Raw genomic sequence first — 55902 nt, forward strand, 5'->3', positions numbered from 1 at the left:
TTGGCGCAAGCATTGAAGACCATCAGAAAGGCGCGCGGCTTGAGCCAGGAGGCCTTCTCGGACGTGTCCAGCCGCACCTACATGAGTTCGCTGGAGCGCGACCTCAAAAGTCCGACCCTGAGCAAACTGGCCGAGCTGTGCGAGGTGATGGAGGTGCACCCGCTCACGCTGCTGACGCTTGCGTATGCCGGCGACAGCGAGCGCAAAGCCGATCAGGTCCTAGCACAGGTGCGCAAAGAACTGGATGAGCTAAAGAACCCATAACCCAGGAGGCGCGGATGACGTACTACGCAGGATTGAAGAAGATTACGGACGCCAAGGTGCGCCGTCGAACCATTGATGGTCTCAAGCGGTTGCGACCGGCACTGGCTGCCGCCATTCCTGCACGCACGGCGACCGATACGCTGTTGTTGGCCACCTGGAACATCCGCGAGTTCGACTCTGGCAAGTACGGTTATCGCCGCGAAGAGCCGTATTACTACATCGCGGAAATCCTCGGTCGCTTCGACCTCATCGCGATCCAGGAAGTGCGTGATGGTCTGTACCCCTTGCAGACGCTGGTGCGGCTGCTGGGAAACGACTGGGACTTCCTCGTGACCGACGTGACCCTCGGCACGTCCGGCAATTCCGAACGCATGGCCTACCTGTTCGACCGCCGGAAGGTCAATTTCACGGGGCTGGCGGCGGAACTCGTGCTGCCCAAGGACAAAGGCGCCAAGGAAGAACCTGTGCAGATGGCACGCTCGCCCTACGTGGCCGGCTTTCGAGCCGGCTGGGCCTATCTCACGCTGGCCACGGTTCACATCTATTACGGCAAAGGCGTAGCCGTCGATCCGAGGCGTCTGGCGGAGATCACGGGGTTCGCCAAGACGATCGCCAAGCATGCCGGCAAGCTCTCTGGTGCCCCCCAATACGAACCGGACGCGGTGCCTGTGCCTGACAACCTCATCATGCTGGGCGACTTCAACATCTTCAACCGCAAGGATGTGACGATGCAGGCCATCACGAAGGCTGGCTTCGTCGTCCCTGACGCTTTGCAAGAAGTGCCTGGATCGAACGTCGACAAAAACAAGCACTACGACCAGATCGCGTACTACAAGAAGCTGGCGCGGCTGAAGGCGACTGGCAATGCTGGCGTCTTCGATTTCTACGAACACGTCTACCGACTCGCGGACGAAGGCGACTATGCGCAGGAGCGCGCACAGCATCCCGGCCGCAGTTTCAAGGACTGGCGCACTTACCGCATGAGCGACCATCTGCCGATGTGGATCGAGCTGGGCATCGACGATGCTGACAGCTATCTGGACTCACTGAGTTGATGATCGCGCGGGCATCAATGTCGTGATCGCCAAGTGCCCCGCGCTCGGGCGGGGCACTTCGGCCGTCAGGCCGCCTGGGACTTGCTGCGCGACCAGATCAGGTCATGCGTGCCGTCCTCGCCTTCGATCAGGCGGGCGTAGACCGTTGCCGGAAACGAAGGATCGTCGAGGGTCACGGACAGGTATTCCCGCCCGGCCTCGCTGGTCCTCTTCCACGCCGCGCCGATGTCGTGACCTGCGGACTGCAGGCGGAAATCCGGGGCGTTCTCGCTGCTGCCCTTGTCGTTGGGAACCAGCTTGACCTTGACGTTGAGCGTCAGGGTGCGCAGCGTTCCGGTGAAGCCGTCTTTGTCTGCGGTGAAGGTGCCGATGTTGGCCATGATGAAACTCCTTTTCGGTTGAACAAGGTTCGCGCCCATCGCGTCCTTGTTGTGATCCGGCCGGCGGGGGACGGGCGGGCTGCACCGCTTGCGGTCGCAACGCAGTGGAGAACCGGAAGGCGCAAACAATTTGGCCCGCGAGGAATCTGCGTAGCAGAGGGGAAATTGTTTTCGCCGGACGGTTGCAGCCATGAAGCCCGAGGCGCAGCCGCGCCACCGCCAGGATTCACAACAACACAAGGACGCCTTGGGCCGAACCACTCCGAAAGGAGCCTTGGCCGAATCGGAGTCCCGCACGAAGGCTGCACCGGCTCGCTTCCACATGTGGGCCAGGTCAACCAGCCAACGACAAGCGAGAACGCTGCCGCCACGCATTGCGGCGCCGGTCTTGAGGCGTGGTGTGGAAGCTCCATGGCGATGCCGGTCGGGGATGACGTGAACTGGCGTGAACCGTCCTTCGTGACGTGATGGGCAGGAACCGCCAGCGTTGAGGACGGCACGCATTTGCACAACCTGCCGCAGCAAGCTCCGGCGTGTTCACCACAACCCTGCTCATTGCGGCGGGGCATTGGCCGGGCCAATCCGGCGCATGCCGGTTCGGCGGTATCGAGGGGCGCCAAGCCACGCGCGGCGGGGAGAGTCTGCGGGACTGTCCCCTGGAGGCAAGCGCAGCGCCGCAGGCGCGAAGGCGTGAGGGATGGAAGCCGAATGGCCGTGACAGCGAAGTCGGCATGGGGCGCAGCCCGAGAGCCCGACGGCGCGTTGCGCCGGCACGCTCATGCTCGTCGAACTGCGAATCGCCAACCATCATGAATCAACCAATTTACGCACAATATTGACGTTTCATGCGTTATGCAATAAATTCACGCACGACACGGAAAAACGAGGTGAATCATGGCGTTCCGAGCAGATGAAGCAGCACAAGCAGGATACGAAGAGGTGGAGAAGTACCTTGTCCCCCGCCCCCGGGATGCGGACGAAGCGCAACGCTTCCGAAGCAAAAGGGCGTTGGAGGACATCGTCACTGAACTGGGCCCGGTCGTTGACCGATACCCCTCATGGCACCCGCTGGTGCGCCATCACGATGACCGCCATCCGGTCACCACCCCTAGCGACCGTTGCGGCTACAAGGGCCTCGATCACACGCGGTACTTCGCCCACGGATTTATCACCTGCCCCTATGGCGATGGCCAAGACGTTTTGGACTCCGTTCTGGCCCTGCCTCGCCACCACGCTGCGTATATCACAGCAGAAAGGCTGGATGTCCAGTTCTACAACGCGGAGGCAACCCCGATCTTGGTCAAGTGCAACTGGGAAGAACCGTTGCCCATGGACAAGATGATCCCGCTCGCCATTGCTGTGCCCCTGATCCTGGAGAAAGAAGTCCCGTGCTGGACCTGGTCGCAGGTCGCGGAAACCTGGGAATCGATGCGCTCGTATTTCTTGGGCGCCCCTCACGGCGCCAGGTCATCGCTGTTTGTGAGCCAGGAGACCGGACAGGGGATCAAGAAGGTTTGGGAGACGCTGATCTACACGGGGATGTTTGGCCCGATCAAGGTGTGATCGGGCCCTCACCATCAAGTGCGCCCCAACGCCGCAACCGGAGCGGCAGCGCAGGCTGTGGCGTTCTGGCTGGCCTTCGGGGTTCGACACCGGGCGCGGCCACTGCCGCGCCCGGATTTTTTTGAATCCACCCGGCCCGGTCGGAACGGCCTGGGCCGGGTGCCGGCATCATTCCTTCGTCTCGATGATCCACCACACGGCACGCGGCAAGGCTCGGCCCATGATGGGGTGAACGTCGGTGAGGTCGGCGCGGGCCGTCCAGCCCGAGGGCGGACGGTAGCCGCGCACGTCGCCCGCGCCGCGCCAGCGGCGGGCGCGCACCGTGCCCGGTGCATAGATCGCCGCCATGCGTGGGCGGCTCGTGGTGTCAGTGGTGGGCATGGTCTGGCTCCTGCAAGCCAACGCCCCGGCCGAGACCGGGGCGTTGGTCTGTATCGAGGGTCAAGCGGCCAGCGCTTCGGCCGCTTCATCCACCACGGCGCGGGCTTCTTCCGGGCCGTCCTCCGATGCGGCCTCCCGCGGCCCCTCGGCCTTGAAGACAGCAGGCATCCAGCCTGTGCCCTCGGCCAGCCGCTCGGCTTCGCTGGCAATGTCGGCCTTCTTGAGCTTGCCCAGCCGGTTGACCTGATCCGGCGCGAACTCGCCCACGGCTTGCAGGATTGCGGCCTTCGGAACGTGCTTGAAGTACCCCTCGGCGCTTGGCGTCCACCAAGCCGCCATGTCGAGGCCCACGGCCTGAGCCAGCTCCGCGCCCGGCTGGTGCGGCGTGGCGCGGGGCGTTACCACGTCCACCACCCCCGCCACGCACACGGCCAGCAGTTGGACCAGCTCGCCTTGCTCCATCGCCAGCAGCGCGGCGAACAGTTCGGCGCTGTCCTCGGGCAGCTTGTCGCCCCATGTCTGTTGCACCTCGCGCAGCGCCACGGCGGCGGGCGATTCCGGCCAGTCCGGTGCCATGCCGTCCAGCCGGTCTTGCATCGTCAGACGAACACCCAGCGGCAGATCGTGGCCGTAGCGGCGATCTTGCAAGACGCTTTGCACCATGCCATGCACCAGCGCGGCCAGCGCCACTTGCGGATGCCGGGCGACTTCGATTTGCAGCGCGGCTGTACGGTGCGCGCTCAGGCGTTGCGCCAGCCGGTCGGAGACGGCGGGGGCTTGGGCTTCCTCCGCCGTCTCGCCTTCGTCGTCGTTCGCGCCTTCACCCTCGGCAAAGCCTTGGCGCAGCTTCTCCAGCGTGCGCAGCGCCTTGGCCTCAGCCTCGCGCAACAGCCCGCGATGGATCACAGCGTCCCCGTTGCGGTCGATGGTGACGATGGCACCGGCTGCGGCTTTCACGGTCGCGCTGTACCCCTGCAAGCCATCTTCCAGCGCCTGCAACTGCTCGCCCAGGCGTTCGCCTTCCTCCTGCAAGGCTTCGGCCTGGTCCTCGTCGTCAGCGTCCATCGCGGCTTCCACGGCCTCGCCGATGTCCTGCATCTTCTCTTGCAGCCGCTCGATGCGCTGCGCCTCGCGCTTGGTCGGCGTGCGCCGCTCCCTCGGGGCACGCTGGAAAGCTTGCAGGTCGGCATGGGTCATGGCGGGCGTGGCATCCACCCAGGCCCAGCCCTCGGCGCGCAGGGTGTCGGCAATGCCGGTCAGCTTCTCGCGCACCAGCGTTTCCAGCAGCACGGTGTCGGACACGTAGACGCCCGCATCGCCGTCCGCGAACAGGTCGCGGCGGATGCCGCCGCCTGCGGCTTCGTAGGCGTCCAGCCCGACGAAGCGCACCAGCGCATGAGATGCCCCAATCTCACGCCCGGTCAGGCGCTCGCGCAATGCGGAGGGGTTGCGCTGCCACTGTGGTGCATCGTAGAACGCGGCCTCCTGCGCGGCGTGGTCGTCGGTGATGGCAAGGGCCATCAACTGATCCAGCGTCACGGCATCGGCGCGGTAGTCGTCCATCAAGCGCGGCGAGACGTTCGCCAGCTTCAGACGGCGCTGCACCACCAGCGGCGTGACTGAGAAATCCGCCGCAATGTCCTCAATGGGCCGGCCCTCGGCCACCAGCGCCGCGAAGGCTTCGAACTGGTCGGCCGGGTGCATGGCTTCGCGCTGCACGTTCTCGGTGAGGCTGGCGGTGCGGGCCGTACCATCGGCCACCCGCAGGCAAGGCACATTCCAATCCTTGGCGATGCGGTGCTTCTTCGCCAGCAGCTTCAACGCTGCGAGGCGACGGCCACCGGCCACGACCTCGTAATGCTCGCCATCAGTGGCGGGAATCACGATCAGGTTTTGCAGCAGACCCACGCGCTGGATCGATGCGGCCAGTTCGGGGATGGACATGCGCGAGGTCTTGCGCACATTGCGGCCCGTGAGACGCAGCACCAGCCGCGACAGCGGAACGAGGACCATGTGCTTGCTCGGGTCGGCGACTTGCAGCGCGCTGGCCGCACTGCTGGCGGCGTTGACGGCGTGGGCTTCGGAATAGGTAACGGCGTTCATGATGTATCTCCAATCGATTGAAACGAACAGGGAATGGAGGGGAACCGCCCCTCCAGCGGGTGACATGCGTGGAGGGAGTCAGGCCTTGAGCTGGCGCATGCCATCGGCCAGCAGCCACAGGGCGCGGTTCAGGCGAATATCGGAATCGATGCCCTGCACGGGTCGCGTCTGCTGCCTGCGGCCATTGGCGGTGCGACCGGACAAACCGCCCTTGGTCAGGTTCTCCTGCGTGCGGTTGAACACGCTCCACAGGTCGGGGCGGCGGTCGTCCCCACGGCGCGGCATCAGGATTTGCGATTCCGTGACCGGTGCAGGCTTGGCCGGGTCGTCGTACTTGAGGGCCAGCGCGGCCCGGGCGAATACTTCCGATTCCCCGGCATCCAAGGTGATGGCCTGCATGGATTCGCGCGATGCCTGCGCATGCTCGAAGCCTCCCAGCACCTGATAGGCACCTTCGATGACGTGGCTGGCCACGTCGCCCTTGTGGGGCACACGCACATCGGCGACCGTGTCACCGCAGACAAGCCCGTTCTTGCAGACGAAGCGGAACATCCCCGCCAACAATTGATAGCTGCTCGTCCCGTCATGGGAATTCAGCAGAATGATTTCGTTGGCCTCGCGGGCGTTGATCTGGTTGGCGTGGCGCAGCCGGATCATGTGCTTGGTGAAGTCGCGGCGGTTCTCGGCACGCACGCGGGTCTGGCACACCATGAAGGGCTGGAAACCCTCCTTGCGAAGCTCGGTCAGCACGGCAGCGGTGGGGATGTAGCTGTACCGCTCGGAACGGCTCTCGTGCGGGGCGTCCGCGAAGATGGACGGCACCACGACCCGAATCTGGTCATCGGACAAGGGCAGTTCCGAACGCAGCACCGGCGAACGGGAAGCGAAGCGGGAGGCGAGTTGCATGTCATTTCTCCTGAATCCATCCATGGATGGCGTCGGCTGTTGAAGAAACCGCACACCGGATTCCAAGATTCGGAGCCCAGCCTTCCGGCTGTTCGGTGCGGTCGGCACGAAGAACCCGGTTGGCCTCGTTGCCACCGTCTTTCCTGAGTTCATCGCCCGCGACGAAAGGGAGTTCGTGGACGGGGGCCGTCAAGGAAACAAGCGCTGGGTTGGTGCGGCCCGCAGGCGAAGCCGAGGACACGGCCTGGCGCGCCTTGACGGCACCCGGCCGCGGACTACAGTCGCGGACAAGGTGATGGAGTCAGGGAAGACGGCTGGACAAGGCAACGGCCATCCCACACGCCGACCGCACGGCAAGCGAAGCGCGCAGGCCCGGATCAGGAAGCCGGGCCGGAGGCGTCAGCCGAGCTGCGCGAGGGGACGATGGAAGCCCGACAGGGGCAAGACTCGCGTAGCGAGGCTTGATGCGCTACGCGCACGACAGCGCGACCGGCCGTCTTCCAGGTGGCCGGGGACGCCCGAATGCAGGAACGTCTATACGATGACAACATGTCCGAGACAGAACCGGTTGATTCCGACGATCCTTTGGAGCAAATGCCCCAGCGTTCCGGTGCCTTGCACGAACGCTTGAACGAACTGCTCGACGACGCCGAGTTCGACGGATCGCCCCGTGGCGAGGCCGCTCTGGGCATGTGCCTGGTGGCGATGGAACATGCGACGGCCTTGCAAGCCTTGATGGCGCTGGGCATGCCAACCTCGGCCGTCAGCCTGATGCGGCTGCAGTTCGAAGCACTGACCCGTGCGATGTGGCTCATCTATGCGGCCGGTGACGCCGCCATCGAGAAGCTGTCGGCACCGCTCACGCTGGATTCCGAACAGGCCGTCAAGAACCTGCCCACGGCCAAAGAGATGATCGACCAGATCGGCAAGCGGATCGGGCAGGGCGTGCCGGCCGCAGCGCATCAGATGCTGACCCATTTCAAAGACGTGTCCTGGCACGCCATGAACTCCTTCGTGCATGGCGGCATCCATCCCTTGCGACGCAGCGCCGATGGATTCCCTGTGCACCTAACCTTGCAGGTGCTGCGCAACTCGAATGGCCTGAGCACCATGACCGGCATGACGATGGCGGTCCTCACCGGCGATGAAGCCATCGCCAAGCCGATGAGTAAGATCCAGCAGGCATTCGCCGACTGCCTGCCGGATCTGCTCAAACCCTGAGAAACAGGGCGCCAATGGCGCCCTGGCGGTCGGTCAGACGATGATTCGTCCGGCCAGCCGCGCATCGCGCGTGTAACCGCTCAACCGCTTCTCGGCCCGGAAATGCAGGTCACGCTCGACCGGCAAGCCCAGCCGTCCATGCAATGCAGCGATCTCCTGCAGACTGACCCAGCCGATTTCCGGCATCCCCAGGCCCAGGTCGCAAAGCCCGAAGGCATGGTCGTGGTCATCGGGATCGATCTCGGTCAGCAGCCAGGTCGCGCCGCCATCCGGCGTGAACAGTTTGACCACGGGTGCCGGATCGAAGTCCGGGTTCTGCAAGGATTCGCGGCCGTTGGCCAGCAGCACGATACGGTGCTCGTCGGTGATGAGTGCGTTGTTCATGGTGAACTCCTGAAAGGTTTCCGGGCGGGATTGCCCGACCCTTCCGGGGCACGGCGCAGCGCAAGCAGTCAACGATCGAAGACGGCCGCCAAGCCGCAAGCGTGCCCGCACGCGCAGTCATTGACGGCGAGAACGCCGTGGCACGATGAAGGGAACAGCAAGCCAGCCCTCCAACCAGCAGTCCACGAAGTCGAAACGGTCTCGTGCCATGCCATGGCACGCTGTCTACCGCGCATCAAAACCGGGAGCCTATGCGGCTCCCGGTGACGCGGGCTCAGATCAGCCCGCGCTCGGCAAAGGACAGGATCGTCGCCCTTGCCACGATCAGGTGATCGATCACCCGCACGTCCACCAGCGCCAGCGCGTTCTTCAGCGTTTGCGTGAGCATCTCGTCGGCCCGCGACGGCTCGGCCACGCCCGAGGGATGGTTGTGCACCAGGATCAGCGCCGCCGAATTGCGCGCCAAGGCTTCCTTGACGATCTCGCGTGGGTACACCGAGGTCTGGCTCACCGTGCCCCGGAACATCTCCACGTACTCGATGACCCGATGCTGTGCATCCAGGTGGATCACCGCGAACACCTCGTGCTCCAGCGTCCCGAGCTTGATGCGCAGGAAGTCGCGCACTGCCTGCGGCGAGGACAGCACCTCACTGCCACGCAGTTGGCCTTCCAGCACTCGCAGTGCTGCCTGCAGCACCTCTGCTGGATCGGCCGCACGGTAGCTGCCTGTGACATCGCGCACCAACAGGGATGCGGGGACAGCAGCATGGGAAGAAGAAGGAAACAGATCGAGCGACATGGCGAACTCCAGTGACCGGGCGGGATTGCCCGGGACCGGAACCGGCACATCGCAGCGCAGCGGTCACAGGTTCGAAGACGGCCGAAGGCCGCCAGCGTGCGCAGCACGCGCAGACCTTGATCCGCGAGAACGGTGTGCAAGGATGACGGGAACCAGCAAGCCAGCCCACCACGGCACCCCACACATCGCCGGTGTTCACGGCAAGCGCAGCGCGCAGGGCCGGCACAGCCGGGCCGGAGGCGTCAGGGATCAAAGCCGGATGGCCGGGATTCGGCACGAAGCCTGGGGCGCAGCCCGCGAGCCCGGCGGCGCAGCCGAGATGCCCTCACGACCTTAGCGACGCGATCGAAGCGCAACCACAAACTGCGTCCTTCCCATGCGCGTACGTTTGTTTATGATCAAACAAACATGTTAGAATGGAGAGGGTATGGCTGAAAACTTTTCCTATGTCTTTCCGGCGATTCGAGGGGTGCAAGCGGGGCGAGAGTACTACGTCTCGATGTGCCCGCTACGCCTATTGACGCGCCTGTTTACCTTCGACGAAGAAGAGCTGGTGCCGGAGTTGCGCGCCCAGCGAACCTTGAACCGGGCACGGGTTCCGGACATCGCCCGGTATGTCATCGACAACAAGGCGAGCTACACCTTCTCGGCCATCACTGTCTCGATTGATGGAGCGATTCGCTTCGAGCCTGTGGGTACCGATGGTCCTGCCAACTTCCGCATGGGCGCGTTGACGGTTTCGATGGACGCAAAGTTCATCGTCAACGACGGTCAGCATCGCCGAGCGGCGATCGTCCAGGCGCTGGAGGCCGCGCCCGAGTTGGGCGAGGAGACCATCGCTGTGGTCTTCTTCCTTGATCGGGGGTTGGAACGCTGTCAGCAGATGTTCGCGGACTTGAACCGACACGCTGTCAAGCCGTCGGCTTCGCTCGGCATCCTGTATGACCACCGAAGTGCAGCGGCAAGCCTGGCACGCCACCTCAGCCTCACGTCGTCTGTATTCAAGAACCTCATCGAGACGGAGCGCTCGTCGCTGTCGCCCCGGTCCCGCAAGCTGTTCACGCTCAGTGCCGTGAACTTCGCGACTTCCGAGCTGCTGCTCGACAAGGAACTCGAGGACTTCGCATCGGCGAGCAAGAAGTGCCTGGAGTTCTGGGAGTTGGTCGGCGAACAGATCCCGGAGTGGACCTATGTGCGGGAGTCGAAGATGACCTCGGGCGAAGTCCGCCGCGACTTCATCCACTCACACGCCATCGTGCTGCAGTCGCTCGGGAGGGCCGGGCGCGCGCTTTATCAGCTGCCTGCCGCTGAACGCCAGCGGCGGATCAAGAAGTTGCGGGACGTTGACTGGTCGCGGCAGAACGCTGCTACGTGGGAGGGCAGGGCGATGGTAGGCGGTGCCATGGCCAAGTCTGGCCAAAACATCACATTGACGTGCAACGAGATCAAGCGGGTGCTGGGTCTCAAGCTGACTGCGGACGAGAGCATTGCGGAGGCGGCTTGGCAGGCCGCACGCGCTCCGAGCCGCGGATCCAAAAGGAACGAAGAGAAATGAGCACCCCTTCTGACCAGATCGTCGCTGAGATACGCGATCTGTACCTGGCCGATTCGATCCCGTGGATCGTCGGCTACAGCGGCGGCAAAGATTCGACCGCTTCACTGCAGCTGCTGTGGACAGCCCTTGCTGCCTTGCCTCCTGACCAGCGGATCAAGCCGGTCCATGTGATCAGCACGGACACCTTGGTCGAGAACCCTGTGATCGCCGCGTGGGTCGAAACGTCCCTGCTCCGGATTGGTATCTCGGCGAAGCAGCAAGGCCTGCCAATCACGGCGCACAGGCTGCTGCCTTCCATGGAGAACCGGTTTTGGGTGAACCTGATCGGCAAGGGCTATCCCGCGCCTCGTCCCAAGTTTCGTTGGTGCACCGACCGCCTGAAGATCAGCGCATCGACGAAGTTCATACAAGAGCTGTCCGAGAACAACGGCGAAGCCATCCTTGTGCTGGGGCAGCGTCGAGGCGAGAGCCAGGCACGCGACAAGGTGATGGACCATTACAAAGACAGCACGCGGGCAAGGCTCAGCAAGAACCGCGACCCACGCCTGTCGCGGGTCTGGGTTTATCCGCCGATCGAGAGCTGGTCGAGTGATGACGTGTGGGAATACCTCATCACTAACGAGAACCCCTGGGGCATCGATAACCAGGAGCTATTTGGAATCTACCGTGGCGCCACGCCTGATGCGGAGTGCCCCATTGTGGTGGACTCATCGACCGCGAGTTGCGGTGACAGCCGGTTCGGCTGCTACGTCTGCACGATGGTGTCGCAAGACAAGTCGATGCAGGCCATGATTCAGAACGATGAGCAGAAGCAGTGGATGCAGCCTATTCTGGACTTCCGTAACAAGCACCTTGCGGTAGAGGACCGCGAGGTCCGCGACTTTCGCCGAATGAACGGCCGGCTGACTGTCTTTCGCGGAGAGCTTGTGCATGGGCCGTACAACCAGGCGCATCGCGCGAAGCTGCTGCGTGAGCTGCTGCACACGCAGCGTGTGGTGCGCAATGCAGACCAGAAGCAAGGAACGCAGCTGATCGAGCTGATCTCCGTCGACGAACTCGACGAGATCCGGCGTATCTGGGTGGAGGAGAAGGGGGAAATCGAGGATCAGGTGCCGCGCATCTACACCGAGGTCTTCGGCATTCCCTATCCCGGCAAGGAGCGTGAGCAGTCGCCATTGGCTGCCACTGACCTCGGCCTTCTGGAAGCGGTCGCAAGCGAAGTTGACCCGCAAGCTGCACAAGAGCTCTACAAACTGACGCGCAGTCTGCTCGCGGTGCAGTTCCAGTCGATGGAAACACACAAGCGATCCAAGCATTTGGATCGCCTGGAGGAAGTTCTGCGGCACTACGCCTTCCGCGACGAAGGCGAAGCCCTGGAGTTCGCGCTCGCGGGCACCCCGGTCAAGGAACAGGATGGGGACGCGTCTGACGCGTCGGCGTTGATTGCATGATTCATGGCAAAAATAACAATATCAAGTCTCTCAATTGAGAACCTAGGACCATTTCGCGAACGACAGACGCTTGATCTTTCGGTGACGAGCGGACGACCCGTTGTCCTCGTCAAAGCCCTCAATGGCAGCGGCAAGACAACGCTGCTGACTGCGTTGCAGATCGGGCTCTATGGGCATAAAGCCATGGACGGACTCAAGCGCTCGGAATACGAGCAACTGTTGCTGGGCCTGCAGCGCAAAGACGCCACGGGCAATGCCGCAGTCGATATCAGCGTGACCGTTGAGGTCGGTGGGAGCCAGCGGCACCTTGAGGTGCGCAGGGAGTGGCATCGACGGTCTGATGGCTTGGTCGAAGAGCTGAGCATCTTCGAAGGCGGCAGCAAGGACCTCGAGTTTTCGCAGACCTGGGACGAGTTCATTGGTTCGATCTTGCCGGCGGAGCTCGTGCAGCTGTTCCTGTTTGACGGCGAGAAGATCGAAGAGCTTGCCAACCCGGAGCGCTTGCCCGACCTGTTGCGGCGGGCGACCGAGGTTTTTCTGGGTATCGGCGGTATCGACGCGCTTGGCAACGATCTGAAAGCGCTGGAGCGCCGCGCCGCGCTCAAGAACAAGAATACTTCTGCGGAGTTCGAGTCCGCGCGCAGCGGCCTCGGAGAATGGGAGCAGCAGGTCAAAGTCCTCGAAGCGAAGGTTCAGACACTGACCCAGGAGCAAGGCGCTGCCAAAAACGATGCCGAGCAAGCGCAAGTGCTTCTCGATAAGTTCACCAACGACGCGCAGCGGCGTGGTCTGACTGCCTATGAGCAAGCTGCGGTCATCCGCAATGCCGTGGTTGCGAGCAAGGACCGGGTTGATGCCGCCCGAGGCGGTCTCGCTGAGATCATGGCGGATCCAGTGTTGCCGATCGCATGGCTGTCGAAGCTTTGGACGCAATACAGCGATGCGTGGGATCAAGACCAGCACGCTCGGCATTCGAAGCTGCTTGGGCAGGAGTTCAAGAAGCGGGATCAGCGTGTGATGTCGGCCATCGCAGCGGTGGCTCCAAAAGCAGCCCTGGATGCGCTTCGCAAGGCACTGGCAGATGATCTGCAGGCCTACACGCGATCGCGCACGGCTGCTGTGCCGCCACTGCAAGACGCCAATCCCAGGGACGTTGAGCGGCAACTCAAGGATGCAACATCGCGTTTGGGCGGTGAGTTGTCGCGGCTGCAGTCCGCCCAGGTGGAACTCGATAAAGCCGAGCAGCGTATCGGTCAGATTCCGGCCGAGGAGCAGATTGGCGAGATCCTCAAGTTGCTGCAAGACAAGTCCAAGGCGGCCTCAGCAGCAGAAGCCCGACTCGCTGGCATCACGGAACGTCTCGAAGAGGCGCAGAGCAACCTGGCGCACACGAGGATGCGGCTCAACGCCGCCCAGGAGCGTTTGGGTACCGAGTTCAGGGACCGATCGCTGGAGGCCAAGAGTCTCGATGCGTCCAGTCGCGCGCGGCGAGCGCTGATGATCTTCAAGGATCGGCTGCTTGCCTCGAAAGCGCAGTGGCTGTCCGAGATGATCACCACGGAGTTCAGGAACCTGCTGCGCAAGCGGAACCTGATCGCCAAGGTCGTTGTGGACCCCAAGACCTATCGCGTTTTCATCGAGGATGGCAAGCATCAGGAGTTGCCGATGGACCGCCTGTCGGCTGGCGAGCGACAGCTCCTTGCAATCTCAGTGCTCAGCGCCTTGATCAAGGAGCGCAAGGGGCGCTTCCCGGTGGTTGTCGATACCCCGCTGGCGAGATTGGACCAGCAGCACCGCTCCGCACTCATCAAGAGGTTCTTTGCGACGGTGTCCCACCAGGTTGTTGTGCTGTCTACCGACCAGGAAGTCGACGGGCCGGCCTATGACGCCTTGAAGCCCTTTACCAATGCAGAGTACACACTGGACTACGACGACGCCGCAGGCCGTACGTCGATCCATGCAGCCCAGCCGCCGGAGGCCAACTGATGGAGCGCATCAAACTTACCGCTGCAGCCAAGAACCAGTTGGTCACGCTCAAGCGTCGGACCGGGATCGAGCACAACAACGCCATCTGCCGCCATGCGCTGTGCCTGTCCTTGGCGAATCCCTCGGTGCCGCCCGAAGAAACTTTCAGCTTTGGTGGGGGGGTTGAGATTGACTGGCGTACGCTCACGGGTGGGCAGGACGAGCTGTACTACAACCTGCTCGTGGTCCGCTTGCTGGCGGAGGGGAGGCGAGTGACCGAGGATTCGATTCGGCAGACCTTTGTGCAGCACGTGCACAGAGGTCTCTCTTACCTGGCTAGCCGGCGAGAAGACGACTTGTTGGTCGAGATGGCGAAGTCCATCCAAGCAGGTGCTTCCCAATAACGCTTGCCGCTCGCCGAACATTAGAGGGCGAATGCAGGGATATCCATCGTGTTTGACTCGACGCGAAACTTTTTCTCGACCATCAGGCTGACGATGGCGGCGCCGTCTATTAAGACGACAGGGATGGCTCCACGTTGGATTGAGGCCCCGATGGCTCCCTTGGAGAACGACGCGGTCGTGAAGAAGATTCCTTGCTCATAGGCACCTTGACTCGCACCGCGGAACTTGTCGATCTCAGGGCGCTGGATGTTCCCGTTCGTCCAGCGCTTGCACTGGAATGCAACGTTGAGGTGCGCAAGTCCCACTTTGAGCTTGCCGTGTCCGTCGATGCCGCCATCCCGAGAGATTGATGTGACGACCGTCCCCGTAAAACCGTAGGCTTCGAGAAGGTCACGCGCGAAGGCTTCGAAGCCCGCCGGGGAAAGCCGCTTCAGCTCACGCAGCATGTGCTCTTCGAAGAGCTCCAGGTACCTCGCATGTAGGCTCCAGAGCTGTGTCTCTACCTCGGTGAGCGGATTGGTGACGCTTGACTCGATCGTTTGGTTGCCCGTGTCGGCCGGTGTGTGCCTTCGCGATGTCCGTGGACCTTTCAGCACGGACGGAAGCGGCGAGTACCGATCGTCTCCATGGATCTGAAAGTGCTTTGTCGGCGCAGCACTCGGGAACTCTAAGCCAGCGCAGTGGCGCCGAATTTGCATGGTGACGACATGCAATGGGTCCTTGGCGTGAAACTCATACAAGGAGTTCTCGGCGATTGCGGTAAAGGCTTCGCGCGCGGTCAGCGGTCGCTGCGCGTCGTTCATCACCAGCTTGATTGCCTCAACGATGGTCATCCAACACCTCCGATCATTCTGGTTCTTTGTCGAAGGCCTAGCCTGCGGCGTTAGTGCCCATCAGAGCCTTCGTCAAGCGCTCCACCGTCGCATCTTCAGCTCTCTTGTTTGTGCCGTCTGCGGTGGTGCAGGCGAGAATATCTGCCTGAATCGGTGAAAGGTACGAGTGAAAAAAATCTCTTGAGAGATTCCCTTCATCTAATCCTCGCTTTGCCACAGAGCCCAGTATTCGCATAAATACTTTCATGCCGACGCTCCGAAGCACGTACTTCTCCCAGTTCTCTCCCGCTATCCCTTTCAGAGCCTGAAGATAGTTTCTGACAATCTTTGAGAATACGATCGTGTTGCCTTCCATATAGAGTTGGCGAAGCGGCAAGCTAGGGTCTGGCTGAATCGGCTGGTTGTCTCGCGCCCTTCGATCATCTTGCTTTTCGTTCTTCGAAATCAGTGGAACGATGGCATCAACGAGCGCACCCTGCGACAGCACTTCGGTGTCGTTGAGCTTTCGCCCCAGCATCTTGATGCGGCGGGACAGGGGGCCATCCTGGTCATAGTTGAGCGTCTTGCAGACGTCGTGTCCAAACTTGGTGGGAGTGTTCTTGTCGGTGTAGTCGAAGAGGTCGTATATGTACGACTTTGGGACCTTAACCTGATTGCTGTTGATAGTGCCGAACACCGTTGCTTTGTCTTCGACCATCAATTTGACGAATATGCAGACTGGCACCTCGTACTGGTGGAACGGTGCAGCACTTTTTAGGCCTTCATATCGGTGCTGCCCGTCGATGATTTCTCCCCACGGAGAATCTTCTCGAGTCGGAATATGCATGACGTGGAAGCCATGGTCGTCGGTATGCAACTCTGCAGATTCGACCGAAATTACAAGCGGTGTAGGAAGCACGGCGTCAGCAGTCGACAAATAATCGGAGATCTCTCGGGTCCGACGTCCGGTTAGGTCGCGTTGAACGCCGTCCGCGTTGGTAGACCTGCGGATGACACTTAGCTTTCCGAGTAGGTCCTGTGCCTTGAATTTTCCATAGTAGAAGGTGCCGCCAGGCTGCTCAATTGGAAAGACATTGATGTCCAGCATAGTTATCCTTCAAGGTTGATTTTCTTTTCGCCAATGCTGGCTGCAATGGTCGAGTCCATCTCATTGGCCGCGCTGATTGCAGCATCGGTTTTCGATTTCATGTCTTCGGCAACGCTCGGTTCGACGACCGAGAATGTGATGTACATGAAATATGACAGCAGGACGCCTGCTATGTAGAGAATGGTGTTGTAGTACACAAACCAATCTGGCCAGCTGGTTGGCGATGTTGTGCTGTTGATGTATATGTAGTTGAGCATGGCCAGGAAGGCCACGATCATTGCCAGCAAGAGCCAGGTGATACGGAGGAGGAAGAGCGCGCGTATTGGTTCTTCACCGTATTCCTCGAAGTAGTAGGCCAGGCAGGACAGAATCAACGATATTTCGAACGTCAGGAAGTTGCCAGACTTGCCTTGCTTCGCGAGGGCCTCCATGAACCCCTCGCCATTGATGCCTGCCCATATCAGCGACGTGATAATCCCGATCTGGCCCAATGTAACGATGAAGAACCAGAACGAGAAGAAGCGTTTAGGCGTTTTCTCCCTGTTGAATCGCTCCCGGCGGAGAGTCCACTCGCGGGCAAATTGGCTGAAGAAGACCAGCATCGAATCTTTTATGAAGTACACGTGGCCTCCGTTCAGCCGTTATTGTTGGTATGAGAATTTCTGACGAGCAAGGTGCAAAAGTACTACTCCGCGACCGCCTTCATCATTTTCTGGTAACGCGTAACCACCTGGGCTACCTTTTCAAGGATGGGCTCCAGGTGTTCTTGCTGCGAGACCAGGGTGTCGACCTTCAGCTCCTGAAGGGCCTTCAACAGGGTGCTCAGCGCGTCGATCGGTGTGCGCTGGGTCTTGTGCATGTTGTACTCAGCCTCTACCTTCCTGATGGGTTGAGCTTCTGAGGGCGCTTCGACGTCGAGCTGCTTCGCGAAACTCGTTCCGGCGGTCGCGTCGTATCGCGACATCTGATGCCACGAGCGGATGCTCTCTGCCTTGTAGAAGATGTTGTCGTTCTCATCCTCCTTACCGTTCCTGGGTTTGGCAAAGGCCCACTGGAACAGTACCTCCTCGGACTCCGAGGGCAGCTTCAGCATGTCCTTCGTGAAGCCGAACTGCTCCTTCGGATAGCTGTTCTGGAGGATCAGCTCGAAGAAGTAGTGGTCTGCATCGCTGAAGCTGTCGCCTTCGGGCAAGCGGTGCTCGAAGTCGCGTTTGAAGTGGCTGAAGGCCGATGCGGCCTGAATGTTCCGGCGTGTCTTGGTGTCACCGAGCGACACCATGGCGGCGACCGCCTTGACCAGATCATCTTCTAGGCGCAGGTCGGTCTTCGTGCCATGGCGCTTGCGGAACAGGTCTTCGTAGAGCGACAGGATGTACAGGTTCGTGGCGAACGGCTTCCATTCCTTGGCGTGACTGATGTGGCGCACGCCCAGCAGGCGGGGCAGAATGGCTTGAAGCTGTTCCACCGTCGTCGCGGCGACGGGGAAGACGCGCAGCATGCTGGTCTTCTCGACGATCTCTTCGAGACGCCGCACCGTCTCTTCTTGGACCTTGACCTCTTCGCCAAACCTGGACTTTTTGACCTTCTCCAGCTTCTTGCGCTCACGCTCAAGCCGCTCGCCACGCAGGGCGCGCAGAGCCACCGTTCGGGTGTTGCCCTCGACGACCACATAGTAGCCCGGCCGGTCGGGGTGCTCCCAGACGATGATCGAATCGATCGGGACCCAGCCATGGGTAAGGATGGACTCTTCCAGGTTGGTGACCTCGTAGACCGACCTCACCTTGACCTCCAAAGGACCCTGAAGCTCGTCGTTGAACAGGGCGTCTGGGTCGGTGTAGCCAGGGGGGTCTTCTGGCGCGATTCGCGGGTTGTTCGGATCAAGGTAGATTTTGTCGAACGGCACCATTTTGGCGCCCTGTAGTTCCGCGATGGGCATTTGGTTGTCAGGCATGGTCTACCTCTTTCGTTTCGTGATGAGTCGTATCGTTGAGCTTGAGGATGCGCACAGCCCGATCGGGCGCAGTCAGCAGGAACTCGGCGCGCGAGAGCAAGCGGTTGGGCAGGGATCGATGATTTGAGCCTGCGATGAACCCTGCGAGCACGCTGAACTGCTCGCGGGGCTCTGCGTCGGCCAACTGGCCGCGCAGCGCTGTAGTGGCAGCGTCGAGCTCGGCTTGACTCAACTCGTTGAGCAAGAAGGCTTCGGCACCTCCCAGCGGCAGGGGCACCTTCACGGCAGCAGCGTATCGAGTGGGGCCATCAAGGTATTCGGCTTCGATCTGCGTGGCGTTGTGGCAGTCGCGGAGAAACTCGGCGAGCGCGGGCGGCACCGCAGGACGGAAGCTGCAGGTGATGTACTTCAGCCAGGTCGTCGCGCCGTTGGCTCGGTATGGACGGCTACCGGGTGATTCAATGGCCGAGGGGCCGTGCACTTCGCGCTTGGCGAAGTAGCTAGCGGTTAGCAGACCCATCATCTCCAGCCATCGGCTGCCGGGCGCCAGATCCTTGTTGACACCGTGTGCGGCACCGTCGCGAAGCAGAAAGTCCGACGGGTCAGACAAGTCGGCGCCGATCGCGCAGAAGCTGTTGAAGATGCTGCGCAGCAGCACCGATGACTCGCTCGATTCGAGCAAAGCGCCCCAGCGTGCTTCAGTCGCGAACTCTTCTTCGGTGCCAAAGAAGGGGAGGCCGTAAAGAAAGAGCCTGCAGGTCTCACCTGGTGTCACGGTCGCGAGACGGTTCAGCACTCTCGCGCCCGCCGCGGGATCGACGTTGTGAATCTGGAGCAGCTTGGTCACGCGTTCGCGCAGTTCGCCCAGGCTTCCATACTCGACATCCTGGAGCTGCGGCCGGAGAAAGTCGTCGATCTCCTGGTACAGCCAGCGCTGATCGAAGTGATAGGCGATGCTGTCGTTCCTCGCCTGGACCACGTATGCATGCCGCTTGCCGGGCGCATATCGAACGCAGCGTCCCGCCGCCTGCATCAAGCGAATGATGCTGGTGGAGGGGTAGGTCAAGACCACTGTGTTGATGCCTGGGTCATCGAACCCTTCGAGCAGCAACTGTGCGGAGATGAGGACTGCGCGCGGCTTGCTGGCGAAGCGCGCGAGGAAGTCCTCGTTGCCGATTCCCAGTGAGTTGCCGGCGCCGTGGACATAGCCGATGTCTTCGACCTCCAGGGGGTGGTCCTCAGGAAGACGCTCAACCAGTGCCTGGTAGAACTCCTCGACACGATCGACTCTCGGGGCAAGCACGAGGGTCTTGGTGAACTCGGTGGACGTGCGATCAATGACGTAGTCCGCCAGGTCGGCAACCGCTACGCTTGACCAGTCGAAGTCGTCAACCGGGAAGTCCAGGAAGGTCGGCGTGAGAACGGCTCGCCGTTCCGCCAGTTCGCGGTAGGTGATCGTGAACGCAATCTCGTCGATGCCGATCGGTAGCTGGTCGCCGCGGTTGGGCGTCGCTGTCAGCAGCAGCACTGGGGCTGCCCACGGGTTTGCGAAGACCGGCTGGTAGGAAGGGGCGGCCGCGTGATGCGCCTCATCGACAACGATCAGCGCTGGTTTGACTGCGGCGCCCTCCAGCAGGGGCGTCAAATCACCGACCATGACGAACTTGATGCGGTTGGCGAGCTCCAGCAAGCGATCGGCCGGCAGTTGTTCATGGCCGTCAGAGACGAGCTTCTGCAGTTCGCGGTGCGCCTGTTCGCGCAGATTGCGGCGGTGCGTTACCCAGTAGGTCGGCGCCTTCGCATCGGCGGCCTTATTGAGCATGGTGAGCACGATGCGGAGCGCGGTTCGTGTCTTGCCGGCCCCGGTGGGAAGGATGAGTCCAGCGCGGCCGCTCGGACGGCGGCTGAAGGCTTCGACGCATCGCAGCACGGCGATGTCTTGGTAGCTCCAGTCCGGCGGCTCTTGGCGCCGCTCTGTGAGCTCGTCGGTCGCTTTGCCGATCAGAGGCTGAGCCGAGTCGGTTGCGAGCGACTGCCCGTGCAGCAGTCGATAGGCGACGGCAGGAGGGATGCCCAGGCGCTGCGTCAGTTCTTCAGGCGCGGCACCAGCGAACAGATGCAGGCGCTGCGCTTCGGCTTGTAGATCCTGCAGAGCCTTGGTGGCTCGATCAGGAATGGTGTTGTCGCCCGCGAGCGCGAAGCTGGCAGCCTGCTCCGCGAGGTCAATGGTGGCTTCGTTCAGTCCGCGTGCGATGTCGTTAGACAACAAGGCGTGCAGACGGTTGGGGTGAAGTGTCCCGGCGGCTCCAGCGTTTCGCAGTGCGTCGTTCAAGGTCTTCGTGAGGCTGGCGATGCTGCCCGCAGCCAAGAGAAGGGGGATGACCTTGTCGGAAATCAACTCCTGTACGCGCTCGCTCTGGATGTTCAATCTGGCCAAGGTCTGCTCCTATGCTTCAGGGCGGTATTTTGCAGAAATGGAATAGAAAGATCAAGTTCCAAAAAAACGGAATTAAGAAGGGTGCTTGATGATTTGGCCTGCTCGGGCAGTGGCGCGCAGCCATCGTCTGGGATAGAATTGCATGAAATTTCAACGAGAGTTCCATCATGCCCGGTGTGACCCAACAGCCAGCAAAGTCCAAGCGAGACGCGGTGGCGCGACTTGCTGGTGAGTTGCGCTCGGGGCGCGTCTACAGGCGCGAGGACCTCCTGCCGTTCTCCACGGCGGTGGATCGTCATCTGCGTGAGCTTGTGGATGGAGGCAGCTTGGCGAAGCTGGCTCAGGGGCTTTACTACGTGCCTCGTCGCTCGCGGTTCGGCATGCTGCCGCCAGATGAGGAAGAGCTTGTTGCTGCCTTCTTGCGTGACAAGGAGTTCCTGCTGTTCTCGCCATCCGCGTACAACTCGGCAGGGCTTGGGGCAACCCAGCTCTACAATCGCACCGTGGTCTACAACCACAAACGCCACGGTGTGTTCAAGCTGGGCAACCGGCAGTTCGACTTCCGCATGAAGCCGCGCTTCCCAAAGAAGCTCTCGCCCGAGTTTCTGTTCGTCGATGCGCTGAACAACCTCGGCGATCTTGCGGAAGACCAGGCGGCATTGCTGGAGCGCGCCCAAGGCCGGGCAGCATCCTTTGATCGAAAGCGGCTGCTGCGAGCCGTCGAGAGCTACGGCTCGATGGCAACCAAGAAGCGCCTCGCGGCCTGGCTACATGCCTAACTTCCTGCACGACCGACGCGACTTCGCGCAGCTCGTCTCGGTCGTGGCCGACGAACGAGGCATCGATCCAGTGCTTGTCGAAAAGGACTATTGGATCATGCATAGCCTCTGGGGTCTGCAAGCCCAGGGCTTCCGGTTCGAGCTGAAGGGCGGTACCTCGCTCTCCAAAGGCTTCGGTGTCATCCACCGATTTTCGGAAGACATCGATATCCGGATTGAGCCGCCCGAGTCGATGGAGGTCCGAACGGGGCGGAACCAGGACAAGCCCGCGCATGTTGAATCGCGGCGTGCCTTCTACGATTGGCTGGCGGCAGAGATCAAGATTCCAGGGATCTTGAGCGGGGAACGCGACACCGCGTTCGACGACGAGAAGCTGCGCAGCGCCGGCGTCCGCCTCATCTATCCCACCGTCAGCCGAGCCCTGGAAGGCGTGAAGACCGGCATCCTGCTGGAGTTGGGGTTCGACGACACGGCGCCAAATCGCGCGGTGACGATCTCGTCTTGGGCCTACGACACGGCGGTGGCCCGAGGGGTGAAGGTTGAGGACAACCGCGCTCAGCAGGTGCCTTGCTATGCGCCGACGCACACCTTCGTCGAGAAGCTGCAGACGATTTCGACCAAGTACCGACGCCTCGATGCAGCCCAGGAGTTCCCCAAGAACTTCCTGCGGCACTACTACGATGTCTATTGCCTGCTCGACTTGCCCGAGGTCCAGGAATTCCTCGGCCAGGTCGCGTATGAAGAGCGAAAGCGGCAGCGCTTCCGCGGTGGCGACGAACTTCAGATTGCGAAGAACGCAGCGTTTCGACTTGAAGACGCAGCGCAGCGGAAGCTGTTCAGCGACGAGTACCAGAAGACTGCGGCGCTCTACTACCTTGGTCAGCCGCCGTTCGAAGACCTGCTCAGCCGCATACACGAACACATTCTGGTGATGTGATGGTCCACGTCAGCCGGCGACTCTAGCCGAGGAGGCGACAATGAGGCGCGCCGCAGCGAGATGATCGTTGACGATAGACGCGGTGGAGTAGCCGCCCGTCAAAACGAGTCCATCTCCTGCAACAGCGAAGCGCTCGTTTTATGACGGTAAAAATGACGGTAAAACTCTAAATGTGCACCAAGAGATCTAGTGTTCATGAGGGTTTCCGGGCCTCAGAAACCATTGAGTGGGAATGAAATAAGGTGATGCCGGGTCGTCCAAGGCGGTCCGGCGTTTTGAAATAAGCGTAATGCTGACAGGGACTTAAGTGTCCCATCCGTTCCCCGCAAGTCCCAGCAAAGCTCACCCTAAGCGACGACTCCAAGAACGGTATCGAATCGCTGTCCCCCAACGACCTGTTTTGATACCGTCAGCCCCGCTGACGGTACTGATAGACGGTATCGGAAAGGGGGTAGCGTATCTGATGTAATCTTGAACGAGCAGTTTGCGAAACTGATCGACGCATCATTTACTGTGCCAGAGGCTTGTAGCCCCTGCGCTCATAGAAATTCGTGTGGCGGTGGAGAGGCCTACCATCGTTATAGTGCTGCGCGAGGTTTTGATGCTCCGTCCATTCATTGTGAGGCCCTTCTGGGTGTACACAATGCTGTTGTTGACGTCCTAAAGCGAAGCGGGATGGAATCCGGTCGAATAGAGCGGCGCCTGAGTGCTGTATCCCAAGCTGTCTTCTGATCTAGTTCAAGAAAGTAGAGTGGTCGCAAAGAAAATGACAGACATGCTTCGAAATATTGTGGCATTCACAGGCCCTGTGCTTACCTCGCTGCTAACACTGATGGTCGGCCCCTCTGAAGCAGCGGGAACATCAAGTACAAATACTGGCAATGAACGCTCCACTGTTGCAAAGGAAAATCCAATGCAGCGTGTGGAGGTGAACGGAAAGAGCAGTCTTGAAGATGCCAACTCTGGTGTTGTCAAACGTATTGTCACGCGAGCGGAGTTGGAGAATATCCCGAGCACGAATTTGCTTGATGCTATGCGACATATTTCGGGGGTTGCAATTAACTCGAGCGGCCGGACCTCGCAGATATCACTCAATGGGCTGGGTGGTGGATACGCGAAGATCTTGGTCGATGGCGCCAGCCCACCGCCAGGTTTTAACCTTGAGACAATTGGGATTTCACAGATCGAGCGCATAGAAATTAGTCGGGTGGCAACGGCTGAGCAATCTGGCCAAGCCATTGCGGGCGTCCTAAATATCGTCATGCGTCTGACGCAGGCAACGAAGCTCAACGAGCTGAAAACAGTTGGTTCTGGATCTGGGGAAAATGATGATTATTCGCTGAGCTATGTCCGAAACGAAAGGATTGGGGCGCTTGCAAACGTATTGTCCGCCCAGGTGCGAAGTTTTTACTTCAATAACACAACCTTTCGAACCCGAGTGACGGCGAACGGAAGTGGCCAGTCCTCGAATTACATCGAAAACTTCGATCACGTAGACAGTCTGAGTGGAAACTTGTCTGGCCGCGCGAATTGGAAATTGGAAGAAAATGCCAGTGTCCAAGTCGACTATGGAGGAGTTTTTCGTCGGACTGACTATGAGAGTCGTGAGCTGGATCGATCAGCGAGTAGAACTGGTTCAAATTCGGCGCCGAATGTCATGGACCGTAGTCTGCGCGCAAGGGTTCAGTACAACGAAAAGCTGACGTCTGGGGTTTCGTACGACATTCGCGCTTCATGGGGCCGGGCGGAGCAGACCGAGCACCGGCTCTTCCAATCGCAGGCAGCAGGGGCTACGGAGCAGATCAACGCGGATCGAACTGACCGGTCGACGCTCATCGGTGGAACCTGGCGGATGTCGACAGAAGATCTGGGAAAAGTCTCCGCAGGTATGGAGTGGGATCGCTCCAGGCGAAGCGATAGCAACTGGCAGCCGCTCTCCTCGGGGACAGTAGCCAATACGACTGGCGCAGTCGATACGACTCGAGCATCGGCTTTTGCGCAATCGGACTTTGATATCACTACCCAGATGCCGGCTTATCTGGGCCTGCGCTATGAGCGCATTGCCTTAGATACCAATTTCGTGCATGGGCGGGTGCCGCAAAATGGAGAGTGGTCGGACGGGCAGTGGTCTCCCGTGTTTCAGGTTAAATATCGGCTGACGGAAAGTAATTCGAGTCCTGCACTCCGTGCCGCAGTGCGGCGCGCGTACAAGCTTCCGACTCAAGATGAGCTTTCGCTTCGGCGTCGCCAGTCAACCATAAATAGCCCTCTTTCTCCTGATGAAATAGGGAACATTGACCTTAAACCTGAATCTGCTTATGTATATGAGGTTGGGTTTGAGAGCCCGCTGCAAAAGTGGGGGATGTTGTCGATCAACTTGAGTCACAGGAAGATTGAGGATGTGATTCAACGCATTTTGCGTTTTGATGGCTCACGCTGGTTCTTTGCACCGACAAACCTTGGCAGTGCCATCGCGAATGGGCTGGATGCGGATGTGAAGGCTTCGCTTCAGAAGGTGAGCAAAGAGCTGCCAAAGATTGATCTGCGTGCGAGCTATGGAGTCTATCGATCGCGGATAGAGGCGTTGCCTTTTGAAAGGAATAGCCTCCTGCAGCAACTGCCGTGGAATGCCAGTGCAGCGATCGATTGGCAATGGGAAAAGCTGCCCGTGACGGTCAGTTTGTCCTACTCCAAGTTTGGTTCAAAATTGGTGCAGTTGGATGAAAGACGTACTGTTGGTGCACCATCTATTGAAAACGTCGAAATTGCTGCTACTTATAGATCTCCCACTTTGGGTGTGTTTCGTGTGGGTGTTACGAATGCAAGCGCCCCCACCATTTATTTGAGTGATTACTTTTCTGATGACGGCGCGACGGTTTCGCAAGTGTCGCGCTATCGACGCCCCGCAGGTATAAAGCTCGGGTGGGATTTGAAATTCTAAGGGGCTGCTTGCGCATGTCAACGCGTTCAAATAAGCGGGTTCCCCTATTGGCGATGCCCCGCGAGAGCTGGGGGGCTGCACCGTTTCGAGGAAACGTTGAACCACTGCCTTTCATTGAAAGTATCGTAGTTCACCACACGCCGAGCTTCGCCGCTTGAACTGACGGCGAAGGGCTGAATGCCGCATGTGCAATCCAGCGATTGCATCAAGATATCAATGGTCGATGCTGGAGTGATATTGGTTATCACTATTTGATTGATCTGCGTGGACGGCTTATCGAGGGACGCCAAGGGGACCCACGCGGTCGGATGGGCTTGGCTGTCGGTGCACATTGCTACGGTTACAACTCTAAGACTGTTGGGATAGGAATACTCGGGTGCTTTGATGTGGATGACAATCGCAGTCAGGCGAGCGTGCCGCTAGCGGTTTTGGAAACTCTGGGGCGGTTGCGAGACCATGTTTCATGGCATGCTGGACGTACCGTTCCATTGTTGGGGCATGCTGAGCTAAATGGGTCTACGCGCTGTCCCGGCAAACTGGTGGCCGATGCTTTACGAAGCCTGGAGGGCTGGGGAAGGTCTGCATAACCCCGAGCAAATCCGCTACCCGTCCGGGTGAACAGCGAAGACGATTGAAGGCATGAAGCAGACAAGTCTTGGGTTGGGCCAATCGAACAAGCGCACGCGACGGCGTGTTCCTCGAAGAGATGGACCGGGTGGTGCCGTAGTCGGAGCTGGTTGCCTTGATCAGCCCGTACATGCCCGAAGGCCGGCGGGGCCGGCCATCGTTCGCGTTGGAAGTGATGCTGCGGATTCACTTCATGCAGCAATGGCTCCGCCTGAGCGAACCGGCGATGGAAGAGGCGCTGCACGACATGGCGTTGCTTCTAGACTTCGCGGGTCTGGGCGGCTGGGATGAATCGCCCCGGGTTTTCTAGACACCTCTGAGCCTCAAACGTGAGGCACCATCTCGACGGCGAAGACGGGGACGACAGCCTGTTCGACCTCGGGTCGGACGACGTGCTTATCGGCGGCGCCGGCGCGGACTACCTCAGCGGCGACGCCACCGTCGTAAGCGTACGGCGATGTCAGGTAAGGCCGATGCGCGCCTCGTACTCGGCGATGTAGTGCTCCACGAGCCGTGCAGTGCCGGTCGCCACGATCTCTCCGGAACGCCGGTTGACGATGAGCGGAGAGTTCCCTGCCAGGGCGTACTTGATGTCGCCGGTGTCACGGTACAAGCGCGACGTGTGACCTGCCCCCTCCCGCCGTACCAATCAGGCGGAAGTTCGGTTTGAAGATTACCTGATCTCGTTGCTTGAAGCCGATGGCGGCGGGTTCTTGGTGCGGTGGCGTTGAGCAAGCTCTGCTGGCGGTACCGTCACTGATACCGTCGCAACATGCTCCGAGGTCGGCGTTGATACCGTCACTCGTCCATATTCCATGGGTGAGCGGCTAACGTTGGCAGCTCGGCTGAGGGAAAGGCAGGGGCTTTGTACTACCGGTGCCGCTGCCGGGTGGTCAGTAGAGCCTGGCCGTTCGACAGTACGGATGACGGTATCGCGATGGACGAGGTACCTTTTCCCGGTGCTTTTCCCAAGAGAGCCAGGTCAGGTTGACAATTGAGTGGGAGTGATGTCTTGCGCAGCCTTGTTCCGAGTCGACAGGATGTGACAGGCGCCTCTTGAAACCGTTTGCGCTGGCCCTATCTCGGGGCGGGGTGGAGGGTACGCTTGGCCGTGACCGCTGCTTGAGGGCAGCGGCGCTTGGCATCTGATTCGGCTTTTCAAGCTTGCAGTCTAGACCGCCCGGCATTGCCCGGGCGGTTTGCTTGGCCCCTGAAAATCGGCGAGGACGACACGCAATGGCTTTGTATCGATGACTCCAGCTTCTAAGACGGTGTCCCTGGTTCTTGGCAGTGGCGGCGCACGCGGCTTGGCCCATATCGGCGTGATTCAATGGCTCAGCGAGAACGGCTACGAGATCCGGTCCATCTCGGGCACCTCCATCGGCGCCCTGGTGGGCGGCATCTACGCTGCGGGCAAGCTTGAGGTCTATGCCGAGTGGGTGCTGGCGCTGGAGCGAATGCATGTATTGCGCCTGCTCGACCCGACCATCGGCCAACCCGGCTTGTTCAAGGGCGAGCGCATCATCAGCGTGCTGCGCGAGCTGATCGGTGACTGTCCTATTGAGGCGCTGCCGATCACCTACACGGCGGTCGCGACGGATCTGGGGTCTCGGGAGGAGGTCTGGCTACGCGAGGGCCAAATGTTCGACGCGATCCGCGCCTCCATTGCGACGCCGCTGGTCTTCACACCGTTTCGACACGGCAGCCGTACGTTGCTGGACGGTGCGCTGGTCAACCCGGTGCCAATTGCGCCCACCCTGGACGATGCCACCGATCTGACGGTGGTCGTCGATCTCAGCGGCCCGGCCGAGGCCGTCGTGCTGCCGCCGCCCAGTGCCTCCTTGATCGGCGACAACAGCTACCGCCGGCGCATCGCACGGTTCGTTGACGCGCTCCAACCGTCCCGCTCGCCAGCCGAGCCTCGTCACGGCCTGCTCGATGTAGCTTTTGTGTCTATGCAGGCAATGCAAGACACGATCTCGCAATTGCGCCTGTCAGCGTACGCGCCCGATGTGTTGGTCGAAGTTCCGCGAGATGCCTGTGGCTTCTTCGAGTTCTGGCGCGCCGAGGAATTGATCGAGCTCGGGCGGGAGCGGGCTGTTCAAGCTTTTGCGCGCATCGAGCGATAGTTGGATGCCGGCGGCAATCACTGTCAGGGCTGGCGACCGAGATGACGTTCCAGGCCATCGAGCAGCAATTCAAGCCCGAAGGCGAACTCGTCGCCGTAGGCGTAGTCCTTGCCGAGAACCTGCTCGCTGATCATTTCGACCAGATGCGGGTACTTGTCGGCGGGCAGCAATTCGCGGATCTCGGCGACGAATTCGTCGGCGTTTTCGCCGGTGCCGAAGGGCAAATTCAGCTCGGTCAGCACAAAACCGTAGACATAGGCATCGATGGCCGAGAACGCATGCATGGCCAGGGCGACCGGGAAGCCGTTGTGGCGCAAGCATGCGAGCACGGTCTCGTGATGGCGCAACAGCGCCGGTCCGGGGCTGCGGCGGGACTCGATCAGCCCGAGGGTCCAGGGATGCAGAGCCAGGACGCGTCTGGCCGCCTCGGCGCGCTCACACATCGCCCGGCGCCAGGGCTGGCGTGGGTCGGGCAGCTCAATCTGTGTGAACGCCCAGTTCGCAAGCCCATCCAGCAGCGCATGCTTGCCATCCAGGTGGTGATAGAGGGACATAGCCTCGACCCCCAGTTCTTGGGCCACATTGCGCATGCTCAACTGGGCAAGGCCGCTTCGGTCCGCTACCCGGACGGCTGCGTCGATGATGCGCTCATGGGTGAGGGCGGGGCGCCGGACCATGGCGAGACTCTCTTTGATGAATTGAACGGGACTTGTTGACTTACAGTCGTAAGGTTAGCATCTGCTGCCTAGACTTACGAATGTAAGGTAGGCGATGCGAGCAGCTCTTGTTGACCGGTACGGCGCACCCGAGGTGCTGCGCATCGCCGATGTGCCCCAGCCCGACCCCGGCGCCCATGAAGTCCTGCTGCGGGTGGTGGCAGCGGCCGTCACCTCGGCCGATGCGCGAATCCGGGCCGCCCGGTTTCCGGCTGGTTTGAGCACTCCCGCGCGGCTGGTCTTCGGCCTTCGGCGGCCGAGGCGCCCGATTCTTGGCGGCGCCTTCTCTGGCGTGGTCGAGTCGGTGGGCGCGAGGGTCAGCGATTTCGTGCCGGGGGACGAGGTCTGCGCGATGACAGGCATGGCGATGGGGGCACATGCCGAGTTCCTGGTACTGGCTGCCAACAAACTGGTTCGCAAGCCCGCTGCCGTTAGCCACCAAGATGCGGCTGGCGTGCTGTTCGGTGGTACGACGGCCCTGTACTTTCTGAGCGAGAAAGCGGTGCTGCGGGCGGGGATGTCGGTGCTTGTCAACGGCGCATCCGGCGCGATCGGCACGAATGCCGTGCAGCTCGCCCGGCATTTTGGTGCCAAGGTCATCGGGGTGTGCAGCGGCGCCAATGCCGAGTTGGTCAGGCGCCTGGGCGCGGACCGGGTGATCGACTACCGAACGACCGACCTCTCCTGCGTCGCTGAGCGTTTCGATGTCGTGCTCGACGCTGTCGGCAATTTGACCATTGCGTCGGGTCGGCGCCTGCTGACTCCTCAGGGGCGGCTGTTGCTGACCGCTGCCGGTTTGGGCGAGATCATGCGGGCGCGCGGCAATGTGGCCGTCGGGTCGGCGCCTGAACGGGCGGCAGATATCGAGCGGCTGCTGCAACTGGTGGCCCAGGGGAGGATCGAGGTGGTGCATGAGCGCAGCTTCGAGTTGGCAGACATTGCGCTCGCCCACCGGCTTGTCGACAGCGGCCGCAAACGGGGCAATGTGCTGGTCTGCCCAGGACAGTCATAGTCTTGAAAAAACATCTTTTCACATCGCGATATCGAATTGCAGGAAAATCGCGCGCGTCGCTACGACAAGCATCGGTTCAGGCCGCCGCTTGCCAAGGCTCATTTGACGACGCGCCCTGCAGCCTGTGCCAGCGGGGCAAACAATTCCAGGACACCGACCCATGAGCACCCAGCAGCCCAACATCATCTACACGCTGACCGACGAGGCACCGATGCTCGCCACCAGCGCGTTTTTGCCCATCATGCAGGCCTTCGCCGAGCCGGCAGGCATCCGCATCGGCACCAGCGATATCTCGGTCGCATCGCGCATTCTGGGCGCGTTTCCGGAGTTCCTCAGCGAGGCGCAGCGCGTGCCGGACAATCTGGCTGAGCTGGGCAAGCTGACGCTGACGCCCGACGCCAACATCATCAAGCTGCCCAACATCAGCGCCTCAGTGTCACAACTGCTGGCCGCGATCAAGGAGTTGCAGGGCAAGGGCTACGCCATTCCGGACTATCCCGAGAATCCCAAGACCGAGGAAGAGAAGGGCATCCGCGCCCGTTATGCCAAGTGCATTGGCAGCGCGGTGAACCCGGTGCTGCGCGAAGGCAACTCCGACCGCCGCGCCCCCAAGGCCGTCAAGGAGTACGCACGCAAGAACCCGCATGCGATGGCCGACTGGAGCCAGGCCTCGCGCTCGCATGTCTCGCACATGCACCACGGCGACTTCTATCACGGCGAAAAGTCCATCACGCTGGACAAGGCGCGCGAGGTCAAGATGGAGCTGATCACCAAGAGCGGGCAGACTTTGGTGCTCAAGCCCAAGGTCGCGCTGCTGGCCGGCGAGATCGTCGACTCGATGTTCATGAGCAAGAAAGCTCTGCTCGAGTTCTATGAGAAGGAAATCGAGGATGCGCACAAGACCGGCGTGATGTTCTCGCTGCACGTGAAGGCCACGATGATGAAGGTCTCGCACCCCATCGTGTTCGGGCACTGTGTGCGCATCTTCTACCGCGAGGCCTTCGAGAAGCACGGCAAGCTGTTCGATGAGCTGGGCGTGAACGTCAACAACGGCATGGTCGATCTCTACAACAAGATCGCCACGCTGCCGAGCGCCAAGCAGGACGAGATCAAGCGCGATCTGCACGCCTGCCACGAGCACCGTCCTGAGCTGGCCATGGTCGATTCGGCCAAGGGCATCACCAACTTCCATTCTCCCAACGACATCATTGTCGACGCTTCGATGCCTGCGATGATTCGCAACGGCGGCAAGATGTGGGGCGCCGACGGCCGCTTGAAGGACGTCAAGGCCGTGATGCCGGAGAGCACCTTCGCCCGCATCTACCAGGAGATGATCAACTTCTGCAAATGGCACGGCAATTTCGATCCGAAGACCATGGGTACCGTGCCCAATGTCGGCCTGATGGCCCAGCAGGCCGAGGAATACGGCTCGCACGACAAGACGTTCGAGATCAGTGAAGACGGCGTGGCCAATATCGTCGATCTGGCCACCGGCGAGGTGCTGCTGACGCAGAACGTCGAGCAAGGCGACATCTGGCGCATGTGCCAGGTCAAGGACGCGCCGATCCGCGACTGGGTCAAGCTGGCCGTCACCCGCGCCCGCAACTCCGGCATGCCGGCGGTGTTCTGGCTGGACCCCTACCGTCCGCACGAGAACGAGCTGATCAAGAAGGTCAAGCTCTACCTCAAGGACCACGACACCAGCGGTCTGGATATCCAGATCATGAGCCAGGTGCGCGCCATGCGTTACACGCTGGAGCGCGTGATCCGCGGCCTGGACACCATCTCGGTGACCGGCAACATCCTGCGCGACTACCTGACCGATCTGTTCCCCATCATGGAGCTGGGCACCAGCGCCAAGATGCTCTCCATCGTGCCGTTGATGGCCGGCGGCGGCATGTACGAGACCGGTGCCGGCGGTTCGGCGCCCAAGCATGTGCAGCAGCTGGTAGAGGAGAACCACCTGCGCTGGGATTCCTTGGGCGAGTTCCTTGCCTTGGCCGTTAGCCTGGAAGATCTGGGCCTGAAGACCGGCAACACGCAGGCCAAGATACTTGCCAAGACACTGGACACGGCCACCGGCAAGCTGCTGGACAACAACAAGAACCCCAGCCCAAAAACTGGCCAGCTGGACAACCGCGGCAGCCAGTTCTATCTGGCCATGTACTGGGCCCAGGAACTGGTCGCACAGACCGAGGACAAGGCCCTGGCCGAGCGCTTCGCGCCGCTGGCCAAAGCCCTGAGCGACAACGAGCAGACCATCGTGGCCGAGCTCGCCGAGGTGCAGGGCAAGCCGGTCGATATCGGGGGCTACTACCAACCCGATATGCAAAAGCTGGCCGCCGTGATGCGTCCCAGCAAGACCCTCAACGCCGCCCTCGCGACGGTGCGCGGCTGAGCTGAGAAGGCCGGGCCCTTGTGGCCCGGCCGCTCTCCCGGTCGGTTCGAACTTTTCTTCTGAATCCCATGTCCAATATCACCGACCGGCTGTTCTTCGCGATCCGCCCCGATGCCGCCGCCTGCGAGCGCATCGTGGCCCTGCGCAGCCAGCTCTGCGCCGAGCAGGGGCTGACCGGCCCGCTGCAGCCCACTGAGCAATTCCTGATCACACTCCATCATCTGGGTGACTTCGCCCGCTTCCCGCAGGCCATGGTTGACAAGGCGATGGCGGCAGCCGCATCGCTGGATGTGCCGGCCTTCGACATCGTGCTGGACCGCGCCGTCAGCCTGAAGCGCCGAGAGCCCAGGCATCTGCTCTGTGTGTTGCAAGCCGGTGAGCCACTAGGCCCGCTGAAGGCCTTGCACGAGGGACTGGTCAAGGCTTTGAAGGCGGCCGAGGTTTACCGCTACGCCGCCTTTGCGCCGCAGCTGCCACTGCTGAACGACAACATCCCGGTCGAGTCGCAGCCGCTCGGGCCGGTCGGCTGGCGGGTCGGCGAACTGTTGCTGATGAACACCCGACTCGCCAGCGGCGAACAACAGCAGCTGGCGAGCTGGTCGCTGAGATAAGTCGGAGCCCGGCTTCGCTGTGCGGTCCTGTCCGTATCGGCTCAGGCGGCTCCAGCTCCGGCGCGTTGAACGCTCATCTGTTCATTGGCTCATTGTGCGTGCCGTGCTCGCACTAGCGCGCCCAGAGACTCGGTGCATGGCACCCGATCAACGGCTCTTCTTCGCCCTTGATCCGGACACCCTGACGGCCTTGCGCATCGCCGCGCGCTGGCTTCGCGGGTGCATGCCGAGCTGAGCCTGAAGGGGCGGCCGCAAGATTCGCATCGTTTGCGCCTCACCCTGGTTCATCTGGGCGACTCCGTTCGCCGGCCGTGGTGCGAGTGTGCTGCCACCGATTCTGCGGCGGGCGCTCTGCGCAGTGCGCCGCGGGTGCTGCATTTCAATCACTTCAGCTTGGATCTCGACAACGCCAAGAAGCTCCCACCGGTGCAGGGCGGCTGCAGCGGGCTGGATGTCGCCAGGCAACTGCAGCGGCGGCTCGGCGAGGTGTTGGCCCCCCGGGCCGATCAATCCCGGCAGCATAGTGCTGCAATTCACGCCTCTCTATGTCGATGCGCTGGTGCCGCAGTGGCCGATCGCGGGGCTGGGCTGGCGCGCCGACGAGCCGGTGATGGACAAGGGCCTGATCGGCCAGCATGGCCGTGTGCCGCTGGCGCGCTGTTCCTTGCGCGCCTGATCAGCCGCCGCCGGTTCCGACGCACAATCGTCTTTGCCGCCGGCGGTTGGCGCCGGCCTTGATGTGCAGCGGGAGAGGGTGGCGATGCGTGCAGCCTTGAGCATTCTTGGCCTGGTGTTGGTCATGGCCATCGTGCTGACCGTGATGAAGAAGCAGGCGGCGCGGCTGGCGCCGCCTGTCGCCGTGCCGGCCAGCGCGCCTTCAGATACACCTGTCAACTCGCCAGCCAACGCGCCTCAGGCGGTGCGCCAGCAGTTGCAGCAGGCGATGGAACAGGCCGCCTCGCGGGCCTCAGACGCTCAGCCTTGAGCCGGTCGGGGATCGACGATCTCACGCGCCAGCGCCCTCACCGTCAGCGGCGCGCAGCCCTCGGCCTTGTTGCTGATGGTCACATAGGCCCGGTGCCCGGCGGAGGTGGTGCCGCGCACGACCTTGGCCAGCAGGGCGTGGGTGTGTGGGTCGGGATCCAGGCGCTGGTCGAAGTCGCCGTAGCGCTTTTGCGCGTCCTCGTAGCCAAAGGGTCCGTGGATGCGGTTCAGATTCCAGCGGCACACCAGCGGGCCGGGCCACAGCGCGCGCAGCAGCGGCAGCTGGTTCTCGATCGGCGGCAGCTTGGGGTGCAGACCCAGGCAGTAGGTGGCGCCGGCCTCGCGCAGCACGGCGACGAAGTCCGGACTCAGCCACTGAGGGTCTCTGACCTCGACCGCGATCACGCCATCCGGTGCCGTCGGCCGCAGCGCGGGCAGGGCCTTGAGCATCAAGCTCAGCCGCTCCAGCAGTTCTGGCATGCGCGCCAGCAGGCTTGGAGGCAGCGGGCTCAGCTGGAACACCAGCGCGCCGATCTTGCCGCCTAGGCCTTCCAGCGCCGGCTGCACGAACTCCTGTACCGCCAGCGCCGGGTTCAGAAAAGCGCTGTTGAGCTGCTTGCCGCGCCCGCTGTCCTCGCTGCGGACCAGTGCATCGGCCACCATGCTGGGTGCCTTGACGGTGAAGCGAAAGCCGGGCGGCACCTGGTCGGCATAGCGCTGGTACTGGCTGGCCGTCAGCGGGCGGTAGAAACCGCGGTCAATGCTGACGGCGCGCAGCAGCGGCTGCTGGCTGTAGGCAGCCAGGCCGTGCTTGGACAGCAGGCTGTCCGAATAGGACTTGTCCCATACCAGGCCGGCCCAGCCGGGATAGGTCCAGGACGAGCTGCCCAGATGGGCCAGCGGCGACAGCGCTGCCGCCAGTGCCGTCTGCTCTTCATCGATGGGCTGGGGTCGGACCCGTGCGGCGGGCGCCTTTGCGAGCGGCGGTGCCGCGTCCGGGAACAGTGCATCTTGCATGGCCGCGAGGATAGCTGTTGCTACACTGCCCGGCCGCCATGAACACCACCGCTTCCCCCTCCGCCGCCGACGACTACGCGATGCGCCTGGCGCTGGACCAGGCCCACAACGCTTGGCTGGTCGGCGAGGTGCCGGTGGGCGCGGTCATCATGCGCGCCGGCCAGGTGATCGCGACCGGCTACAACCGCCCGATCACCACGCATGACCCGACCGCCCATGCCGAGATCGTCGCGCTGCGCCATGCCGCAGTCCTGCTGGGCAATTACCGCCTTCCCGAGTGCGAGCTCTATGTGACCTTGGAGCCCTGCGCGATGTGCGCGATGGCGATGATGCATGCGCGCCTCAAGCGCGTCGTGTTCGCCGCACCTGATCCGAAGACCGGCGTGGCCGGCTCGGTCCTGGACCTGTTTGCCGAAGGCCGGCTGAACCACCACACCTGCATCCAGGGCGGTGTGCTGGCCGGGCCCGCTGCGCAACTGCTGCGCGAATTTTTTGCCGAGCGACGGGAGGCGGCGCGCCAGCGCCGTGCCGCCGCGCGGTCGCAGGAACCCGAGGCCATCCCCACCGGCGAGGCCCGCCATCTGGACGACATCCCCCCATGAGCAACTCCCTGACTCTATTTACCCCCGCCGGCGTGCTGGCCCAGGCGCAGCCGCTCAAGCGCGCCGCCAAGCGCCTGGCCAAGCTGGGCTTCGATGTCAGCATCGACGCCGACGCGCTGAGCAAGCACCAGCGCTTTGCCGGCGACGACGCGACCCGACTTGCGGCGCTGCACCGCGTGGCCAAGGCGGCGCCCAGCATCGCGATGGCCACCCGCGGCGGCTACGGCATGACGCGGCTGCTGGACGCAATCGACTGGAAGTTGCTGGCCCACAGCGTCGAACACGGCACGCGCTGGGTCGGTCACAGTGATCTGACGGCCCTGCATCTGGGTCTGCTGGCGCACAGCAAATCGCCCAGCTGGGCCGGCCCGCTGGCCTGTTACGACTTCGGTCGTAGCACGCAGGAGGGCGGCGTCGATGATGTGACGCAGGACTGCTTTGTCGAAGCCATGGACGGACTGCTGGAGGCGGTAGGCTTTCGCTGCGAGGCCGGCCACGACGGCTTCGAGGCGCGCGGTGTTTTGTGGGGTGGCAATCTGTGCGTGCTGAGCTCGATGCTGGGTACACCGCATTTCCCCAAGGTCAAGGGCGGCATCCTGTTTCTCGAAGATGTCAATGAACACCCCTACCGGGTCGAACGCATGCTGCTGCAGTTGCAGCAGGCGGGTGTGCTGGATGCGCAGAAGGCCGTCATCCTGGGCGAGTTCAGCGACTGGAAGAAGTCGCCGCTGGACCGCGGCTACACGCTGAAGACCGCGATCGAGGCGGTGCGTGCGCGCACCAAGACGCCGATCTTCACCGGTCTGCCTTTCGGCCATGTGCCGACCAAGGTCAGCCTGCCAGTCGGCGTCAAGGTGGACATGCTGGTGCAGGGTCGCGAGGCCCTGCTGGCCTGGGGAGGCGATCAGCACCAGGGTCACCAGCATCACGACCACCATCATCATTGAGGCCTGACTTTCGTCATCCCCGGAATGTGGGGTGACTGCTGGTATCCCCGGGCAGAACCCGGCGCCGCTGCGGCCAGCACAACCGATATGATGCAGGCCTTGCCTCCAGAGCATGCGGTCACGAGCCGCCGGTGCCGGAGGCTCGTTGTTTTTCATTGCCGCCGCGCCGACCCTTACGCAGGTGTCGGTCAGCGACGGCCGCTCTGGAGGGGTTTTACATGCATGGGCTTGGACGTGGCCAACAATGGTGCCGCAGCATCTGTCTGGGCCTCAGTGCCGCCGCCGCACTGCTGCTGGCGGCCTGCAACAACAGCCCCTATCCGCTCGGCGCTGCCGCGGACAACACGCTCTACAACTCCTTCGACGAGCGCTCGCCGCGCTATCTGGACCCGATCGCTTCCTACAGCAATCCGGAGTCGGTTTACACCTATCAGATCTATGAGCCGCTGTACGCCTATCACTATCTGAAGAGGCCTTACGAGCTGGTGCCCAAGACCGCAGAGAAGGTGGTCAAGCCCTACTACCTCGACAAGGACGGCAAGCGCCTGCCCGACGATGCGCCGGCCGACCAGATCGCCCAGAGCGTCTACGACATCTCGATCAAAAAGGGCATCAAGTACGCGCCGCATCCGGCGCTGGCCACCGACGCCAAGGGCAACTACCTGTACCACCACCTGAGCCGCGAACAGCTGGGCGACAAGCGCTCGCCCTGGGACTTCGAGGTGCAGGGCACGCGCGAGATGGTGGCCGAGGACTATGTCTACGCAATCAAGCGCCATGCGACCCCGCGCATCGAGGCGCCGATCTACGCGATCTTCTCCGAGTATGTGCTGGGGCTGAAGGAGTACGGCAAGCTGGTGCGCCAGGAAAACGCCAAGCTGCTCAAGGGCCTGCCCGAGACCATCCGCGACAAGCCCTTCTTGGACTTCCGCCAATGGCCGCTGGAGGGTGCACAAGCGCTGGATAGCCACACCCTGCGTGTGCGCGTCAAGGGAAAGTACCCGCAGTGGCAGTACTGGATGGCGATGACCTTTATTGTGCCGCTGCCCTGGGAGGCCGATGCCTTCTATGCCCAGCCTGGCATGAGCGAGAACAGCCTGTCGCTGAACCAGTGGCCGGTTGGCACCGGGCCCTTCATGATGACCGAGTATGTGCAGGATCGGCGCCATGTGATGAAGCGCAATCCGAACTATCGCGGCGACATCTATCCCTGCGAGGGCTCGGATGCCGATCGCAAGGCCGGCCTGCTGGACGATTGCGGCAAGACCATGCCTTTTGTCGACACCATCGTCTCCACCATCATCAAGGAGAAGGTGCCGCGCAAGGAGATGTTCAAGCAGGGTTATCTGGACGTACCCGAGATCGAGAGGCCCGAGTGGGGCGTGGACTTCCAGGTCGATATGGACGACTCCGACGAGGTCAAGGCCGCCTATCAGGCCAAAGGCTTCAAGTTCCCGCTGGTCACCGACATCAACAGCTGGTATCTGGGCTTCAACTGGATGGACCCGGTGGTCGGAAAGGGCGATACGCCCGAGCAGCAGGCAAGGAACCGCAAGCTGCGCCAGGCGCTGTCGATCGCGATCGACTGGGAAGAGGGCTATGGCCGCATCTTCCGCACCAAGGGCGGGGTCGCGGCCCATGGGCCGGTGCCGCCGGGCGTGTTCGGCTCGCGCGAGGGCACGGCCGAGGGCTTCAATCCGGTGACCCATCATCTGGTCAACGGTGAGGTCGTGCGCCGCCCGATCGAGGATGCCAAGAAGCTGCTGGCCGAGGCTGGCTACCCGGACGGGCGTGACGCCAAGACCGGCCGCCCGCTGGTGCTGAACTACGACTATCAGCGCACCACCACGCCCGAGATCAAGGCCGAGCTGGACTGGATGGTCAAGCAGTTCGCCAAGCTGGGTGTGCAGCTGGAGATCCGCGCTACCGACTACAACCAGTTCCAGGACAAGGTCATCAAGGGCAAGCACCAGATCTTCTGGTGGGGCTGGCTGGCCGACTATCCGGATGCAGAGAACTTCCTGTTCCTGCTTTACGGCCCGAACAGCAAGTCCAAGCACGAGGGCGAGAACGCCGCCAACTACGAGAACCCCGAGTACGACCGCCTGTACCGCCGCCTGCAAAGCATCGACGACGGCCCGGAGAAGCAGCAGGTGATCGACCAGATGGTGCGACTCGTGCGCGAGGATTCACCGTGGGCCTGGGGCTACTGGCCTTATGTGGGCCTGGCATTCCAGCCCTGGGTCTACAACGGCAAGCCCGGCATCATGGTGCGCGATATGGCGCGCTATTACCGCGTCGACGCGCAGCAGCGCGTGGCCCGGCAGGCCGAGTGGAACCGGCCGATCTGGTGGCCGCTGCTGCTGCTGATCGCCGGTGCGGCCGCCATTGTCTGGACCACGCGCCGCAGCTTCCGCGCTCGCGAGCAGGCCACCGCGCGTGGCTATGTCAAACCGCAGACCGTTGCCTGAGGGACGAGCGATGCTGAGCTACATGATCCGCCGTCTCGGCTACGGCCTGCTGATACTGATTGGGGTGAACCTGTTCACCTTCTTCCTGTTCTTCTCGGTCAACACGCCCGACGATATGGCCCGCCTGAACATCGGCGGCAAACGTGTCACCCAGGAGCAGATCGTCAAGTGGAAGGCCGAGCGCGGCTATGACAAGCCGCTGTACTGGAACGAGGCCGAGGCCGGCGCACACAAGCTGACCAAGACGATTCTGTGGGAGCGTTCTGTCTCGCTGATGATGCTGGACTTTGGTCGCTCGGACGCGCGCCAGGCCGTCAATATCGGGCACGAGATCAAGACCCGCATGGGGGTCAGCCTGCAACTGGCGGTGCCTCTGTTCATCCTCCAGGTGATCGTCAGCACCGCCTTCGCGCTGATGTTGGTGTTCTTCCGCAACACCCGCATCGACTTCTGGGGCGTGGTGCTGTGCGTGTTGATGCTGTCGATCTCCAGTCTCTTCTACATCATCGTCGGCCAATACTTCTTCTCGCGCCTGCTCAAGCTGGTGCCGATCAACGGCTATGCGCCGGGCCTGGACGCGATCAAGTTCCTGGCCCTGCCGATCGCGTTGTCGCTGCTGGCGCGGCTGGGCGGCGAGGCGCGGCTGTACCGGGCGATGTTCCTGGAGGAGGTCGGCAAGGACTATGTGCGCACCGCGCGGGCCAAAGGCCTGTCCGAGCAGATCGTGCTGTTCCGCCATGTGCTGCGCAATGCGCTGATCCCCATCATCACCAGCGCCGGTGCCTATCTGCCCTATGTCTTCATGGGCAGCCTGGTGTTCGAGAGCTTCTTCGGCATCCCCGGCCTGGGCGCCTTCGTGATCGAGGCCATCACCGGCCAGGACTTCGCCATCGTGCGCACCATGGTCTTCCTTGGTGCGGTGCTCTACATCGCGACCAATGCGCTGATCGATATCGCCTACACCTGGGTCGACCCCCGGGTGCGTCTGGCCTGAACGGATAGATCGCTGACCATCATGGGATTCAAGCTTGTTTTCTTGTGGACCGATGTGGCGCTGTGGGCTTTGTTCGCCGCGCTGCTCGCCTATGTGTTGCGCATTCGTTCGCATCCAACGCTGCGTGCCACTTGGAGCCGCGTACTGCGCGACCCGGCCGCCGCCTCGGCTGGCCTGGTGATGCTGCTGTTTGTGCTCGTCACGGCGCTGGACAGCGTGCACTTCCGTCGCGCGCTGCCGGCGCAGAACGCACAGGTCTTCTACGACACCCGCACCGAGTCGCTGCTGGACCTGGCGCTGACGCGCCAGATCGAGATGCGCGAGACCACCTACTCGGCGCCGCTGGCCTATGTCGGCCTGAACAAGGAGAGCGTCACCGACGCCGCCGGTAAGACCACGCGCGACTTTCCGCGCCTGAGCTTTGGTGGCGCGCACTTGTCGGACCCGGCGGCCGACTGGGCAGGCGACGTCGGTCGGCGCGCGCTTGGCGGCATGGCCGCCGGCCTGTTGCTGGCCCTGCTGGCGGCGCTTGCCACTGCGGCGGCGCTCGCGGCCGGGCACGGCGGCTTTGCGCGGGCCTGGCGCGATCTGCTGGCCGACCGCACCCACTACCCGCTGCGTGCGCTACTGCTGACCCTGGGTGCGGCTTTGCTGCTGATCGGCCCGACGGTGGCATTGATGGGGCACTACCACGTGTTCGGTACCGACCGCACCGGCAACGATGTGCTCTACCAGGCCCTCAAAAGCATACGGACCGCTTTTGTGATCGGCGCGATCTCGACGCTGGCGACCCTGCCGCTGGCCCTGGTGCTGGGCATTCTGGCCGGCTACTTCAAGGGCTGGGTCGACGAGGTGATCCAGTACATCTATACGACCTTGAGTTCGGTGCCCAATGTGCTGCTGATCGCCGCCTGCGTGCTGATGGTGCAGGTATTTCTGGACAAGAACCCGGAGCTGTTCGAGACCGGCGCTGAGCGCTCGGACCTGAAGATGTTCCTGCTTTGCGTGATCTTGGGCGTGACCGGTTGGGCCGGGCTGTGCCGGCTGGTTCGGGGCGAGACGCTGAAGCTGCGTGAGCTTGACTATGTGCAGGCGGCCACCGCATTCGGCGTCAGCCATGGCCGCATCATGGCCCGCCACATCGTGCCCAATGTGATGCATCTGGTGCTGATCACCGTGGTGCTGAGCTTCTCCGAGCTGATCCTCTACGAGGCGGTGCTGACTTATGTGGGCGTCGGCGTCGACCCCAGTATGAACAGCTTCGGCGGCATGATCAATCTGGCCCGCTCCGAGATGTCGCGCGACCCGGTGGTGTGGTGGAGCTTTGTAGCCGCCTTCGGCTTCATGGTGACTCTGGTGCTGGCCGCCAATCTGTTCGCCGACGGTGTGCGCGACGCCTTCGATCCGCGTTCGCGCAGCCTGCGTCCGCGTGTGCTGTCTCTTGCGAAGAAGTAAGAAGCCATGTTGAAGATTGAAGATCTGAAGGTGGCGCTGGACGCCGATGCCGGCCTGGTGCGCGCCATCGATGGCATGCGTCTGGCGATCACGCGCGGCCAGACCTTTGCGCTGGTCGGCGAGTCGGGCTGTGGCAAGAGCATGACGGCGCTGGCCCTGATGCGCCTGCTGCCCGACAACGGCCGCATTACTGCCGGCCGGTTGGACCTGGAGGGTGAGGATGTGTTCGGCCTGCCCGAGGCGCAGATGCGCTCGGTGCGCGGTGGCCGCATCGGCATGATCTTCCAGGAGCCCTCGACCAGCCTGAACCCGGTGATGCGTGTCGGGGCCCAGATCGTCGAGGCCATCGAGGCGCACACGCCGCTGCGCGGCGCGGCGGCCCGGGCCAAGGCGATCGACTGGCTCAAGCGCGTGGGCATTCCCGAGCCCGAGCGCCGTATCGACGAATATCCGTTTCGCCTGTCGGGTGGACAGAAGCAGCGCGTGATGATCGCGATGACCCTGGCGGCCGAGCCGGATTATCTGATCGCCGACGAACCGACCACGGCACTGGATGTGACCATCCAGGCGCAGATCCTTGACTTGCTCAAGGACTTGCAGCGCGAGCGCCAGTTGGGCGTGCTGTTGATCACCCACGACCTGGGCGTGGTCTCGGGCATGGCGCACCAGGTCGCGCTGATGTATGCGGGCCAGATCGTCGAGGTCGCGCCGGCCGAGGAGTTCTTCGCCGCGCCCAAGCACCCCTATGCGCGACTGCTGCTGCAGGCGCTGCCGGACGCGGGCAAGCGCGGCGAGGCCCTGGCCGCGATTGCCGGCACCGTGCCGCCGCTGTGGATGGAGTTCAGCGGCTGCCGCTTCGCGCCACGCTGCGACCGAGTGATGCCGGCCTGCCACGACCAAGTGCCCGAGCTGACGGCGCTGAGTGCTACCCACCAGGTGCGCTGCCGTCTCTATACTCACCCTGGCGAGGCGCTGCCGGTGCCGGCCGCGGCGGCGGCGGCTATCGCGCGGCCGGCCGTGCCGGCCAGCGACCCGGACAAGCCCTTGCTGGAGGTCAGGAATCTGCGGGTGCGCTTTGCCTTGAAGCGTGGCCTGCTGGAGCGCGGCGCCCCGCGATACTTCAATGCGGTGGACGATGTGTCCTACCGTATCCTGCCGGGCCGCACGCTGGCCCTGGTCGGCGAGTCCGGCTGTGGCAAGACCACCTCGGGCAAGGCCATCGTGCAGTTGCTGCGCACTCAGGCTCAGATCGAGGGTCAGGCCTTGCTCGACGGGCAAGATCTGTTTACCTTGCAAGGCGATGCGCTGCGCGAGGCGCGCCGTCAGGTGCAGATCATCTTTCAGGATCCGTTTGCCTCGCTGAATCCGCGCATGCGGGTTTACGAGCTGCTGGAAGAGGGGGTGCAGGCCTTGCGGCCCGATCTCGATGCGGCGGCGCGGCGGCGCAATCTTGAACTGCTGGTCGACCAGGTGGGCCTGCGGCGCGATGCGCTGGAGCGTTTCCCGCACGAGTTTTCCGGCGGCCAGCGCCAGCGCATCGCGATCGCTCGGGCGCTGGCCGTGGAGCCGCGCCTGATCGTCTGCGACGAGCCGACCTCCGCGCTGGATGTGTCCGTGCAGGCGCAGATTCTCAATCTCTTGCGCGATTTGCAGCGCGAGCGAGGCTTATCCTATCTGTTCATCACTCACAATATCGGCGTCGTCGAATACATCGCCGATGAGGTGGCGGTGATGCAGTCGGGGCGCATCGTCGAGGCCGGCGGCAGTGCTGCCGTGTTGGGGCATCCGCAGAGCGACTACACGCGCACGCTGTTGGCGGCGGTACCTCGGGTGCAGCACCGCGATGTGCAGGCCGGCGTACCGGGCTGAGGGCACGCCGAGCTCGACCGCGCGCCGTGTGGGCGCTCAGCACCCTGTTTCAAGGGGTTCATGGTGAAAACCCTGAATTCTTAGGCCGGTCCGCCGGCGAAAGTACCAGTAAGATACCACTGTGGGTTCGGCGTTGAAAGTGAAGATCAGGATACGCCGGAGTTTCAGTGTGTAAGCGCTTGGTCAGCTCGGGTAAGCCCCATGCCGGTTGGCCGGGTCAACTCGTTTATGATCTAGGCCGCTTCATGGTCCGGTGATCTGTAGTTTAACTACAACGCTGTTCCGACTTGAAGAACCGCCCGCGGGCCACAAGCCAGTGGGCATTTTTGTTGAGTGTGGGTTCCCATCGTGCCCCGAGTGATGAGTTGTGATGTCCATTCTGCAGCCAGCAGATGCACCCGAGCCGCAAGCATGTTGCGGCTGCCAGCGAACGGCGCCTCTGTGCCCGCCCCTGGTGTCTGGTGCAGTCTCTCGCACAGCCGGCAAGAACTGCTCCGAGCTCCGGTCTGAGTTGGGGCTCGTAGGTTTCTAAGCAGGCGCTGTGTAGAGCCGAACTCCCCGCATATGTCGATGAAAAAGTTTCGCAGTCTTATGAAGGAGCGCGCATGAACTTTGCGCAGGAGAAGCAAGGGGCGTCCCGCTTTACAGGTATCGGTATCGTGATCGTGATTCACGTGCTGATCATCTGGGCGTTGGCCAGCGGTCTGGCCCGCAAGGCCGTCGAGGCGATCAAGGGTCCGATCGATGTGAAGGTGGTGGAGGAGAAGGTCAAGCCGCCGCCGCCGCCGGAGAAGGTCGTGCCGCCGCCGCCGGACATGAAGGCACCGCCGCCGCCGTTCGTGCCGCCGCCCGAGGTGCAGGTGACGGCGCCGCCGCCGCCCAACGCGATCCAGGCACCGGTCAGCAACACGCCGCCGCCGACGCGTGAGGTGGCCGCTGCGCCGCCGCCAGCCCCGGCACCGGCGCCCGCACCGGCCCCCAAGCCCGCCAAGATCACGGCCGGCATGGTCTGCACCAAGATGGGCAAGCCCGAGGTGCCGGCCGTGAACTGGAGCGGTGATGCTTTGTTCAAGGTGCTTGCCACGGTCAAGGCCGGTCGCGTCAGCTCGATCGAAGTGACCAGCTCGCAGATGCGTGGTGGCAATGATCGCAAGGTGCAGCGCGCCCTGATCGCCGCCATCACTGACACGCTGCAAAGTACCTACGAATGCCCGGGCGACCACGTGTTCGAGCAGGAGTTCCAGTTCCGCATCGAATAAGCAAGACCCCATTTTCCGGGCGACCGGGCAGGGCCAGAGCCCGCCCCGGTGCCTCTCAACCGACAACCGATCTCTCGATCTCTATTGCGTAGGAGTTGACTCCATGATCTCTCGTATCTCCGGCCTGTTCGCCGCAATCGCATTTGCCGCGACCCTGGCTGCATCCCCTCTGGCCGCTCACGCCCAAGCCGCTGACGCTGCCTCCGCCCCGGTGGAGGCCGCTGCGCCCGCAGCGCTGGACGCTGCCGCTCCGGCCGCGCCCGCTGCCAAGGCCGAGCCGGCTGAGAACCCTTATGGCCTGAAGGCCATGATCGACCACGGCGATGCCGTGTCCAAGGGCGTGTTGTTGCTGCTGGTCATCATGTCCATGGGCAGCTGGTACATCCTGATCACCAAGCTGTGGGACACCCAGAAGCTGGCGACCGAGGCCAAGAGCGTGCGCGTGAGCTTCTTCAAGAAGGCCAGCCTGGCTGAAGGCGTCAAGGGCCTGAAGGAAGGCAGCGCATTCCGCTTCATCGCCGAGTCGGCGATCGAGGCCTCCGAGCACCATGAAGGCGCGCTGACCGAGAACATCGACCACAGCAGCTGGGTGACGATGAACGTCGAGCGCGCTGTGGGCGAAGTCAACAGCCGCGTGCAGACCGGCCTGGGCTTCCTGGCCACTGTCGGTTCGACCTCGCCGTTCATCGGCCTGTTCGGCACGGTGTGGGGCATTCTGCAAGCGCTGACCGCCATCGGCGTGGCCGGCCAGGCTTCGATCGACAAGGTCGCGGGCCCGGTGGGTGAAGCGCTGATCATGACCGCCATCGGTCTGGGCGTGGCAGTGCCGGCCGTGCTGGGCTACAACTGGCTGGTCAATCGCAACAAGGCCGTGATGGGCCAGGTGCGTGCCTTCGCTGCCGACCTGCACGGCGTGCTGATGGGCAACCGTTCGGTCGCCAAGCGCTAAGCCGCTTCGACCCGGAGCATTAATCATGGGCATGAACGTCGGATCCTCTTCCGGCGATGACGAAGTGGTCTCGACCATCAACACCACGCCACTCGTGGACGTGATGTTGGTGCTGTTGATCATCTTCCTCATCACCATTCCGGTGGTGACGCAATCGGTGACCTTGTCTCTGCCCAAAGAGACCAATGTCGTGCGCGTGACCAAGCCGGAGAATATCGAGCTGGCGGTGACCAAGGACGGCGACGTCTACTGGAACACCGCCCTGGTGCCGGACAGCGAAGCGCTGGTGGCGCGACTGAAGAAGGTGTCGGTGCTTGACCCGCAGCCCGAAGTGCATATCCGTGGCGACGAGAAATCGCGCTACGAATCGGTGGGGCGCGTGATGGTGGCCTGCCAGCGTGCGGGCATCGTGAAGATCAGCTTCGTCACCGAGCCTCCGGCGCGCGGTGGTTGAGGCGAGGAGCTAGAGCATGGGAATGAATGTAGGCAGCTCGTCCGGTGGTGACGAACCCGAGGTGATGCTGGACGTCAACACCACGCCGCTGATCGATGTGATGCTGGTGCTGCTGGTGATGCTGATCATCACCATTCCGATCCAGCTGCACTCGGTGAACCTGGACATGCCGGCGGGCAACCCGCCGCCGCCGACCAAGGAGCCGGTGGTGCACGAGGTCTTCATCGACTTCGACGGCACGGTCAGCTGGGACGGTGTGGCGCTGGCAAATCATGCCGAGGTCGAGGCCAAGCTGGCCGAGATCGCGGCGGAGCCGGACCAGTCCGAGATCCACATCAAGCCCAACAAGCTGGTCGAGTACGGCAATGTGGCGGCGGTGATGGCGGCTGCTCAGCGGCTCGGTGTCAAGAAGATGGGCATGGTCGGCAACGAGCAGTTCATCGACTGATGCAGGCATGATCGAACGAACGCGCTGCCCGCAAGGGCGGCGCGTTTTTTTCTTAGGAGAATGCAATGATGAAGTTCAAGACCCTCGCTAGCGTCGCCGTCGGTACTGCGGCCTTTGTGTTCGGCGCCGCCCCGCAGGGCGAGCTGGGTTTCGCCAGCGCCGCGGCCCAGGCCGAGTCAGTGCGTCCCGAGGTGGGCAAGCACCTGAAGGACGCTGCTGCGCTGATCAAGAGCGGCAAGTACAGGGAAGCGCTGGCCAAGGTGCGCGACGCTGAAGGCGTGTCAGGCCGCACTGCTGCTGAGAACAATGCCATTGAAGGCACACGCTTCTCTGCCGCGATGGGTGCCAACGATCCCGATTCGATGGCCCGCGCCTTCGAAATTTTGAAGCCCCGCCTGGCCGGTGCTCAGCAATTGCAGTACATGGAGGCCGTGGCCGGCACCTACTTGCGCGCCAACAATGCGCCGAAAGCGCTGGAGTGGGCCAACAAGTACTTCGCCGCCGGCGGCTCGAGCGGCACGATGAAGACGGTGCAGCAGCAGGCTCAGTTCAAGTCGGGCGATATGACGGCTGTGCTGAAGGACACGCTGGCCGAAGTGCAAGCCGACGAGCGTGCCGGCAAGGCGCCGTCGCAGGATAAGCTGAATCTGCTGCTGTACGCGGCGCAGAAGAAGAACGACGTCGCCACCGAGGCACTGGCCACCGAGAAGCTGCTGAATTACTACCCGCGCAAGGAGCTGTGGGCGCAGATCCTCGGCGGTCTGCCGCAGAAGCGGGGCTTCTCGCCGCGCTTTGGCCTGGACGTGTTCCGCCTGAAGCTGGCGACCGGCAATATGCGTGATGCCAACGACTATATGGAGATGGCTCAGCTGGCCGCCCAGGCCGGCTATCCGGAAGAGGGCAAGCAGGTGGTCGAGAAGGGGCTAGCTGCCAATGTGCTGGGTCAAGGTGCTGAAGGTGCGCGGCACAAGCGCCTGCTGGACCTGATGGTCAAGCGCATCGGTGAGGCCAAGGCTGCCCAGGCGGGCGCCGAGCAGGCCGCCGAAGCTGCCAAGGAAGGTGACGCTTTGGTCTCGCTGGGTCTGGCCCAGGTCTTCCGTGGCGAGGCCGCCCATGGTCTGAAGCTGGTCGAGGCTGGCATCGCCAAGGGGAGTCTGAAGCGCCCCGACGATGCCAAGCTGTATCAGGGCTTGGCCTTGTTCACGGCCGGTGACATCGCCAAGGCTCAGACCGCCTGGCGCGGCGTCAAAGGCAATGACGGCGCGGCCGAACTGGCGCGCCTGTGGACCATCCATTCGCGCAGCGCCAAGAAGTAAGGCCCGCTGTGGGTTGTATCGCCTGAGTGCATGAGAAACGGCCTCCTCGGAGGCCGTTTCCTTTGATCGAGAGCGCTGCTTACTTCGGCGCCAGCCGGATCGCACCGTCCAGGCGAATCACCTCGCCGTTGAGCATCTCGTTAGTGATGATCTGGTTTACCAGCTTGGCATAGTCTTCGGGCGTGCCGAGGCGGGACGGGAAGGGGACGCCGGCGGCCAATGCGTCCTGCACCTCCTGCGGCATGCCGAACAGCATCGGCGTGCCGAAGATGCCGGGCGCGATGGTCATATTGCGGATGCCGTTGCGCGCCAAATCGCGGGCGATGGGCAGGGTCATGCCGACCACGCCGCCCTTGGAGGCTGCATAGGCCGCCTGACCGATCTGGCCGTCATAGGCAGCGACCGAAGCGGTCGAGATCAGCACGCCGCGCTCCCCGGTGCTCTCGGGCTCATTCTTGCTCATGGCCTCGGCGGCCAGGCGGATCATGTTGAAGCTGCCGATCAGATTGACGGTAACGACTTTGCTGAACAAGGCCAACGCATGGGCGCCTTCCTTGCCGACTGTCTTGGCGGCTGGTGCGATGCCGGCGCAGTTCACCAGGCCCATCAGCTTGCCCATCGCGACCGCCTTGGCGACCACGGCCTGGCCATCGGCCTCCTGGCTGACGTCGGCTTTGACGAAGGCGCCGTGCAACTCCTTGGCCAGCGCCTCGCCGCGCTCGACCTGCAGATCGGCGATCACGACCATCGCGCCTTCGCGCGCCAGCATGCGAGCCGTGCCTTCGCCCAGGCCCGACGCGCCGCCGGTCACGATGAATACCTTGCCTGCGATGTCCATAAAGTCTCCTGTTTTGATTACGTTGACGTAAACGTCAATTGTCGATCAAGAAAAAGCCGCTGAACAGCGGCTTTGTCAGATCTGGCGTGCAGCTGCTTCAGCTGAGAGCGGCCAGCGCGCGTGCGGTGATCTCGTCGACCGAGCCCAGGCCCTCGATGCGGCGGTACTGCGGTGCGTTGGCATCGCCCGAGGCGGCCCACTGCGAGTAGTAGTCGACCAGTGGGCGGGTCTGGGCCTGGTAGACGTCCAGGCGCTTCTTGACGGTCTCTTCCTTGTCGTCCTCGCGCAGGATCAGATCCTCGCCAGTGGCGTCATCCTTGCCTTCGACCTTGGGCGGGTTGAACTTGACGTGATAGGTGCGACCGGAGGCCACATGGACGCGGCGGCCACTCATCCGTTCGATGATGGCGCTGTGCGGCACATCGATCTCCAGCACGAAGTCCAGCTTGACGCCGGCGGCCTTCATCGCATCGGCCTGAGGGATGGTGCGGGGAAAGCCGTCGAACAGAAAGCCCTTGGCGCAGTCGGTTTGTGCAATGCGCTCCTTGACCAGGCCGATGATGATGTCGTCGCCGACCAGGGCGCCCGAATCCATCACCTTCTTGGCGGCCAGCCCCATCTCGGTGCCTGCCTTGACGGCGGCGCGCAGCATATCGCCAGTAGAAATCTGCGGGATGCCGAACTTTTGGCAGATGAAAGCGGCTTGGGTGCCTTTGCCAGCGCCGGGGGCGCCAAGAAGAATCAGTCGCACGGGGTCTCCTCGATTTTCAATGGAAAGGGCGGCCAGCCATGAAGGAAGTCGCCCTTGCAAACTGCGGGCGAGGATAGCATGGGAGGGCCTACGCCCCGCTGACGCGGGACGCGGTTGTCATGCCTGTGTAACTCAGGCGCCGGCCTGGACCAGGGCGCGTACCCGCGCCAGATCCTCAAGCGTGTCGACGCCGGGTCCAGGACGCTCCGCGCTGATGTGCACCGCGATGCGCTCGCCATGCCAGAGCACGCGCAATTGCTCGAGCGACTCGATCTGCTCCAGCGGGCTGGCCGCCAGACTCGGGAAGCGGCGCAAGAAGCCGGCCTGGTAGGCGTACAGCCCGACATGGCGCAGGGCCGAGCCGGGCCGGGGGCCTGAACCGTCGCGCCAGCAGGGAATCGGCGCGCGCGAGAAGTACAGCGCCGTGCCGCGTGCATCGGTCACCAGCTTGACCACATTCGGATTGGTGAACTCGGCCCGGCCTTGCGCTGTGTCGTCCAGCGCGTGGGCTACTGTGCTCATCACGCAATCGCTGCGCTCGCGCAGCAGCGCAGCGCAGGCGTCGATCATGGTCGGCGCAATCAGTGGCTCGTCGCCCTGCACATTGACAACAAGATCGCTGCCGTCCAGCCCCAGTTGCTCGCAGGCTTCGGCCAGCCGGTCGCTGCCGGAGGCATGGTCGGCCCGGGTCAGCAGCGCGCGTACGCCATGGGCGTGGCAGGCTGCCAGGACCTCGGGTGCGTCGCTTGCGACCACCACCTCTCGGGCCTGCGACAGCGCTGCGCGCTGCGCGACCCGCACAATCATCGGCAGACCGCCGATATCGGCCAGCGGCTTATTGGGCAAGCGCGTCGAGGCCAGCCGTGCCGGCACGATGACCGTGAAGCCCTGGCTCATTGCGGCGCGTCCAACACCCGCGCCTCGCTCTCCAGCATCACCGGGATGCCGTCGCGCACCGGGAAGGCCAGGCGGTCGGCATGGCAGATCAGCTCGCGATCACCGCTGCCGTCGCCGCTGCGCTGATGCTCCAGAGGCCCTTTGCAAATCGGGCAGACCAGCATTTCCAGCAATCGGATGTCCATAGCTATCGTTCTTCTATTTCAGCAGCGCCTGCAACACTTGCTGCAGTGCGCGCTCAAAGGAGTCGTCGGGCCTGAAGTCTAGCGCCACCACCCAGACCCGGGTGCGACCCAGGCGCTCGGGTCGCAGCTTGACAGCGTCTTTCTCGGTCAGCAAGACATCGGCGGTGTCGGCCGGCCAGGGCAGTTCGCTGAAGTCGTGATGGTCGGGCAAGGGCAGGGGCAGGATGTCCAGCCCCTGGGCGCGCAGCATCGTGAAGAAGCGCTCCGGCTGTGCCAGACCGGCGGCCGCCAGCACCGGGCGGCCGCGCAGGCCTTGCAAGGCCTGCGGATCGACCGCTGCGCCCTGCCACCATGCGGTCAGTTCCACCGCGCCGGCAAGGTGGCGTCGCGCCAGGTGGCCTGGCAGCTCGGTGCTGGGCGCGCCGGCGTTGTACAGCACCAGGCTGGGCTCGGCGCTCATGGCCCGGCGCTGGCGCAGCGGCCCGGCCGGCAGCAGCCGGCCGTTGCCCAGGCCGCGCTCGTCGAACACCAGCACGCTCAAGCTCCTCGGCAGCCGCCAGTGCTGCAGCCCGTCGTCGCTGATGAGCAGGCGTAGCTCGGGCTGCACGGCCAGCAGCGCACGGGCGGCAGCCACCCGGTCGCGGCCCACGGCCACCGGCGCGCCACTGCGCAGATGGATCAGCAGCGGCTCGTCGCCGACCTCGTTGGCCGCGCTGGTGCGCCCGACCAGACGGACCTCGTCGTTGTCGCGTCCATAGCCACGCGAAATCACACCGGCCGCAATGCCCTGGGCCTGCAGCAGTCGCAGCAAGGCCAGCGTCGTGGGGGTCTTGCCGGCGCCGCCGACAATCCAGTTGCCGACCACGATGACCGGAACTGGCAAGGCCTCGGCACGCCGCAGGCCGAGCCGGTAGAGCAGGGCGCGGATCTCGATCAGCAGCCCGTAGATCCAGCCCAGCGGGCGCAAGGCCTGGGCCAGCGGGCCGCCTTCTTGCCAGGCCCGCTGCAGGCGCTCGGCGAGGCTCATCGGGCTACTTCGCGGCGTCGCCCTGGGCGGCAAAGGTCAGGCGGTTGAGCCCTGCGCGGCGTGCCGCATCCATCACGTTGACGACGGCCTGATGGGCCGCGTTGGCATCGGCCGAGATGATGATCATGGTCTCGGGCTGGCCGGCGCTGGCCTGTTGCAGCGCGGCGGCCAGCAGTTCCGGCGTGCGGCCCTCGACAGTCTGGCGGTTCACCGCATAGCGACCATCGGCCGAAATGGCGACGATGATCTCGCGCGGCCGCTCCTGCAGCTTGTCGGCATTGGCCGTCGGCAGCGTGACCTGAAGCTCGGTGAAGCGGGAATAGGTGGTCGACAGCATCAAGAAGATCAGGATCACCAGCAGCACATCGATGAAGGCGATCAGATTGATCTCGGGCTCGTCGGCCTTGCGCTGGCGGAACTTCATGGGCCGGGGCGCACCGCGGGCTGTGCGGTCTGGGTGAAGCGCGTCAGATGATTCATGAAGCGCTCGCTGGCCTGCTCCAGCTCCAACACATAACCCTCGACCACGCCACGGAAATAGCGATAGCACATCAGCGAGGGGATCGCGATGATGAGGCCGAAGGCGGTGTTGTACAGCGCAATCGAGATGCCGTGTGCCAGCTGCGCAGGGTTCGCGCCGCTGGGGCTCTGGCTGCCGAAAATCTCGATCATGCCCACCACCGTGCCCAGCAGGCCCAGCAGCGGCGCGGCCGTCGCTATCGTGCCCAGCGTGTTCAGATAGCGCTCGAGCTTGTGGATGGCGGACCGGCCGGCCAGCTCGAAGGTCTGGCGCAGCCTGGCGTCGGGAATGCGTGGATCGGCGATCACCGCACGCAGCCCGCTGGCAAGCAATTGGCCCAGCACCGAGTTCTCGGCCAGCTTGTTGACGATCTCTGCGCTAGGCAGGTGCTGGTTGGTGACGCTGAGCACCTCATCGAGCAGGGTGGGCGGCGCGATGCGCGCGCTGCGCAGGCTGGCCAGTCGCTCGATGACCAGGGTCAGTGCCACCACGGAGCACAGGAGCAATGGCCAGATCGGCCAGCCGGCGGCTTGTATGATCGAAAACAAAGGCGCTCCCTCTTGAGAAGACAGGGCCGACCGTTAACCGGCCCGCCGCGATGCGCGCGATTATGGCCCGAAGGCGGGCCTGCTTCGGCAGTCTCGGCGTCAGGTCTTGCCCGCAGATCCGAACAGTCCACTTTCGCTGTGGATAACTTTGTGGGCAAGCCGGCCCGGTGGCCCGCCGAGGCCCGAAAAATCAAGGGCTTGGACAAATTGCTCATTTTTTAGGCATGAAAAAAGACTTGAAAAACAAGCGTTTATGCGCGTGTGTCATATCCGTGACGCGCCGAATAGTCCGCCAGGCCCCATCTGGCGCGGCTGTGGAGTTCTGCCCCCGCGCCAGCCATGGGTTTGCGCATGATTGATGCCCTCCAAGCCGCGCCAGGCCGCATGGTCTGGGGTGTCGCAGCCCTGCTGCATGCGGTCTCCGATGCCTTGCAGACCCGCTTTGCGGTCTGTGTGGTGCAGGGCGAGATTTCGGGCTTCACACGGGCGGCCAGCGGCCATTGTTATTTCAGCCTGAAGGATGCCCAGGGGCAGAGCGCACTGCTGCGCTGTGCGATGTTCCGTCGCGCTGCTGGGCTGCTGGACTTCGCGCCCGGCGACGGTCAACTGGTCGAGCTGCGCGGCCGGCTGACCCTGTATGAGCCGCGCGGCGAGTTGCAGTTTGTCGTGGAGAGCATGCGCCGCGCCGGGGCCGGTGCGCTGTACGAGCAGTTCCTGCGCCTGAAAGCCCAGCTAGAGGCGCTGGGCTTTTTCGCGGCGGACCGCAAGCGACCGCTGCCGGCCTTCCCTCGGCGCATCGGCGTGATCACCTCCACCGCCGGTGCCGCTCTGCACGATGTGCTGACGGCGCTGCGCCGCCGTGCGCCGCAGGTCGAGGTCGTCGTTTACCCGAGCCCGGTGCAGGGTGCCGAGGCGCCGCCGGCCCTGGTCCAGGCTGTGTTGACGGCGAATGCGCGCGCCGAGGTCGATGTGCTGTTGCTGTGCCGCGGCGGCGGTTCGCTGGAAGACCTGTGGGCCTTCAATGACGAGCGGGTGGTGCGCGCGGTGGCCGAGTCGGGCCTGCCGGTGGTCTGCGGCGTCGGCCACGAGACCGACGTGACGCTGTGCGATCTGGCCGCTGACCTGCGCGCGCCCACCCCCACCGCCGCCGCAGAGCTGGCCGCCCCGGCCCAGGCCGGCGAGCTGGCCCGGCTGCAGGCGCTCGCGGGCGCGCTGATGCGCCGCATGGACCAGCGCCTGGACGCTGCCGCCCAGCGGCTGGATCGCGCGGCGCTGCGCCTGGCTCGGCCGACCGAGGCCTTGCAGCATCAGCGTCGTCGCCTCGCCTTGCTGGCCCAGCGCTGGGGGCAGGCCTTGCCCCGGACGGTGGAGCGGCACATCCAGTCGCTGGATCGCCTGCAGGAGCGACGCGACCGGGCGGCCGAGAACCTGCTGCAGCGCCATGGCACGCGACTGGACAGCCTGCAGGCACGGCTGCAGGCGCTGGACCCCAAGCGTGTGCTGTCTCGCGGCTACGCCTGGCTGGACGACGGCCAGGGGCGCGCGCTGAGCTCGGTGCACCAACTGAAGCCGCAGACCCAGGTGCATGCGGTGCTCGCTGACGGCGAGGCGCAGCTGCAGGTACTCGCCACAAAGCCAAGGGCATAGCCAAGCTGCCTACAATCGTAGCCGGACTGAAGTCATCCACCCGAACGATCGATTGAAGAGGAGTTGATATGGAACATACCTTGCCCGCTTTGCCCTATGCCAAGGACGCCCTGGCGCCGCACTACAGCGCCGAGACGCTGGAGTTTCACCACGGCAAGCATCACAACGCTTATGTGGTCAACCTGAACAATCTCCAAAAGGGCACTGAGTTCGAGACCAAGACCCTGGAAGAGATCATCAAAACCTCCAGCGGCGGCATCTACAACAACGCGGCCCAGATCTGGAATCACACCTTCTTCTGGAACTGCATGAAGCCCCAGGGCGGCGGCGCACCGAGCGGCGCGCTGGCCGATGCGATCAACGCCAAGTGGGGCAGTCTGGACGCTTTCAAGGAAGCCTTCACGAAGAGCGCGGTCGGCAACTTCGGTTCCGGCTGGACTTGGCTGGTCAAGAAGGCTGACGGCTCTGTGGACATCGTCAACACCGGCGCTGCCGGCACGCCGCTGACCACCGCAGACAAGGCACTGCTGACCGTCGACGTGTGGGAGCATGCCTACTACATCGACTACCGCAATCTGCGTCCCAAGTTCGTCGAGGCCTTCCTGAACCACCTGGTCAACTGGGAATTCGCGCAGGCCAATTACGCCTGAGCGTCACTGCCTTTGAGCCTGAGCCGGTCTTGTACCGGCTTTTTTCATGATCGGGCCAAGTCTTGCCTGTAGTATGGGCCGTCATCGCGAGGGTCGCGGTGCCTCTACGGGGAGATGTGGCGATGGGACTGTTCAGCAAGATTCTCGACAAGCTCGGTTTCGGCTCTGATGCAGCCGAGCCGGCTCCTGCGGCGGACGTGCCCGCCGCGGCGCCAACTGCGCCGGCGGCACCGGCCGCCCCGGTGGCGATCTCGGCGGTGGATGTGGTGGCGCAGCTCGAAGCGCTGGCCGCCAAGAGCCCCGAAAAACTCAACTGGAAGCTCTCCATCGTCGACCTGATGAAGCTGCTGGCTTTGGACAGCAGCCTGGGTGCGCGCAAGGAGCTCGCCACCGAGCTGGGTTGCCCCGCCGACAAGATGGGCGACTCGGCCCAGATGAATATGTGGCTGCACAAGACCGTGCTGCAGAAGCTGGCCGACAACGGCGGCAACATCCCCAAAGAGCTGCTCTGAGGCGGCGGGCCGGGCCAGCGCTTACTGCCAGGGCTTGCCTCTGAGCTTGGTGCCGGCCTTGATGCCGCGCTTGGCGAACCAGCCCTGGTTCATCTCCAGCGCATAACGCACCGGCTTGGCCGAGCAGTGTGAGGCCTCGGACATGGCCTGCATCTCGGCGATGTTGACGATGCTGCCGTCATCGGCGACGAAAGCGATCGAGAGCGGCAGCAAGGTGTTCTTCATCCAGAAGCACTGCACGCCGGCCTCTTCGAAGACAAAGAGCATGCCGGCATTGGTGGGCATGCTGGGCCGGTGCATCAGGCCGATGGCGCGCTGCTCCTGAGTTTGGGCCACCTCGGCTTGGATCAGGTGCATGCCCGCAGTCAGCGGGGTGACGGGCAATTGCTGAGGCTTGTCCTGCGCCTGGGCCAGGCCCAGGGCGAGAACCAGTAGGAGAGTTGCGCTTGTCTTGATATAAGTCATGTCGAAGAAGGCGAGTTCTTTTTAGATTATGGGCTGACAAGAGGCACACACGCCGACCCATGAGCGCATCGACCCTGACCGAATCCCTGCCTGCCGGCTTTGGCCGGCCTGAGCTTGGCTTGACGGCCGGCTCGGAAGTGATCGATCAGCGCGAAGCCCAGGCCGCTTTCACCGAATGGTCCGGCGAGGACCGGGCCACCTCGCAATT

General features: G+C 62.9%; 56 protein-coding genes and 1 pseudogene (2 of these 57 cut by a window edge). 35 read left to right on the top strand and 22 right to left on the bottom strand.

The window, feature by feature from the left end:
* Both OOZ63_RS20225 and OOZ63_RS20230 read left to right on the top strand, forming a co-directional pair.
* Positions 1-264, top strand: partial view of a helix-turn-helix domain-containing protein gene (locus OOZ63_RS20225; RefSeq protein ID WP_266007411.1) — the 3' portion only. The gene continues 21 nt to the left of window position 1, outside the view; 264 of the gene's 285 nt are visible here — the last part of the coding sequence; the start codon falls outside the window, past its left edge; the stop codon is at positions 262-264.
* A gap of 14 nt (positions 265-278) precedes the next feature.
* Complete coding sequence (locus OOZ63_RS20230; RefSeq protein ID WP_266007412.1) at positions 279-1319, top strand: endonuclease/exonuclease/phosphatase family protein; 1041 nt, start codon at positions 279-281, stop codon at positions 1317-1319.
* A gap of 65 nt (positions 1320-1384) precedes the next feature.
* On the opposite strand, the gene OOZ63_RS20235 is transcribed toward OOZ63_RS20230, so the two are convergent.
* On the bottom strand, positions 1385-1699 hold the full coding sequence (locus OOZ63_RS20235) for a DUF736 domain-containing protein (protein ID WP_266007413.1): 315 nt from the start codon (positions 1697-1699) through the stop codon (positions 1385-1387).
* Between the two features lie 894 nt (positions 1700-2593).
* Here OOZ63_RS20235 and OOZ63_RS20240 point away from each other — a divergent pair.
* Positions 2594-3262 carry a hypothetical protein gene (locus OOZ63_RS20240; protein ID WP_266007414.1) on the top strand — a complete coding sequence of 223 codons (669 nt, stop codon included), beginning with the start codon at positions 2594-2596 and terminating at the stop codon, positions 3260-3262.
* A gap of 168 nt (positions 3263-3430) precedes the next feature.
* Here the strand turns inward: OOZ63_RS20240 and OOZ63_RS20245 are convergent, their stop codons facing one another.
* The 3 genes from OOZ63_RS20245 to OOZ63_RS20255 all read right to left on the bottom strand — a co-directional run bounded on the left by OOZ63_RS20245 (position 3431) and on the right by OOZ63_RS20255 (position 6652).
* Positions 3431-3643, bottom strand: a complete 213-nt coding sequence (locus OOZ63_RS20245) for a hypothetical protein (RefSeq protein WP_266007415.1) — start codon at positions 3641-3643, stop codon at positions 3431-3433.
* A gap of 60 nt (positions 3644-3703) precedes the next feature.
* Positions 3704-5746 carry a ParB N-terminal domain-containing protein gene (locus OOZ63_RS20250; protein WP_266007416.1) on the bottom strand — a complete coding sequence of 681 codons (2043 nt, stop codon included), beginning with the start codon at positions 5744-5746 and terminating at the stop codon, positions 3704-3706.
* 78 nt (positions 5747-5824) lie between these two features.
* Positions 5825-6652, bottom strand: a complete 828-nt coding sequence (locus OOZ63_RS20255; RefSeq protein WP_266007417.1) for a DUF932 domain-containing protein — start codon at positions 6650-6652, stop codon at positions 5825-5827.
* Between the two features lie 504 nt (positions 6653-7156).
* Here OOZ63_RS20255 and OOZ63_RS20260 point away from each other — a divergent pair.
* A complete protein-coding gene (locus OOZ63_RS20260) occupies positions 7157-7873 on the top strand; it encodes a DUF6988 family protein (protein ID WP_266007418.1) in 717 nt (238 codons plus the stop codon).
* A gap of 33 nt (positions 7874-7906) precedes the next feature.
* Here OOZ63_RS20260 and OOZ63_RS20265 read toward each other — a convergent pair whose 3' ends face one another.
* Both OOZ63_RS20265 and radC read right to left on the bottom strand, forming a co-directional pair.
* A complete protein-coding gene (locus OOZ63_RS20265; RefSeq protein ID WP_266007419.1) occupies positions 7907-8257 on the bottom strand; it encodes a DUF2958 domain-containing protein in 351 nt (116 codons plus the stop codon).
* Positions 8258-8531: 274 nt separating this feature from the next.
* The gene (gene radC / locus OOZ63_RS20270) at positions 8532-9056 is read right to left on the bottom strand and encodes a RadC family protein (RefSeq protein WP_266007420.1); all 525 of its coding nucleotides are present in this window, start codon (positions 9054-9056) and stop codon (positions 8532-8534) included.
* Positions 9057-9483: 427 nt separating this feature from the next.
* Here radC and dndB point away from each other — a divergent pair, with 427 nt between their 5' ends.
* From dndB to dndE, 4 genes are read left to right on the top strand one after another with little or no spacing between them, the layout of a single operon-like run.
* The gene (dndB, locus tag OOZ63_RS20275) at positions 9484-10611 is read left to right on the top strand and encodes a DNA sulfur modification protein DndB (protein WP_266007421.1); all 1128 of its coding nucleotides are present in this window, start codon (positions 9484-9486) and stop codon (positions 10609-10611) included.
* The gene (dndC, locus tag OOZ63_RS20280; RefSeq protein ID WP_266007422.1) at positions 10608-12062 is read left to right on the top strand and encodes a DNA phosphorothioation system sulfurtransferase DndC; all 1455 of its coding nucleotides are present in this window, start codon (positions 10608-10610) and stop codon (positions 12060-12062) included. The genes dndB and dndC overlap by 4 nt, the downstream gene beginning before the upstream one ends.
* Before the next feature lie 3 nt (positions 12063-12065).
* Positions 12066-14048: a DNA sulfur modification protein DndD gene (gene dndD, locus OOZ63_RS20285; protein WP_266007423.1), complete on the top strand. Its 1983-nt coding sequence runs from the start codon at positions 12066-12068 to the stop codon at positions 14046-14048.
* On the top strand, positions 14048-14431 hold the full coding sequence (gene dndE, locus OOZ63_RS20290) for a DNA sulfur modification protein DndE (protein ID WP_266007424.1): 384 nt from the start codon (positions 14048-14050) through the stop codon (positions 14429-14431). Before dndD ends, dndE begins: the two co-directional genes overlap by 1 nt.
* Positions 14432-14451: 20 nt before the next feature.
* On the opposite strand, the gene OOZ63_RS20295 is transcribed toward dndE, so the two are convergent.
* The 5 genes from OOZ63_RS20295 to OOZ63_RS20315 form a co-directional block, all read right to left on the bottom strand.
* Positions 14452-15264 carry a restriction endonuclease gene (locus tag OOZ63_RS20295; RefSeq protein ID WP_266007425.1) on the bottom strand — a complete coding sequence of 271 codons (813 nt, stop codon included), beginning with the start codon at positions 15262-15264 and terminating at the stop codon, positions 14452-14454.
* Between the two features lie 37 nt (positions 15265-15301).
* Entirely contained in the window at positions 15302-16351 is a 1050-nt protein-coding gene (locus tag OOZ63_RS20300; RefSeq protein ID WP_266007426.1) for a DGQHR domain-containing protein, read from the bottom strand.
* 2 nt (positions 16352-16353) lie between these two features.
* On the bottom strand, positions 16354-16953 hold the full coding sequence (locus OOZ63_RS20305) for a hypothetical protein (RefSeq protein WP_266007427.1): 600 nt from the start codon (positions 16951-16953) through the stop codon (positions 16354-16356).
* Between the two features lie 83 nt (positions 16954-17036).
* Positions 17037-18302, bottom strand: a complete 1266-nt coding sequence (locus OOZ63_RS20310) for a hypothetical protein (RefSeq protein ID WP_266007428.1) — start codon at positions 18300-18302, stop codon at positions 17037-17039.
* A complete protein-coding gene (locus tag OOZ63_RS20315; protein WP_266007429.1) occupies positions 18295-20739 on the bottom strand; it encodes a DEAD/DEAH box helicase family protein in 2445 nt (814 codons plus the stop codon). Before OOZ63_RS20315 ends, OOZ63_RS20310 begins: the two co-directional genes overlap by 8 nt.
* A 167-nt stretch (positions 20740-20906) precedes the next feature.
* On the opposite strand from OOZ63_RS20315, the gene OOZ63_RS20320 reads away from it, so the two are divergent.
* From OOZ63_RS20320 to OOZ63_RS29275, 6 genes and pseudogenes are all read left to right on the top strand, one after another.
* Entirely contained in the window at positions 20907-21518 is a 612-nt protein-coding gene (locus OOZ63_RS20320; RefSeq protein WP_266007430.1) for a DUF6088 family protein, read from the top strand.
* On the top strand, positions 21511-22455 hold the full coding sequence (locus tag OOZ63_RS20325; RefSeq protein ID WP_266007431.1) for a nucleotidyl transferase AbiEii/AbiGii toxin family protein: 945 nt from the start codon (positions 21511-21513) through the stop codon (positions 22453-22455). The genes OOZ63_RS20320 and OOZ63_RS20325 overlap by 8 nt, the downstream gene beginning before the upstream one ends.
* 706 nt (positions 22456-23161) lie before the next feature.
* Positions 23162-25396: a TonB-dependent receptor plug domain-containing protein gene (locus tag OOZ63_RS20330; protein WP_266007432.1), complete on the top strand. Its 2235-nt coding sequence runs from the start codon at positions 23162-23164 to the stop codon at positions 25394-25396.
* A gap of 200 nt (positions 25397-25596) precedes the next feature.
* On the top strand, positions 25597-25983 hold the full coding sequence (locus OOZ63_RS29270; protein WP_416234764.1) for a peptidoglycan recognition family protein: 387 nt from the start codon (positions 25597-25599) through the stop codon (positions 25981-25983).
* Positions 25984-26035: 52 nt separating this feature from the next.
* Positions 26036-26315 (top strand): annotated as a pseudogene (locus OOZ63_RS20335) (transposase); the annotation flags it as partial.
* 37 nt (positions 26316-26352) lie between these two features.
* Complete coding sequence (locus tag OOZ63_RS29275; RefSeq protein WP_416234765.1) at positions 26353-26523, top strand: hypothetical protein; 171 nt, start codon at positions 26353-26355, stop codon at positions 26521-26523.
* Here OOZ63_RS29275 and OOZ63_RS20340 read toward each other — a convergent pair.
* Positions 26484-26636: a hypothetical protein gene (locus OOZ63_RS20340; RefSeq protein WP_266007433.1), complete on the bottom strand. Its 153-nt coding sequence runs from the start codon at positions 26634-26636 to the stop codon at positions 26484-26486. The two genes, OOZ63_RS29275 and OOZ63_RS20340, sit on opposite strands and share 40 nt — an antisense overlap.
* Before the next feature lie 637 nt (positions 26637-27273).
* Here OOZ63_RS20340 and OOZ63_RS20345 point away from each other — a divergent pair.
* The gene (locus OOZ63_RS20345; RefSeq protein WP_266007435.1) at positions 27274-28152 is read left to right on the top strand and encodes a patatin-like phospholipase family protein; all 879 of its coding nucleotides are present in this window, start codon (positions 27274-27276) and stop codon (positions 28150-28152) included.
* Between the two features lie 23 nt (positions 28153-28175).
* Here the strand turns inward: OOZ63_RS20345 and OOZ63_RS20350 are convergent, their stop codons facing one another.
* Positions 28176-28829, bottom strand: a complete 654-nt coding sequence (locus OOZ63_RS20350) for a TetR/AcrR family transcriptional regulator (protein ID WP_266007437.1) — start codon at positions 28827-28829, stop codon at positions 28176-28178.
* Positions 28830-28923: 94 nt separating this feature from the next.
* Between OOZ63_RS20350 and OOZ63_RS20355 the strand changes: the two genes are divergently transcribed.
* From OOZ63_RS20355 to OOZ63_RS20375, 5 genes are all read left to right on the top strand, one after another.
* Positions 28924-29880 carry an NAD(P)-dependent alcohol dehydrogenase gene (locus OOZ63_RS20355; RefSeq protein WP_266007438.1) on the top strand — a complete coding sequence of 319 codons (957 nt, stop codon included), beginning with the start codon at positions 28924-28926 and terminating at the stop codon, positions 29878-29880.
* Positions 29881-30040: 160 nt separating this feature from the next.
* The gene (locus OOZ63_RS20360; protein ID WP_266007439.1) at positions 30041-32278 is read left to right on the top strand and encodes an NADP-dependent isocitrate dehydrogenase; all 2238 of its coding nucleotides are present in this window, start codon (positions 30041-30043) and stop codon (positions 32276-32278) included.
* 68 nt (positions 32279-32346) lie between these two features.
* A complete protein-coding gene (locus tag OOZ63_RS20365; protein ID WP_266007440.1) occupies positions 32347-32889 on the top strand; it encodes a 2'-5' RNA ligase family protein in 543 nt (180 codons plus the stop codon).
* Between the two features lie 523 nt (positions 32890-33412).
* Complete coding sequence (locus OOZ63_RS20370; RefSeq protein ID WP_266007441.1) at positions 33413-33565, top strand: hypothetical protein; 153 nt, start codon at positions 33413-33415, stop codon at positions 33563-33565.
* Between the two features lie 84 nt (positions 33566-33649).
* Positions 33650-33874, top strand: coding sequence for a hypothetical protein (locus OOZ63_RS20375; RefSeq protein WP_266007442.1), 225 nt, complete (start codon positions 33650-33652; stop codon positions 33872-33874).
* Here the strand turns inward: OOZ63_RS20375 and OOZ63_RS20380 are convergent.
* On the bottom strand, positions 33865-34890 hold the full coding sequence (locus OOZ63_RS20380) for a DUF72 domain-containing protein (RefSeq protein ID WP_266007443.1): 1026 nt from the start codon (positions 34888-34890) through the stop codon (positions 33865-33867). The genes OOZ63_RS20375 and OOZ63_RS20380 overlap by 10 nt on opposite strands.
* A 38-nt stretch (positions 34891-34928) precedes the next feature.
* Here OOZ63_RS20380 and tadA point away from each other — a divergent pair, with 38 nt between their 5' ends.
* The 11 genes from tadA to OOZ63_RS20435 all read left to right on the top strand — a co-directional run bounded on the left by tadA (position 34929) and on the right by OOZ63_RS20435 (position 47654).
* Positions 34929-35492 carry a tRNA adenosine(34) deaminase TadA gene (gene tadA, locus OOZ63_RS20385; RefSeq protein WP_266007444.1) on the top strand — a complete coding sequence of 188 codons (564 nt, stop codon included), beginning with the start codon at positions 34929-34931 and terminating at the stop codon, positions 35490-35492.
* Positions 35489-36439 (top strand): LD-carboxypeptidase, encoded by a 951-nt coding sequence (locus OOZ63_RS20390; RefSeq protein ID WP_266007445.1) that lies wholly within the window; start codon positions 35489-35491, stop codon positions 36437-36439. Before tadA ends, OOZ63_RS20390 begins: the two co-directional genes overlap by 4 nt.
* A gap of 218 nt (positions 36440-36657) precedes the next feature.
* Positions 36658-38910: an ABC transporter substrate-binding protein gene (locus OOZ63_RS20395; protein WP_266007446.1), complete on the top strand. Its 2253-nt coding sequence runs from the start codon at positions 36658-36660 to the stop codon at positions 38908-38910.
* A gap of 10 nt (positions 38911-38920) precedes the next feature.
* Positions 38921-39904, top strand: coding sequence for an ABC transporter permease (locus OOZ63_RS20400; RefSeq protein WP_266007447.1), 984 nt, complete (start codon positions 38921-38923; stop codon positions 39902-39904).
* A 21-nt stretch (positions 39905-39925) separates the two neighbouring features.
* Positions 39926-41359 (top strand): ABC transporter permease, encoded by a 1434-nt coding sequence (locus OOZ63_RS20405; protein WP_266007448.1) that lies wholly within the window; start codon positions 39926-39928, stop codon positions 41357-41359.
* Positions 41360-41365: 6 nt separating this feature from the next.
* Positions 41366-43228 (top strand): ABC transporter ATP-binding protein, encoded by a 1863-nt coding sequence (locus OOZ63_RS20410; RefSeq protein WP_266007449.1) that lies wholly within the window; start codon positions 41366-41368, stop codon positions 43226-43228.
* Positions 43229-43833: 605 nt separating this feature from the next.
* On the top strand, positions 43834-44487 hold the full coding sequence (locus tag OOZ63_RS20415) for an ABC transporter substrate-binding protein (RefSeq protein WP_266007450.1): 654 nt from the start codon (positions 43834-43836) through the stop codon (positions 44485-44487).
* 103 nt (positions 44488-44590) lie between these two features.
* Positions 44591-45436, top strand: coding sequence for a MotA/TolQ/ExbB proton channel family protein (locus tag OOZ63_RS20420; RefSeq protein ID WP_266007451.1), 846 nt, complete (start codon positions 44591-44593; stop codon positions 45434-45436).
* A gap of 25 nt (positions 45437-45461) precedes the next feature.
* The gene (locus tag OOZ63_RS20425; protein ID WP_137942211.1) at positions 45462-45890 is read left to right on the top strand and encodes an ExbD/TolR family protein; all 429 of its coding nucleotides are present in this window, start codon (positions 45462-45464) and stop codon (positions 45888-45890) included.
* A 16-nt stretch (positions 45891-45906) separates the two neighbouring features.
* Complete coding sequence (locus tag OOZ63_RS20430; protein WP_266007452.1) at positions 45907-46338, top strand: ExbD/TolR family protein; 432 nt, start codon at positions 45907-45909, stop codon at positions 46336-46338.
* Between the two features lie 65 nt (positions 46339-46403).
* Positions 46404-47654: a hypothetical protein gene (locus OOZ63_RS20435; protein ID WP_266007453.1), complete on the top strand. Its 1251-nt coding sequence runs from the start codon at positions 46404-46406 to the stop codon at positions 47652-47654.
* Positions 47655-47733: 79 nt separating this feature from the next.
* Here OOZ63_RS20435 and OOZ63_RS20440 read toward each other — a convergent pair whose 3' ends face one another.
* From OOZ63_RS20440 to OOZ63_RS20470, 7 genes are all read right to left on the bottom strand, one after another.
* Positions 47734-48492 (bottom strand): 3-hydroxyacyl-CoA dehydrogenase, encoded by a 759-nt coding sequence (locus OOZ63_RS20440; RefSeq protein ID WP_266007454.1) that lies wholly within the window; start codon positions 48490-48492, stop codon positions 47734-47736.
* A gap of 97 nt (positions 48493-48589) precedes the next feature.
* Positions 48590-49243, bottom strand: a complete 654-nt coding sequence (gene adk / locus OOZ63_RS20445) for an adenylate kinase (protein WP_266007455.1) — start codon at positions 49241-49243, stop codon at positions 48590-48592.
* 132 nt (positions 49244-49375) lie between these two features.
* The gene (gene kdsB / locus OOZ63_RS20450) at positions 49376-50140 is read right to left on the bottom strand and encodes a 3-deoxy-manno-octulosonate cytidylyltransferase (RefSeq protein ID WP_266007456.1); all 765 of its coding nucleotides are present in this window, start codon (positions 50138-50140) and stop codon (positions 49376-49378) included.
* Positions 50137-50325 carry a Trm112 family protein gene (locus OOZ63_RS20455; protein WP_266007457.1) on the bottom strand — a complete coding sequence of 63 codons (189 nt, stop codon included), beginning with the start codon at positions 50323-50325 and terminating at the stop codon, positions 50137-50139. The genes kdsB and OOZ63_RS20455 overlap by 4 nt, the downstream gene beginning before the upstream one ends.
* A gap of 13 nt (positions 50326-50338) precedes the next feature.
* Positions 50339-51352 carry a tetraacyldisaccharide 4'-kinase gene (gene lpxK, locus OOZ63_RS20460; RefSeq protein WP_266007458.1) on the bottom strand — a complete coding sequence of 338 codons (1014 nt, stop codon included), beginning with the start codon at positions 51350-51352 and terminating at the stop codon, positions 50339-50341.
* Between the two features lie 4 nt (positions 51353-51356).
* Positions 51357-51776, bottom strand: a complete 420-nt coding sequence (locus tag OOZ63_RS20465) for an ExbD/TolR family protein (RefSeq protein ID WP_266007459.1) — start codon at positions 51774-51776, stop codon at positions 51357-51359.
* Positions 51773-52420 carry a MotA/TolQ/ExbB proton channel family protein gene (locus OOZ63_RS20470; protein ID WP_266007460.1) on the bottom strand — a complete coding sequence of 216 codons (648 nt, stop codon included), beginning with the start codon at positions 52418-52420 and terminating at the stop codon, positions 51773-51775. Before OOZ63_RS20470 ends, OOZ63_RS20465 begins: the two co-directional genes overlap by 4 nt.
* Before the next feature lie 351 nt (positions 52421-52771).
* Here OOZ63_RS20470 and xseA point away from each other — a divergent pair, with 351 nt between their 5' ends.
* The 3 genes from xseA (at position 52772) to OOZ63_RS20485 (ending at position 55229) form a co-directional block, all read left to right on the top strand.
* Positions 52772-54067 (top strand): exodeoxyribonuclease VII large subunit, encoded by a 1296-nt coding sequence (xseA, locus tag OOZ63_RS20475; protein WP_266007461.1) that lies wholly within the window; start codon positions 52772-52774, stop codon positions 54065-54067.
* 68 nt (positions 54068-54135) lie between these two features.
* A complete protein-coding gene (locus OOZ63_RS20480; protein ID WP_137942222.1) occupies positions 54136-54717 on the top strand; it encodes a superoxide dismutase in 582 nt (193 codons plus the stop codon).
* 122 nt (positions 54718-54839) lie between these two features.
* Positions 54840-55229 carry a DUF3597 domain-containing protein gene (locus OOZ63_RS20485; protein ID WP_266007462.1) on the top strand — a complete coding sequence of 130 codons (390 nt, stop codon included), beginning with the start codon at positions 54840-54842 and terminating at the stop codon, positions 55227-55229.
* A gap of 21 nt (positions 55230-55250) precedes the next feature.
* Here the strand turns inward: OOZ63_RS20485 and OOZ63_RS20490 are convergent, their stop codons facing one another.
* Positions 55251-55694, bottom strand: coding sequence for a DUF192 domain-containing protein (locus tag OOZ63_RS20490; protein ID WP_266007463.1), 444 nt, complete (start codon positions 55692-55694; stop codon positions 55251-55253).
* A 59-nt stretch (positions 55695-55753) separates the two neighbouring features.
* Between OOZ63_RS20490 and OOZ63_RS20495 the strand changes: the two genes are divergently transcribed.
* Positions 55754-55902 carry the beginning of a heavy metal translocating P-type ATPase gene (locus OOZ63_RS20495; protein WP_266007464.1) on the top strand. It continues 2119 nt past the right edge of the window, so the window shows 149 of its 2268 coding nt (coding positions 1-149); its start codon is at positions 55754-55756; its stop codon lies off the right edge, out of view.

Source organism: Paucibacter sp. PLA-PC-4 (assembly GCF_026241155.1).
Lineage (GTDB): Bacteria > Pseudomonadota > Gammaproteobacteria > Burkholderiales > Burkholderiaceae_C > Roseateles_E.

What these genes read in the sequence shown, in the direction of transcription:
- OOZ63_RS20435 (WP_266007453.1), top strand. Translation starts at nt 46,404, where the DNA reads ATGATGAAGTTCAAGACCCTCGCTAGCGTCGCCGTCGGTACTGCGGCC.
- OOZ63_RS20365 (WP_266007440.1), top strand. Translation starts at nt 32,347, where the DNA reads ATGTCCAATATCACCGACCGGCTGTTCTTCGCGATCCGCCCCGATGCC.
- OOZ63_RS20230 (WP_266007412.1), top strand. Translation starts at nt 279, where the DNA reads ATGACGTACTACGCAGGATTGAAGAAGATTACGGACGCCAAGGTGCGC.
- OOZ63_RS20250 (WP_266007416.1), bottom strand. Translation starts at nt 5,746, where the DNA reads ATGAACGCCGTTACCTATTCCGAAGCCCACGCCGTCAACGCCGCCAGC.
- OOZ63_RS20380 (WP_266007443.1), bottom strand. Translation starts at nt 34,890, where the DNA reads ATGCAAGATGCACTGTTCCCGGACGCGGCACCGCCGCTCGCAAAGGCG.
- lpxK (WP_266007458.1), bottom strand. Translation starts at nt 51,352, where the DNA reads ATGAGCCTCGCCGAGCGCCTGCAGCGGGCCTGGCAAGAAGGCGGCCCG.
- dndE (WP_266007424.1), top strand. Translation starts at nt 14,048, where the DNA reads ATGGAGCGCATCAAACTTACCGCTGCAGCCAAGAACCAGTTGGTCACG.
- OOZ63_RS20485 (WP_266007462.1), top strand. Translation starts at nt 54,840, where the DNA reads ATGGGACTGTTCAGCAAGATTCTCGACAAGCTCGGTTTCGGCTCTGAT.
- OOZ63_RS20480 (WP_137942222.1), top strand. Translation starts at nt 54,136, where the DNA reads ATGGAACATACCTTGCCCGCTTTGCCCTATGCCAAGGACGCCCTGGCG.
- OOZ63_RS20375 (WP_266007442.1), top strand. Translation starts at nt 33,650, where the DNA reads ATGCGTGCAGCCTTGAGCATTCTTGGCCTGGTGTTGGTCATGGCCATC.
- OOZ63_RS20255 (WP_266007417.1), bottom strand. Translation starts at nt 6,652, where the DNA reads ATGCAACTCGCCTCCCGCTTCGCTTCCCGTTCGCCGGTGCTGCGTTCG.
- OOZ63_RS20405 (WP_266007448.1), top strand. Translation starts at nt 39,926, where the DNA reads ATGGGATTCAAGCTTGTTTTCTTGTGGACCGATGTGGCGCTGTGGGCT.
- dndC (WP_266007422.1), top strand. Translation starts at nt 10,608, where the DNA reads ATGAGCACCCCTTCTGACCAGATCGTCGCTGAGATACGCGATCTGTAC.
- radC (WP_266007420.1), bottom strand. Translation starts at nt 9,056, where the DNA reads ATGTCGCTCGATCTGTTTCCTTCTTCTTCCCATGCTGCTGTCCCCGCA.
- OOZ63_RS20265 (WP_266007419.1), bottom strand. Translation starts at nt 8,257, where the DNA reads ATGAACAACGCACTCATCACCGACGAGCACCGTATCGTGCTGCTGGCC.
- OOZ63_RS20360 (WP_266007439.1), top strand. Translation starts at nt 30,041, where the DNA reads ATGAGCACCCAGCAGCCCAACATCATCTACACGCTGACCGACGAGGCA.
- OOZ63_RS20425 (WP_137942211.1), top strand. Translation starts at nt 45,462, where the DNA reads ATGGGCATGAACGTCGGATCCTCTTCCGGCGATGACGAAGTGGTCTCG.
- OOZ63_RS20415 (WP_266007450.1), top strand. Translation starts at nt 43,834, where the DNA reads ATGAACTTTGCGCAGGAGAAGCAAGGGGCGTCCCGCTTTACAGGTATC.
- OOZ63_RS20345 (WP_266007435.1), top strand. Translation starts at nt 27,274, where the DNA reads ATGACTCCAGCTTCTAAGACGGTGTCCCTGGTTCTTGGCAGTGGCGGC.
- OOZ63_RS20235 (WP_266007413.1), bottom strand. Translation starts at nt 1,699, where the DNA reads ATGGCCAACATCGGCACCTTCACCGCAGACAAAGACGGCTTCACCGGA.
- dndB (WP_266007421.1), top strand. Translation starts at nt 9,484, where the DNA reads ATGGCTGAAAACTTTTCCTATGTCTTTCCGGCGATTCGAGGGGTGCAA.
- dndD (WP_266007423.1), top strand. Translation starts at nt 12,066, where the DNA reads ATGGCAAAAATAACAATATCAAGTCTCTCAATTGAGAACCTAGGACCA.
- OOZ63_RS20355 (WP_266007438.1), top strand. Translation starts at nt 28,924, where the DNA reads ATGCGAGCAGCTCTTGTTGACCGGTACGGCGCACCCGAGGTGCTGCGC.
- OOZ63_RS20240 (WP_266007414.1), top strand. Translation starts at nt 2,594, where the DNA reads ATGGCGTTCCGAGCAGATGAAGCAGCACAAGCAGGATACGAAGAGGTG.
- OOZ63_RS20440 (WP_266007454.1), bottom strand. Translation starts at nt 48,492, where the DNA reads ATGGACATCGCAGGCAAGGTATTCATCGTGACCGGCGGCGCGTCGGGC.
- OOZ63_RS20465 (WP_266007459.1), bottom strand. Translation starts at nt 51,776, where the DNA reads ATGAAGTTCCGCCAGCGCAAGGCCGACGAGCCCGAGATCAATCTGATC.
- OOZ63_RS20245 (WP_266007415.1), bottom strand. Translation starts at nt 3,643, where the DNA reads ATGCCCACCACTGACACCACGAGCCGCCCACGCATGGCGGCGATCTAT.
- OOZ63_RS20395 (WP_266007446.1), top strand. Translation starts at nt 36,658, where the DNA reads ATGCATGGGCTTGGACGTGGCCAACAATGGTGCCGCAGCATCTGTCTG.
- OOZ63_RS20455 (WP_266007457.1), bottom strand. Translation starts at nt 50,325, where the DNA reads ATGGACATCCGATTGCTGGAAATGCTGGTCTGCCCGATTTGCAAAGGG.
- OOZ63_RS20305 (WP_266007427.1), bottom strand. Translation starts at nt 16,953, where the DNA reads ATGCTGGTCTTCTTCAGCCAATTTGCCCGCGAGTGGACTCTCCGCCGG.
- OOZ63_RS20320 (WP_266007430.1), top strand. Translation starts at nt 20,907, where the DNA reads ATGCCCGGTGTGACCCAACAGCCAGCAAAGTCCAAGCGAGACGCGGTG.
- OOZ63_RS20490 (WP_266007463.1), bottom strand. Translation starts at nt 55,694, where the DNA reads ATGACTTATATCAAGACAAGCGCAACTCTCCTACTGGTTCTCGCCCTG.
- OOZ63_RS20430 (WP_266007452.1), top strand. Translation starts at nt 45,907, where the DNA reads ATGGGAATGAATGTAGGCAGCTCGTCCGGTGGTGACGAACCCGAGGTG.
- OOZ63_RS20310 (WP_266007428.1), bottom strand. Translation starts at nt 18,302, where the DNA reads ATGCCTGACAACCAAATGCCCATCGCGGAACTACAGGGCGCCAAAATG.
- OOZ63_RS20420 (WP_266007451.1), top strand. Translation starts at nt 44,591, where the DNA reads ATGATCTCTCGTATCTCCGGCCTGTTCGCCGCAATCGCATTTGCCGCG.
- xseA (WP_266007461.1), top strand. Translation starts at nt 52,772, where the DNA reads ATGATTGATGCCCTCCAAGCCGCGCCAGGCCGCATGGTCTGGGGTGTC.
- kdsB (WP_266007456.1), bottom strand. Translation starts at nt 50,140, where the DNA reads ATGAGCCAGGGCTTCACGGTCATCGTGCCGGCACGGCTGGCCTCGACG.
- OOZ63_RS20350 (WP_266007437.1), bottom strand. Translation starts at nt 28,829, where the DNA reads ATGGTCCGGCGCCCCGCCCTCACCCATGAGCGCATCATCGACGCAGCC.
- OOZ63_RS20295 (WP_266007425.1), bottom strand. Translation starts at nt 15,264, where the DNA reads ATGACCATCGTTGAGGCAATCAAGCTGGTGATGAACGACGCGCAGCGA.
- tadA (WP_266007444.1), top strand. Translation starts at nt 34,929, where the DNA reads ATGAACACCACCGCTTCCCCCTCCGCCGCCGACGACTACGCGATGCGC.
- OOZ63_RS20300 (WP_266007426.1), bottom strand. Translation starts at nt 16,351, where the DNA reads ATGCTGGACATCAATGTCTTTCCAATTGAGCAGCCTGGCGGCACCTTC.
- OOZ63_RS20325 (WP_266007431.1), top strand. Translation starts at nt 21,511, where the DNA reads ATGCCTAACTTCCTGCACGACCGACGCGACTTCGCGCAGCTCGTCTCG.
- OOZ63_RS20410 (WP_266007449.1), top strand. Translation starts at nt 41,366, where the DNA reads ATGTTGAAGATTGAAGATCTGAAGGTGGCGCTGGACGCCGATGCCGGC.
- OOZ63_RS20390 (WP_266007445.1), top strand. Translation starts at nt 35,489, where the DNA reads ATGAGCAACTCCCTGACTCTATTTACCCCCGCCGGCGTGCTGGCCCAG.
- OOZ63_RS20400 (WP_266007447.1), top strand. Translation starts at nt 38,921, where the DNA reads ATGCTGAGCTACATGATCCGCCGTCTCGGCTACGGCCTGCTGATACTG.